This is a genomic window from Veillonella sp. AF13-2, from assembly GCF_003603295.1.
Taxonomy (GTDB): domain Bacteria; phylum Bacillota; class Negativicutes; order Veillonellales; family Veillonellaceae; genus Veillonella; species Veillonella parvula_E.
The window spans coordinates 288,358-346,028 of sequence record NZ_QTMT01000002.1; the positions used below are offsets into that span (position 1 = coordinate 288,358).

General features: G+C 38.2%; 52 protein-coding genes, 1 pseudogene and 1 CRISPR repeat array (1 of these 54 running past the window's edge). Of the genes and pseudogenes, 11 read left to right on the forward strand and 42 right to left on the reverse strand.

Annotation, left to right across the window (positions count from 1 at the left end):
* Positions 1-549, forward strand: the 3' portion of a protein-coding gene (gene rarD, locus DWV85_RS05210) for an EamA family transporter RarD (protein ID WP_123138204.1). Its footprint begins 348 nt before the window's first position; only the last 549 of its 897 coding nucleotides appear in the window; its start codon lies off the left edge, out of view; its stop codon occupies positions 547-549.
* 90 nt (positions 550-639) lie between these two features.
* On the opposite strand, the gene DWV85_RS05215 is transcribed toward rarD, so the two are convergent.
* The gene (locus DWV85_RS05215; RefSeq protein ID WP_021148750.1) at positions 640-1,539 is read right to left on the reverse strand and encodes a DUF3829 domain-containing protein; all 900 of its coding nucleotides are present in this window, start codon (positions 1,537-1,539) and stop codon (positions 640-642) included.
* Positions 1,540-1,819: 280 nt separating this feature from the next.
* Here DWV85_RS05215 and DWV85_RS05220 point away from each other — a divergent pair, with 280 nt between their 5' ends.
* A complete protein-coding gene (locus tag DWV85_RS05220) occupies positions 1,820-2,197 on the forward strand; it encodes a type II toxin-antitoxin system HicB family antitoxin (protein ID WP_008714666.1) in 378 nt (125 codons plus the stop codon).
* Between the two features lie 424 nt (positions 2,198-2,621).
* On the opposite strand, the gene DWV85_RS05230 is transcribed toward DWV85_RS05220, so the two are convergent.
* The gene (locus DWV85_RS05230; protein ID WP_123138206.1) at positions 2,622-3,263 is read right to left on the reverse strand and encodes a tetratricopeptide repeat protein; all 642 of its coding nucleotides are present in this window, start codon (positions 3,261-3,263) and stop codon (positions 2,622-2,624) included.
* Between the two features lie 118 nt (positions 3,264-3,381).
* Here DWV85_RS05230 and DWV85_RS05235 point away from each other — a divergent pair, with 118 nt between their 5' ends.
* Positions 3,382-3,456 (forward strand): type I toxin-antitoxin system Fst family toxin, encoded by a 75-nt coding sequence (locus tag DWV85_RS05235; RefSeq protein ID WP_229039624.1) that lies wholly within the window; start codon positions 3,382-3,384, stop codon positions 3,454-3,456.
* Positions 3,457-3,740: 284 nt separating this feature from the next.
* Here the strand turns inward: DWV85_RS05235 and DWV85_RS05240 are convergent, their stop codons facing one another.
* The 11 genes from DWV85_RS05240 to DWV85_RS05290 form a co-directional block, all read right to left on the reverse strand.
* Entirely contained in the window at positions 3,741-6,563 is a 2,823-nt protein-coding gene (locus DWV85_RS05240) for an FAD-binding and (Fe-S)-binding domain-containing protein (RefSeq protein WP_123138207.1), read from the reverse strand.
* Positions 6,564-7,061: 498 nt separating this feature from the next.
* Positions 7,062-7,856 carry a sulfite exporter TauE/SafE family protein gene (locus tag DWV85_RS05245; RefSeq protein WP_008602031.1) on the reverse strand — a complete coding sequence of 265 codons (795 nt, stop codon included), beginning with the start codon at positions 7,854-7,856 and terminating at the stop codon, positions 7,062-7,064.
* 25 nt (positions 7,857-7,881) lie between these two features.
* Positions 7,882-8,331, reverse strand: a complete 450-nt coding sequence (locus DWV85_RS05250) for a GNAT family N-acetyltransferase (RefSeq protein ID WP_008602029.1) — start codon at positions 8,329-8,331, stop codon at positions 7,882-7,884.
* Positions 8,332-8,383: 52 nt separating this feature from the next.
* Complete coding sequence (locus DWV85_RS05255; protein ID WP_123138208.1) at positions 8,384-9,928, reverse strand: ClC family H(+)/Cl(-) exchange transporter; 1,545 nt, start codon at positions 9,926-9,928, stop codon at positions 8,384-8,386.
* A gap of 298 nt (positions 9,929-10,226) precedes the next feature.
* Positions 10,227-11,378, reverse strand: a complete 1,152-nt coding sequence (gene fucO, locus DWV85_RS05260; protein WP_004694531.1) for a lactaldehyde reductase — start codon at positions 11,376-11,378, stop codon at positions 10,227-10,229.
* A gap of 143 nt (positions 11,379-11,521) precedes the next feature.
* A complete protein-coding gene (locus DWV85_RS05265; protein WP_123138209.1) occupies positions 11,522-12,667 on the reverse strand; it encodes a glycoside hydrolase family 3 N-terminal domain-containing protein in 1,146 nt (381 codons plus the stop codon).
* Between the two features lie 284 nt (positions 12,668-12,951).
* Entirely contained in the window at positions 12,952-13,185 is a 234-nt protein-coding gene (locus tag DWV85_RS05270) for a (2Fe-2S)-binding protein (RefSeq protein ID WP_004694527.1), read from the reverse strand.
* A 343-nt stretch (positions 13,186-13,528) separates the two neighbouring features.
* Complete coding sequence (locus DWV85_RS05275) at positions 13,529-14,155, reverse strand: site-2 protease family protein (RefSeq protein ID WP_004698228.1); 627 nt, start codon at positions 14,153-14,155, stop codon at positions 13,529-13,531.
* Positions 14,156-14,164: 9 nt separating this feature from the next.
* Complete coding sequence (locus DWV85_RS05280) at positions 14,165-14,935, reverse strand: carboxymuconolactone decarboxylase family protein (RefSeq protein ID WP_123138210.1); 771 nt, start codon at positions 14,933-14,935, stop codon at positions 14,165-14,167.
* Positions 14,936-15,024: 89 nt separating this feature from the next.
* The gene (locus DWV85_RS05285) at positions 15,025-15,423 is read right to left on the reverse strand and encodes a hypothetical protein (protein ID WP_012864976.1); all 399 of its coding nucleotides are present in this window, start codon (positions 15,421-15,423) and stop codon (positions 15,025-15,027) included.
* A gap of 154 nt (positions 15,424-15,577) precedes the next feature.
* Entirely contained in the window at positions 15,578-16,096 is a 519-nt protein-coding gene (locus DWV85_RS05290) for a MarR family transcriptional regulator (RefSeq protein WP_012864977.1), read from the reverse strand.
* Between the two features lie 380 nt (positions 16,097-16,476).
* Between DWV85_RS05290 and DWV85_RS05295 the strand changes: the two genes are divergently transcribed.
* Complete coding sequence (locus tag DWV85_RS05295) at positions 16,477-17,067, forward strand: nitroreductase (protein ID WP_123138211.1); 591 nt, start codon at positions 16,477-16,479, stop codon at positions 17,065-17,067.
* 186 nt (positions 17,068-17,253) lie between these two features.
* On the opposite strand, the gene DWV85_RS05300 is transcribed toward DWV85_RS05295, so the two are convergent.
* Positions 17,254-19,191, reverse strand: coding sequence for a cation-translocating P-type ATPase (locus DWV85_RS05300; protein ID WP_123138212.1), 1,938 nt, complete (start codon positions 19,189-19,191; stop codon positions 17,254-17,256).
* 512 nt (positions 19,192-19,703) lie between these two features.
* Between DWV85_RS05300 and pgtP the strand changes: the two genes are divergently transcribed.
* Complete coding sequence (gene pgtP, locus DWV85_RS05305) at positions 19,704-21,026, forward strand: phosphoglycerate transporter protein PgtP (RefSeq protein ID WP_123138213.1); 1,323 nt, start codon at positions 19,704-19,706, stop codon at positions 21,024-21,026.
* A 120-nt stretch (positions 21,027-21,146) separates the two neighbouring features.
* On the opposite strand, the gene DWV85_RS05310 is transcribed toward pgtP, so the two are convergent.
* The 18 genes from DWV85_RS05310 to DWV85_RS05395 all read right to left on the reverse strand — a co-directional run bounded on the left by DWV85_RS05310 (position 21,147) and on the right by DWV85_RS05395 (position 41,383).
* Positions 21,147-21,920 (reverse strand): hypothetical protein, encoded by a 774-nt coding sequence (locus DWV85_RS05310; RefSeq protein WP_123138214.1) that lies wholly within the window; start codon positions 21,918-21,920, stop codon positions 21,147-21,149.
* 515 nt (positions 21,921-22,435) lie between these two features.
* Entirely contained in the window at positions 22,436-22,789 is a 354-nt protein-coding gene (locus tag DWV85_RS05315; RefSeq protein ID WP_077707823.1) for a Spx/MgsR family RNA polymerase-binding regulatory protein, read from the reverse strand.
* Between the two features lie 86 nt (positions 22,790-22,875).
* Positions 22,876-23,196 carry a HigA family addiction module antitoxin gene (locus tag DWV85_RS05320; protein ID WP_123138215.1) on the reverse strand — a complete coding sequence of 107 codons (321 nt, stop codon included), beginning with the start codon at positions 23,194-23,196 and terminating at the stop codon, positions 22,876-22,878.
* A gap of 85 nt (positions 23,197-23,281) precedes the next feature.
* Positions 23,282-23,497, reverse strand: a complete 216-nt coding sequence (locus DWV85_RS05325; RefSeq protein WP_243632526.1) for a type II toxin-antitoxin system RelE/ParE family toxin — start codon at positions 23,495-23,497, stop codon at positions 23,282-23,284.
* Between the two features lie 356 nt (positions 23,498-23,853).
* Positions 23,854-24,570 carry a DUF554 domain-containing protein gene (locus tag DWV85_RS05330; RefSeq protein WP_123138216.1) on the reverse strand — a complete coding sequence of 239 codons (717 nt, stop codon included), beginning with the start codon at positions 24,568-24,570 and terminating at the stop codon, positions 23,854-23,856.
* 451 nt (positions 24,571-25,021) lie between these two features.
* Positions 25,022-25,621, reverse strand: coding sequence for a DNA-3-methyladenine glycosylase I (locus DWV85_RS05335; protein ID WP_123138217.1), 600 nt, complete (start codon positions 25,619-25,621; stop codon positions 25,022-25,024).
* Complete coding sequence (locus DWV85_RS05340) at positions 25,621-26,064, reverse strand: hypothetical protein (RefSeq protein WP_165851643.1); 444 nt, start codon at positions 26,062-26,064, stop codon at positions 25,621-25,623. Before DWV85_RS05340 ends, DWV85_RS05335 begins: the two co-directional genes overlap by 1 nt.
* A gap of 694 nt (positions 26,065-26,758) precedes the next feature.
* On the reverse strand, positions 26,759-27,295 hold the full coding sequence (locus tag DWV85_RS05345; RefSeq protein WP_123138218.1) for a flavin reductase: 537 nt from the start codon (positions 27,293-27,295) through the stop codon (positions 26,759-26,761).
* A 460-nt stretch (positions 27,296-27,755) separates the two neighbouring features.
* The gene (locus tag DWV85_RS05350) at positions 27,756-29,015 is read right to left on the reverse strand and encodes a hypothetical protein (RefSeq protein WP_123138219.1); all 1,260 of its coding nucleotides are present in this window, start codon (positions 29,013-29,015) and stop codon (positions 27,756-27,758) included.
* A gap of 576 nt (positions 29,016-29,591) precedes the next feature.
* Positions 29,592-30,739: a CRISPR direct-repeat array (repeat unit 26 nt; unit sequence TTTACAGAATTACACTACTCTCAAAC).
* Between the two features lie 64 nt (positions 30,740-30,803).
* Positions 30,804-31,478 (reverse strand): type II-A CRISPR-associated protein Csn2, encoded by a 675-nt coding sequence (gene csn2 / locus DWV85_RS05355; protein ID WP_123138220.1) that lies wholly within the window; start codon positions 31,476-31,478, stop codon positions 30,804-30,806.
* Positions 31,475-31,795: a CRISPR-associated endonuclease Cas2 gene (gene cas2 / locus DWV85_RS05360; protein ID WP_207798796.1), complete on the reverse strand. Its 321-nt coding sequence runs from the start codon at positions 31,793-31,795 to the stop codon at positions 31,475-31,477. The genes csn2 and cas2 overlap by 4 nt, the downstream gene beginning before the upstream one ends.
* A complete protein-coding gene (gene cas1 / locus DWV85_RS05365) occupies positions 31,785-32,660 on the reverse strand; it encodes a type II CRISPR-associated endonuclease Cas1 (protein WP_123138222.1) in 876 nt (291 codons plus the stop codon). Before cas1 ends, cas2 begins: the two co-directional genes overlap by 11 nt.
* A 28-nt stretch (positions 32,661-32,688) precedes the next feature.
* Positions 32,689-36,885, reverse strand: coding sequence for a type II CRISPR RNA-guided endonuclease Cas9 (cas9, locus tag DWV85_RS05370; RefSeq protein ID WP_123138223.1), 4,197 nt, complete (start codon positions 36,883-36,885; stop codon positions 32,689-32,691).
* A 419-nt stretch (positions 36,886-37,304) separates the two neighbouring features.
* Positions 37,305-37,880 (reverse strand): hypothetical protein, encoded by a 576-nt coding sequence (locus tag DWV85_RS05375; RefSeq protein WP_004694483.1) that lies wholly within the window; start codon positions 37,878-37,880, stop codon positions 37,305-37,307.
* Positions 37,881-37,915: 35 nt separating this feature from the next.
* Positions 37,916-39,136 carry a hypothetical protein gene (locus DWV85_RS05380; RefSeq protein ID WP_038125637.1) on the reverse strand — a complete coding sequence of 407 codons (1,221 nt, stop codon included), beginning with the start codon at positions 39,134-39,136 and terminating at the stop codon, positions 37,916-37,918.
* A gap of 662 nt (positions 39,137-39,798) precedes the next feature.
* A complete protein-coding gene (locus tag DWV85_RS05385; protein WP_243632528.1) occupies positions 39,799-40,200 on the reverse strand; it encodes a hypothetical protein in 402 nt (133 codons plus the stop codon).
* Between the two features lie 32 nt (positions 40,201-40,232).
* The gene (locus tag DWV85_RS05390; protein ID WP_165851646.1) at positions 40,233-40,802 is read right to left on the reverse strand and encodes a hypothetical protein; all 570 of its coding nucleotides are present in this window, start codon (positions 40,800-40,802) and stop codon (positions 40,233-40,235) included.
* An 8-nt stretch (positions 40,803-40,810) separates the two neighbouring features.
* A complete protein-coding gene (locus DWV85_RS05395) occupies positions 40,811-41,383 on the reverse strand; it encodes a hypothetical protein (RefSeq protein WP_004694476.1) in 573 nt (190 codons plus the stop codon).
* Between the two features lie 273 nt (positions 41,384-41,656).
* On the opposite strand from DWV85_RS05395, the gene DWV85_RS05400 reads away from it, so the two are divergent.
* Positions 41,657-43,075 (forward strand): sodium:solute symporter family protein, encoded by a 1,419-nt coding sequence (locus tag DWV85_RS05400; RefSeq protein WP_123138225.1) that lies wholly within the window; start codon positions 41,657-41,659, stop codon positions 43,073-43,075.
* Positions 43,076-43,721: 646 nt separating this feature from the next.
* Here DWV85_RS05400 and dcuC read toward each other — a convergent pair.
* The 5 genes and pseudogenes from dcuC to DWV85_RS05420 all read right to left on the reverse strand — a co-directional run bounded on the left by dcuC (position 43,722) and on the right by DWV85_RS05420 (position 48,616).
* On the reverse strand, positions 43,722-45,083 hold the full coding sequence (gene dcuC, locus DWV85_RS05405; RefSeq protein WP_120055135.1) for a C4-dicarboxylate transporter DcuC: 1,362 nt from the start codon (positions 45,081-45,083) through the stop codon (positions 43,722-43,724).
* A 29-nt stretch (positions 45,084-45,112) separates the two neighbouring features.
* Positions 45,113-46,273 (reverse strand): M20 family metallopeptidase, encoded by a 1,161-nt coding sequence (locus DWV85_RS05410; protein ID WP_243632531.1) that lies wholly within the window; start codon positions 46,271-46,273, stop codon positions 45,113-45,115.
* Between the two features lie 175 nt (positions 46,274-46,448).
* Entirely contained in the window at positions 46,449-46,961 is a 513-nt protein-coding gene (locus DWV85_RS05415; protein ID WP_243632536.1) for an IclR family transcriptional regulator C-terminal domain-containing protein, read from the reverse strand.
* A gap of 33 nt (positions 46,962-46,994) precedes the next feature.
* A pseudogene (locus DWV85_RS09375) lies at positions 46,995-47,141 on the reverse strand (helix-turn-helix domain-containing protein); the annotation flags it as partial.
* 368 nt (positions 47,142-47,509) lie between these two features.
* Positions 47,510-48,616 (reverse strand): amidohydrolase, encoded by a 1,107-nt coding sequence (locus DWV85_RS05420; protein WP_058948318.1) that lies wholly within the window; start codon positions 48,614-48,616, stop codon positions 47,510-47,512.
* Between the two features lie 197 nt (positions 48,617-48,813).
* On the opposite strand from DWV85_RS05420, the gene DWV85_RS05425 reads away from it, so the two are divergent.
* From DWV85_RS05425 to DWV85_RS09325, 4 genes are all read left to right on the forward strand, one after another.
* A complete protein-coding gene (locus DWV85_RS05425; RefSeq protein ID WP_058948319.1) occupies positions 48,814-49,494 on the forward strand; it encodes a nucleoside recognition domain-containing protein in 681 nt (226 codons plus the stop codon).
* The gene (locus DWV85_RS05430; RefSeq protein WP_058948320.1) at positions 49,481-49,945 is read left to right on the forward strand and encodes a YjiG family protein; all 465 of its coding nucleotides are present in this window, start codon (positions 49,481-49,483) and stop codon (positions 49,943-49,945) included. Before DWV85_RS05425 ends, DWV85_RS05430 begins: the two co-directional genes overlap by 14 nt.
* A 369-nt stretch (positions 49,946-50,314) precedes the next feature.
* Positions 50,315-51,619 carry a cytosine permease gene (locus DWV85_RS05435; RefSeq protein ID WP_058948321.1) on the forward strand — a complete coding sequence of 435 codons (1,305 nt, stop codon included), beginning with the start codon at positions 50,315-50,317 and terminating at the stop codon, positions 51,617-51,619.
* Between the two features lie 5 nt (positions 51,620-51,624).
* Entirely contained in the window at positions 51,625-51,789 is a 165-nt protein-coding gene (locus DWV85_RS09325; protein ID WP_165850987.1) for a hypothetical protein, read from the forward strand.
* Between the two features lie 61 nt (positions 51,790-51,850).
* On the opposite strand, the gene DWV85_RS09330 is transcribed toward DWV85_RS09325, so the two are convergent.
* Positions 51,851-52,318 carry a hypothetical protein gene (locus tag DWV85_RS09330; RefSeq protein ID WP_123138226.1) on the reverse strand — a complete coding sequence of 156 codons (468 nt, stop codon included), beginning with the start codon at positions 52,316-52,318 and terminating at the stop codon, positions 51,851-51,853.
* Entirely contained in the window at positions 52,299-53,216 is a 918-nt protein-coding gene (locus tag DWV85_RS05445; protein WP_123138227.1) for a DUF6731 family protein, read from the reverse strand. The genes DWV85_RS09330 and DWV85_RS05445 overlap by 20 nt, the downstream gene beginning before the upstream one ends.
* Positions 53,217-53,360: 144 nt before the next feature.
* Here DWV85_RS05445 and DWV85_RS05450 point away from each other — a divergent pair, with 144 nt between their 5' ends.
* Entirely contained in the window at positions 53,361-54,254 is an 894-nt protein-coding gene (locus tag DWV85_RS05450) for a hypothetical protein (protein ID WP_123138228.1), read from the forward strand.
* A 44-nt stretch (positions 54,255-54,298) separates the two neighbouring features.
* On the opposite strand, the gene DWV85_RS05455 is transcribed toward DWV85_RS05450, so the two are convergent.
* From DWV85_RS05455 to DWV85_RS05465, 3 genes are all read right to left on the reverse strand, one after another.
* Positions 54,299-55,300, reverse strand: a complete 1,002-nt coding sequence (locus DWV85_RS05455; protein WP_123138229.1) for a DNA cytosine methyltransferase — start codon at positions 55,298-55,300, stop codon at positions 54,299-54,301.
* A 313-nt stretch (positions 55,301-55,613) separates the two neighbouring features.
* The gene (locus DWV85_RS05460) at positions 55,614-56,222 is read right to left on the reverse strand and encodes a hypothetical protein (RefSeq protein ID WP_004694448.1); all 609 of its coding nucleotides are present in this window, start codon (positions 56,220-56,222) and stop codon (positions 55,614-55,616) included.
* Positions 56,223-56,541: 319 nt separating this feature from the next.
* Positions 56,542-57,408, reverse strand: a complete 867-nt coding sequence (locus tag DWV85_RS05465; RefSeq protein ID WP_123138230.1) for a sigma-70 family RNA polymerase sigma factor — start codon at positions 57,406-57,408, stop codon at positions 56,542-56,544.
* Between the last annotated feature and the right edge of the window lie 263 nt (positions 57,409-57,671).

Sequence of the window (57,671 nt, forward strand, 5' to 3'; positions counted from 1 at the left end):
GTATTAGGTGTCATCCTATTTAAAGAGGTTCTATCTATACCGAAAAAGCTAAGTGTCCTCATCGCTACCATCGGTATCGCCTTGCTCACCTATCAAGTGGGATCCTTACCGTTAGTATCGATGATCCTCGCCGTTTCCTTCGGTCTCTATGGAGCCGTAAAAAAGAAACTGCTCATCTCGCCCTTTACGAGCATCGCCTTTGAGGCTTGGCTATTAACACCGCTAGCCTTACTATATACGACCATAATCGATAATACCGTGTGGTCCTATTTCAGCACAGACTGGTATACGACCATGTTGCTCATAGCTTGCGGTCTAACTACATCTGTCCCATTGGTGCTATTCTCCTATGGTGCACAGCTATTACCGCTCAATCTACTAGGCTTCTTGCAATATGTATCCCCTACCATTGCCTTGTTGCTAGCCATCTTTTACTTTGGTGAAAGCTTTGGCACACCGCAGATGATTGCCTTCAGTTGTATCTGGATAGCCTTAGTATTATTCTCGTTATCAAGCCAAATTACAACGCGCATTAGCCTTAAAAAGTAATACATCTACTAATCAACTAAAAAGCTGTATCAAATGATATCCTCATTTGATACAGCTTTCTTTTATATAGACGTATTAATCTAACTTATTTTAATCTAACTCATTCATATTGGTCGTATTCAGATTAGAAATGTAATGGTTATAGGCCTCAATCATACGATTATAGTCATTATCTTGTTTCGAACCCATATAGGTACGGATTGCACCAATCGTAGAGTTTACAGAGGTCTTAACAGAATCATACTTAGGACTAGTAATACCATTTGATACATCACCAATAGATTGCAACTCTTGATTGATAGCATTTACATCTAGTTGTTTTTCACTATCGATCTTTTCTAAGACCGCAGTAAGTCGCAAATGGACCTCTTGTGCTGCAGCAGCATTTTTCTTGCCTGCATCGCGCAATTGTTGTAACCGTTGTTGCAAGCGGTCTGTATTGATTTTATGCATAACATTATCAAAATCAGCATAAATAGGAACAAATTGTTCATACAATTGAACATATTTAGGGCCTAACTGTTGCTCCTTAGCATAGTTGTCTGTCGTATACCCTTTAGATTTATAGTATGCATCAAGCTCTTCCGCTACCGGTGTAATTTCGTTCAATTTTGAAAGCAGCTTATCTAAAGGCTCCTTCATTTCATCATACGGAATACCTGCTTGCTTAGCCTCTTCTAATTCTTTTTGTAGCTGCTTAAAGTTCGGTGCACTAAATACAGTTAAATGCTGCCCCGCTTTTAACTCATTAAGAGTTGGCGTATTCGCATAATCAAACATGACAGCCATGCGATTGTATCGGCTTACAGCTTTCACATATTGATTAAATAACTGCACCTGATCCTGCTCAGACCGCTGCGCAATTTCCTTACGGCTCTGTTCAGTCCCCTGCCATAATTCTGACATACTACAACCGCTCAAAAAAAATGGAGATGTCAATGTCGCCGCACACAACACAGCCATTGCTACCCTTTTACCAAATGGTTTCATGATGAATCCTCTCCTTCCATCAATATACAACCTAATTTATACATATTAATTATATACTAATATGATTTTTATGAATAGGATTAATATATAAAGGTCATTTATCAATTTTGTCAAGTGACTAATAGAATCAGGGGTGACCAATGATCACCCCTATTTTCCTTTATATACTGCTAGACTATAAATAAGAATGTATAACTCCTAATAATTGTTTTGTACGTATACACGTGTTATCATGAAAGGAGAGAATATGAAGGATAAGGATTTACTATTAGGAGGACCTATGAAGTTTATATACCCTGCTATAATCCATGATGATGCCGATGGTTTCTGGGCCGAATTTCCAGATCTCGAATACACTAGTAGCACCGGCTCAACACTAACAGAATTAATAACCAATGCACAAGAGGCTATGGAACTCTATATATTAGGCGCTTTAGAAGATGGACAAACTCTACCTACCCCCACATCTATTCGCAGCTTACCATGTACCGATACAACATATCCTACATTAGTGCAAACAGATATTGATTTAGCTAAAAATAGTAAGTCCGTAAAGAAAACCCTAACGATTCCTGCCTGGTTAAACGATAGAGCATTAGCTAAAGGAATTAACTTTTCTCAACTTTTACAAGAAGCCTTAGTAGAGAAAACAATGTAATTTACATCATCAATTGCTCAGCAAAAAAGAGCTACTGTCCATAAAATAACTGGTAAAGTAAGGTACATGATGCAGAGCATCCACAGAATCGTTACGAAATAGAGTAATAATTTTAGTACATATAGCACATCAAACCATATACTATGACAATCCTCTAATTTTGCCATATATACGGAGAGATGCCTCACAAAAAATGGAGCTTTCACATTAGGATTTAGCTTCTTCCAGTACAGCATAATATACGGCGTTACAAAACAACCTATAAACACCAAATATGTAAGGAATAGGGGTATTTCTATATTATGTTGGGACATAAACCCTGACCAGTCTACGACCATTAGACCGCCAAGGTATAGAAAAATAAGCCAATATATAAATCCTATCACCTTTATAATAAGGCGAATCATCTGTTTCACATCCATGTCTATAATTCTACCAACGTTTTAAATCGTCCGTTATTGTGAAAGCGTTCAAAATGGTCTTGTTCGGCTGCAACAGCTTTTACAGAGGGATCAATTTTTATAGCCTTTTCTAACCAATCAAGGGCCTTAGTATCATCCCCTTGGTCTGCATAAATGGTAGCAATACCATACACAGACCAGGTGTTACTAGGGTCCTTTTCTAATACCTTTTCGAACCATTGTTTAGAGTCATCTAACTGTCCTTGTAACTTATATACCATGGCCATGTTATAGTAATTAGCCACATTGTTAGGGTCTAAATCATAAGCCTTTTTAGTATCTGTCAACCCTTTAGCCGCATCACCGTTTAATGCTGTTGCAAAGCCACGTACAGAATAGGCTTCTGCATTATTAGCATTATTCTTAATGGACGCTGTAGCTTCCTCTATGGCTTTCGCATACTCACCAGCGGATAAGGCTTGCTTTGCTGTAATTAGATGTCCATCTTGCTTGGTAGTCGCTTGGCTGTTTCCCGCAGCAGATGTAGAGGAACCAGCAGCAGAACTAGTTGCATTTGATTCTGTTTTATTACTATTCGTATTTTGATTCAATCCACATCCCGTAAGGGCTGTTATTAAAAGAAAGAAAAGCACAACCTTCTTCATTAGAAATTCTCCAATCATTAATTATATACAAGACTCCATAGCATGATGATATAATATAAAATACCTCCCGAAAGGAGGTGGTATATTGCAGGAGCTGTTTTATGCACTCTGGGGCACCTTGCTTGCCCCTATTATTGTTGCCTTAGTTGTAACTACCTACAGCTACTGGCTTAACAATAAAAACAAAAAATAAGCAAGAAAAAGGACGAGCTGCCACTCGTCCTTTTTTTTGGTTATATTGCAGGTAATTTCATACACTCTACTACCTACGTTTAGTATACCACATTTCTTAGAAAAATAAAGAATTAGCAATAAATCTCATAAAACTCCTAAAAACTATTAGTAGTTTTAACATAATTTACGAGCAATATTAAAGCAACATTAACATAAACTACCAGTTACTTTAACCCAACCTACTAGTAACCTTAGTGTAAACTACTAGCAACATTAACGTAAATAGCAATAGATATACAAGACTTATTTCTTAGCCTTAGAGCAACGGTCCAATAGGAATGCAACACCAATGAATGGGATGCCGCCGTTTTCGCCAAGGCCGATTTCACAGGTAGAGCTGGAGCTTACGCCTAGTGTTGCACCGTATTCAGCGATTTCAGCTGCAAGGTCTTTGGTAGCACATTTGTTGAGTTCTGGTGTGAAGAACCCTTTTTGACCAGCAAAGCCATCACATGCAAAGGATTTAATGTTGAATACATGGTCTGTGCATAGACGAGCTAAATCCTCGATATACTGAGACTTATTCAAGGATTTAATCTTACATTGTTTATGTACCATGACCCGTTCATCGCATTTTTCAATGTCGAGATGAGGCACAACGTATTTGCACAAGAATTCAGAAATATCGTTGATTTCTAAATCTGGCATATGTTTGAAAGCATGATTAAAGCATGCACTATGGTCAATCACGATTGGGTATTTACCATTTTGAGATGCTTTCATCAACGCATCGTGTAAGTCTTTTACAGCACGCTCATGAACGTCATCGTAGTTTTCAAAGCTCAAGCCACAGCAGAGGTTTTCAATATGTTCAGGGTAGATAATATCGATATGGGCCTTGTTGCAAAGGCTTTCCACTACTTGTTGCAAGCTACGTTCATCGTCATAACCTTGATTAGGTTTGAAGGCGCGGTTCGCACAGGTACTAAAGTATACAACCTTTTCAAAATTAGTCGGTTTAATGCGGCTTCTCAATCTGTAACGGTTGGCCTTAGGCGTAGTCTTAGGAATGTACGGAGTAATACCAGTTACACCATGTAAGCCTTCTGTAATCTTGGAAATCGCTTTTTGTGTAACAATAGAGCCTGCAATACCTTCGAGACTTACGCCGGCACGAGCCATTTGAAGTGTTGTGGAGAAGTTATCGTAAATTTTCTTAGCCAATTCTGGTGCTGGAGGATCGATGCGGCGCATGGATAATGCAATTTGAGCCGTATCGATGCTAAGTGGGCAAAGACCTTTACACATGGAGCACGCAGCACAGGTATCTACACCAAAGTATTCATAGCCTTTTTTAAGTTCTGCAGCCAATGTAAAATTGCCTTCGTTTTCAAGGCGTTTTGTTTCGCGCAACAATGCGATACGTTGACGAGGAGTCAATGTTAAATTGCGGCTTGGACAATGTTTTTCACAGAAACCACATTCCATACAGATTGTGAAAGCATCATCGATAACGCATTGAGCTTTAAGGTTTTTCTTATACACATCTGGGTCATCAGTAATAATAACATCAGGATTCAAGATGCGTTCAGGGTCAAAGATGGCTTTGATGCGACGGTTAATTTCGTACGCTTTACGGCCCCATTCCATTTCAATGAACGGTGCCACCATGCGGCCTGTACCATGTTCAGCTTTCAAAGAACCACCGAAGCCAGAAACGCGTTCGGACATTTCTTTTACCAAATCGCCAAAGTTCTTAGTATCTTTAGGATCACTAAAATCAGGGGTAATGTTAAAATGAACATTACCAGATAACGCATGGCCAAAGATCACGCCACCGTCTACGAAATCGTATTTGTGGAATAATTCGGTAAGCATTTCGATGCCCTTAGTGAAGTCTTCGATTTGGAAGCATACGTCTTCTGTAATAACAGTGGTGCCTTTTCTACGTTGACCACCAACGATTGGCAAGATACCTTTACGGATTGCCCACCAGGAATCGTATTCTTTAGCCTCTTGAGAGTAAAGACTTGGGATAGCCGTTGGAATATCTTTCAATTTGTCTTTAATGAAAGCTAAGTTTTCATCGACAGTTTCTTTAGAGTAGCTTTCAGTTTGGAACAAGATAGCACTTGTACCTTCTGGAACTTCGCGAACAAATTCAGGTACATTATCTAGAGATTGAACGGCCTTAAGGGATTGATAGTCCATCATTTCCGCAGCTACAACCTTGTCACGGCCCATATTAGCCAAGGCTACGACCGCAAGAGATGCATCGTTCAACGTTTTAAAGAACATGAGACCGCAGCCTTTATATGGTACGTCCTCAACAGTGTTATATACGATTTCAGATACGAAGCCCAATGTACCTTCAGAACCGATGAACAAATGGTTAATAATATCGATAATATCTTCAAAATCAACAAGGGAGTTCAAGCCGTAACCTGTAGTATTTTTGATTTTGTACTTGTGATGAATCAAGTGTGTCAATTCTTCATCGGCCAAGATATCCTTGCGCAATTGTAAGATATCCTCTACCATTTGAGGTTTTTCTTTAAGGAATTGATCAATACTCTTTTGGTCAGATGTATCGAGGATGGAGCCATCTAGCAACACAACGCGAATGGACCGAATTGTTTTATAAGAGTTTTGCGCCGTACCACAGCACATACCAGAAGAGTTATTATTCAAAATACCGCCTACTAATGCAGTGGCAAGCGTTGCAGGATCTGGACCGATTTTACGATTGTATGGTTTCAATAAATCATTCGCATCGGAACCGATAACACCACATTCACATTTCAAGGCTTTCCCATCATCGATAACTTCCATTTTCTTAAAGCCATCATTACATACGATGAGTACATCTTCACTGGAACATTGACCAGACAAAGAGGAGCCGGCCGCGCGGAATGTAAATGGTGTACCACATTGTTGACACAAACGAATAAGGCGTCTTACTTCTCGTTCATCCTCCGCTTTAACGACTACCTTTGGTAAATAGCTATAACAAGACGCATCAACGCCATATGCATAACGACGTAAATGATCGGTGTATACGCGACCTTTACAAATCTCATTTGCCTCCTTGGCAAAACGTTCATAATCTCTAATAAGTGTACTCACTTCTATTTCCTCCTATCCTTTCTTAAGGAATCTATTACTTTTAGTATACGCCGTTCTCATTCTCCTCACTATAATTATGCATAATTTATATCTCTTCTAATAAAAATCGATATGCATTACCCTTTTATTCCCTCAGTTGAAAGTACATCTCATTAGCATTATCATGTACCCATTTTTCCTCATATACAATCAAGAATCCTTATTTATTAAGCATGTATAGATATAGTCAGTAATTATATGCTAAAACCTCTCTAAATAACGATTCGTACTACCTATAATTCTATAGTAAATACATTACTAACATTATGCATAAAAATAGTATGATTTATATATTTTAAATTTTTCATTCTCATTTATAGTTCTCTATGACTTTTAGTTATACCCTTTTATAAAATGCTGAAAATACAGAAAGCCCTCTAATGATAAACGCTTACGAATCACCATTAGAGAGCTTTACTAAATTATGCTTATTAAAGATAGATTAATTATAAAACCATATTATCCCAAAATACCAGATTTAAGAATGAGGCGTACCGCCAATGCAAAGACAGCTATGCTCATGAGGGCGAGGATAGCTTTTGCTTTGAGACGTTTTGCAATACGAGCACCTACTTGAGCACCAAAGATAGCGCCAATACTAGTAGGGATAGCAATACTAAATATGATGTGGCTTTCAATTAAATGTGTAATAACCCCCACCGTTGTTGATACGGCGAGAATAGATTGACTTGTAGCCGTTGCCATATGGGTAGGAAAGCCCATGAGATAAATCAAAGCCGGCACATGGATGAGGCCACCACCGATACCAAAGATACTCGAAATAAAGCCAACAAAAAAGCTAATACTAATACCGATAGGTTTGCTATAGCTCAACTGCTCAAGAGTCAGAGACTCTTCCTTTCGTTCCCCTTTTCTAAAATTTTTAAAACCAATCAATACAGATGCACACAGCATAAAGCATCCAAAGGCAAACATAAATCCCTTACCGGAGAACCATCCAGACATTTGGGCCCCTAAAATAGCGCCTGGGAAGGTAGCTAAACTAAAGACAATAGCAGCGTTAATGTATACCTTTTTTTGTTTCAGATATGCTATAGATCCAGAAATAGCATTACACATAACAGAAAAGAGTGACGTCCCTACAATCATGGACGGAGACCACTCAGGGAACCAATACATAAAAAGAGGCACAAAAACAAGTCCTCCACCGGCACCGATGATGGTACCAATCATAGCTGCTAAAAAGCCAACTATGGTAAAGAATATATAGAATACCACTATATTATCAATCACATTAAGACCTCCCATGCCGTTTGAATTATTGTTTCTCCATATATACAAAAGATAATCCCGTTTCATCCTGTATTTCTCTAACGGCTTTATACCCCATTTTTGTATATAACTTTATATTGATCCAGCTTTTCGTACATGTATATAATACACGACGGTCTTGACTGCATTGTTCATCTACGAAAACTAATAACTTCCGAGCCAACCCTTGTTGCCGATAGTTTGGATGCACCATCAAGCGACCGACCTCTACCACGCCATCGTCATATTGATAGCGAATACCTCCGATGATTCTTCCCCCATCATCTACTAGTTTATAGGTATGCCATTGGGTGAAAGTAGCGTTAAACTCCTCTTCCGACTCCATCAATGCAGGAACCATTCGACTTCCAATCATCTCCGCTTCGCTTTCAAATGTAAGCAATTGCAAACGGTACAGATCCAATACATCTGACTCAGTAGCTTTCACAATTTTCATAAACTACTCCTAATATATACCACGAATCAACGATTAGCTTTAGATATAATGACTAATTTGATTGGAAAAACTCCTTAGCCGCTTTCAATCGGCCACGCTCACAAGAGACTTGTAATTCATCCCCTGGTTCGAGTTTTACATCGCCTAATGGCACAATGTAGGTACCATTACGGCGAATACTTACGATCAATGTACCATCTGGCAATGCCAAGTCTTGTAGCTGTACATCCGTATAGTTTGCCACCACAGGCACCTTCGTTTGAAAGAAGGTTTGTACAGATTCTAGATTGCTTTGACCACTCATGGCTTGCAACAAGGAATCGTAAATCGGCGGTTCTTTTAAAAGCTCCGCCACAAGATAGGCCACGAGCGTAACGATACCGATAGCATAAATATTAGAGAAACTATCCGTCATTTCAAGAACGAGCAAAATCGCCAAAATTGGGGTCCGCATAGCGGCCGCTAACATACCTCCCATGGCACAGATAACGAACTGTGGTACAAAATCAGGAGAAATAAGTCCTAAGGTTGAAAGTAAGCTTTCACAAAAAGCACCTGTTGCAGCACCAATTACGAGCATGGGCAAAAATATGCCCCCTTGAGCACCACTGCCATAGCAGAAGGTGGTAAGTAAAATCTTGCCTAATACGATGCCACCTAAGAGCAATACGTCATGAGATTGAAAGGCAAGCTGACCCACAAGGTCATTGCCCCCACCCAAGAGGAGCTGCGAATCAAAGCCAATGGCTGCCACTGCCACAAAGGTAAGGGCTAATTTCAAGAATCGAGAACATTTGAGCCAGTCAAAGAACCTCTTGAAAGCAAAAATCATACGGCAAAATAACACACCACATAGCCCCATGATAACACCAACCATGAGTAGTATCGGGAAATATTCAAGAGGAACCCCTGAGGTCACCGTAAAGCCCAGCGCTGGTGTAAGTCCAAAGATACTAACTGTAATATAGTTAGAAATCAAAGTTGCCACGAAGGTTGGTACAACGAGATACGGATAAAAGCTTTTATGTACCTCTTCAAAGACGAACATCGCCCCCGATACGGGCGCACTAAAGGCAGCTGTTAAGCCTGCCCCAGCACCTGCGGATGTCAAAATACGCTGTTCTCGTAGTCCCGAATTCATCCAGTAGGACACAATCTTCCCAGCAGAGCCGCCAATCTGTACGGCTGGCCCTTCACGACCTACGGAAAATCCTGCAAAGCCGGTCAGTACGCCACCAATCATTTTAGATACTAGCGTCCGATAGGGCTTCATATCAAAGAGACCTAACATCTCCCCTTCAATTTGCGGGATACCAGAACCACCAGACAATGGGGCCCATGCGAGCAATCGATCTACAATAAACGCAAAAATGACCATTACCACAAGCCAACCTATGGCCCATTCCATAGTAATACCATCCATCAAATGCCACCTGATATGCTCTGATTCAAGTATCAAATAGCGATATGATGCCCCAAAAAAACCTGCAATCACCCCAACAAGAGCACCCTTTGCAATGAGTTCCGTTAAGAGCACTCGATTCATGGACATATCTGCTAAGGTAGAACTACGCTTATTAAATTTCCATAATTTCATAACATCCTCCTTAGCAGTGACCAAAACCAACCGTTCCTCTGCCGACATAGGTCTACACGAACTATGCATTCATATCCTTAGTATACTTATGTAAACCACCATTTTCAAGAAAGGATTACGTATAAAAATAGCTTTCTCACGGAACACGAGATCAAAGGTCTGAATCACAAAACAATAGATAGCGCTTTAAACACAAAGCTAGCCACCTCTAAAAAGAGATGGCTAGTTTTGTTAAGCAAGTGTGTAAATGTATTTTCTTTACACATTCGGAGGCATTTGAAATATGTAAAGACGCTAATTAGAATATGGATTCATAGATGCCGATTATTTCTTCTAAAGAGGCATCCCGTGGGTTACCAGGAGTACATGCATCGTTGAAAGCAGATTCAGCGAGGAATGGAATGTCTTCCCGTTTTACGCCTGCTTCGCTAAGAGATTTAGGAATACCTACGTCATCAGCTAATTTCTGAATTACGTCGATAGCCGCTTGACGATAGGTTGCTTCATCCATAGCATCTACATTAGGAACGCCCATAACGCGAGCGATTTCACGATATTTTTCACCTGTAGCAGGGGCATTGAATTTCAATACTGCTGTTAACAGCATCGCACAAGCCTTACCATGAGGGATATCGTACACAGCACTCAATGGATGAGCCATGGAGTGAACGATGCCGAGGCCAACGTTGGAGAAGCCCATACCCGCGATGTATTGACCTAAAGACATGGCTTCACGGCCTGCATAATCGCCAGCCACAGCGCTACGCAAGGAACGACCAATAATTTCTATAGCTTTCAAATGGAGCATATCAGTTAGCTCCCACGCACCTTTTGTGATATAACCTTCTACGGCGTGTACGAGGGCATCCATACCTGTGGCAGCGCAAAGGCCTGTTGGCATAGACGCGGACATATCAGGATCCACGATGGCAACGATTGGGATGTCATGAGGATCAACGCAAACGAATTTGCGGTTCTTTTCAACGTCTGTAATAACGTAGTTGATAGTAACCTCTGCAGCCGTACCAGATGTAGTAGTAACAGCGATGATTGGCAAGCACGGATTCTTAGTAGGCGCTAAACCTTCAAGGCTGCGTACATCGGCGAACTCAGGGTTCGTAATAATAGTAGCAATCGCCTTGCTTGTATCGATCGGGCTACCGCCACCAACAGCAACGATAACATCGGCGCCAGCCGCTTTACAAGCCTCAACACCAGCCGTTACGTTTTCGATGGTAGGATTTGGTTTGATACCGTCGTAGACTTCATAAGCAATACCTGCCGCATCAAGCAAATCCGTAACCTTTGTAGCCACTTTAAATTCAAATAAATCTGGCGTAGATGTAACGAGGGCTTTTTTGAAATGGCGATTCTTAATTTCGTTCACAATCTCCTGAATCGCGCCTTGTCCAAAATAGGACGTACCGTTCAACATTATTCTGCGAGCCATATACTTCACTCCTAACAAAACAAACTATACAATAAAAAAATAAACCGACAGAGAATCACTTTACTTATTAATTCTCTATCGGTTTAATAAAATCCTTGAAAGCTCGTTATGTATACACTATATATTTTTCTATTGTAATGATTCTAAATTTTGCTCATTTTCATAAGCAAGATTCGTTTCACCGATTCATCGAGTCGTTCTTTCGAGATACGACCGTCTTTCACGGCTTTCATAAGGCCATTATAAGCCTCTTGCATGTGTTCGTATTCGTGACATACGAGCAAGATATCGCTACCTGCTAGGATAGATTGCACCGCCATATCGCCAAAGGTATAGTGATTTGCAAGGGCACCCATGTCCATATCGTCCGTTACCACAACGCCATTATAGCCTATGTCCTTGCGCAACCAATCGGTAATGATTGCTTTCGATAAACTAGCAGGATGGTCTGGATCGATTTGTGGGTACATCGCATGAGACACCATGATTGTATAGGTATTTGGTTTAGACTGTTTGATGAGGTCTATAAATACCTTTGTGTCCTCTGAAAGCAATGTTTCTTTAGATACAGGAACGATGCTTGTATCCGCGTGCAAGTCTACATCGATCTTACCAATGCCCGGAAAGTGCTTATAGGAATACCACAAGCCCGCTTCATCGTAAGCCTTGCCAACGGCGCCTGCATAGCGAACGACCTCATCAGGGCTCGTACTATAAGAGCGACCATAGGTTAATCCTAAGTCCGCCACAGGAGCAAAGTTAATGTTAAAGCCCAAGTCTTTTAGTTCTGCACCAGACTGTTTTGCCAAGGATACAGCTTGCTCAACGGGCATTTTGCCTACCTCCTCAGCGGGAGGAACCTTGATGAGCTTATCATCCATGCGCGCTACTGCACCGCCCTCTTGGTCGATGCCGAGGAACAATGGCGTTAAACCGGCGCTTTTACCAGCCTTATTAATATCTGCAATGAGCGTTTTAACTTGATCCTTGGACTCCATATTTCGATCAAACAAAATGATGCCCCCCACGCGGTACTCGTTGAGCATGAATTTAGCATCATCATTCAACGTCTTGCCGTGAATGCCAATCATCAACAATTGGCCCACCTTGTCTGCATCGGACATATTAGCCACTAACTTGTCCACCTTTTGCTCTGGTGAAAGCTCGCTTTGTGCCACGGACTCATAGGTCACAGGCTCTGCCTTTGAAGTAAATGGATTATGTAAACCGCAACCCGTTGTGACTGCTAATGCACCAATCATAATGGCTGCTACGAAACGTCGAAACATGCATACCTCCCTTAAATCTCTAAAAAGTAATATGTATAGTATATCAAAAAATATAAACGAGCCCAACATAATCAATACACGACAAGCAGCAGTATAGTACATGCATCTTACAAAACAAAAAGATTGTTACTCGAAAACCCAACGGGTATATCCATTGAGAGAATCAAATAACAATCTTTATATGTTTCATTTTTGTTGTGTAAACATTATAGTTTACATTTTAGAGTATAAACTATGTATCTTACATTTTGGATGTGTAAAATGTGTATGTTACATTTTGCAAATTAAATTTTGCCTTGCTCTTTCATTTCCGCTAAGAGCTTTACGATACGAGGTCCACAGCCTTTGCCACCGCAAGCGCCCGTGCCAGCACGAGTTGCTTCTTTTACTTGTGGAAATGTATGAGCACCATCTAAAATGGCTTCTTTAATCGTTTTGCGCGTAATACTACGACATGTGCACACCTTTGTAAGCTTGTCCAGAATCGCCTCTGGCACTTGATTTTCTTCAAAATTCATATGTAATTCCTCATTTATTCACTTGAATATCTATATACAGTATCAATTTAGTGTATCGATTTAGTGTATCGATTTACTATATCAACAATATCTAGTGATGCACTATAATATTGCTATATCGAAAATTTACGATTTCTGTATTTATTATAACACAATTGAGGAACTATATCGATAGTTTTTAATATAAAATCCAAAGAACAGTCAAAAGTAAAATTGTTACTATAAAAAACGAAAAAAATTTACAAATACATTATATGTAAAGATAAGCTAAATCTATCTATAAACTATAAAAAAACTACCATAAAGATATTATCTTTATGGTAGAAACTTTCACAAAATATAATTATAGTATGAGCCCAATAATGGCAAAGTAGATTTTAAATATCGTTTGTTGTAATGGACGAATAACCATGGAAATAATGGGTGTGTTAATAAGGATGATAAAGAATAATAAATTAAGCATCCCTAATTGGTAATATCTCATCTGCCACTCTGTAGGCAACCACGGCAAGATAATATTAAAACCAGGCAATGGTGGGAACGGAATCAAACAGAAGATTGATAAGCCAATACTATATAAAATAATATATTGCATAACCATGGCAAGACCTTGGGACTCCATGAGGCCTAATTTTCCAAGGAGCATATATATAAAGGTGAATATAAAGCCTGCTATAAGACCTGCCACAGGCCCTGCAAAAGCAAGCAAGCTTATATCACGTCGTGGATCTTTAAAGTAAGACGGATTAATTGACATAGGTTTTGCCCAACCAAAGCCAACAAGAATAATACAGATGGTACCAATTAGATCAAGGTGTGCCATTGGTGACAATGTGAGGCGTCCCGCCAGACGTGGCGTTGGATCACCAAACCAAGTTGCTACCTTTGCCTCTGCATACCCAAAGATAGAAAAAACGATCATAATAGCAGGAATACTTGCTAATATCTGAACCGGATTTAAATCAAACATAGAACTCCTTTATTGTTTAGCTTCCCATGCGGTGTAGCCTTCTTGAATGCAACGAAGAGCATTTAAGGTACGAGGATAGCCGATATACGGCACGCATTGGGATGCGATGTTAATCAAATATTGTTTGCTGTTCCCTACATTCAAATTACCTTCTACATGAGCCTTGAGTTGAGCTTCACAGCCGCCTTGAGCCGCAAGGAAGCAGAAAGTAATCATTTCACGATGAGCCACGCTAAGGCCTTTACGCGTATAGTAATCGCCGAACATATTGGCAAGCCATTTGTTGATGTGACGAATATCTTCTGGCCCTTCTTGGTAAAAATTACGCATAGACTCGCCAAAGATTTCTACTTGTTTTTCTACGCCTTTTTCAAGACGGGACTCTCCAGTGATTGTGCTGCGAGAGGGATCAACAATAGCCTCTCCTCGATAGTCAAAAATCTTATTGGTCACCTTAAAGAATGGGCGCACACGTCCGATGCCAAGATAGGGCACCGCTTGATAAATGAGCTCTACCACTTCATCAGGAATAAGACCAAAGTTTAATGCTGCCGGTAGCATTAATGCATATTCATCAACAGCGGAGGCGCCTACTAATGTAGCAAGAATGGCTAAGAAGCGATCCTTTGCCGGTACATTACGGCCTTCTTCGGTGATGACTTCATCAAAGGCAAAATTATCAAACAAAACTTCAAACTCTGGATCAATATAACCTGCTGGGGCTGCAATATCAGGAAACATACGCTCCGTATAGGCTTGAGCAAATTCAGATTTAGACATAAAAAACCTCCATAAACAACACTGGTGAAAGCCCAAAAGGAGCTTTCACCAGCAATAGTTATGTAATTATTACGGCACAGGCCATCAGATTATAACGCTGGGAATTCGAAAGTTGTGCCGTATACTTCTTTCCAAGCAGCCATGAACATATTGAACTCATTTGTTCCAGGTTGAATTTGGTAAACTTGACCATCTGGAGCGTAACGATATACAGTATGTAAGCTTGGATGAACAAGATATTTGAACAATGTAGCTTCCCCGTATTGGTTATTATGCATGTTAATCACATTAATACCAAATACATGGTTACGGCTGCTATCGATACCTTTAAACTCAGATGCTTTATCAAAGAAATACGTTTCTGTACCATTTGCACTATTTGGAACCTCTGGGTAGTTAGCTAACCCATTCCAGTTTGCTGCATTTGCAACACCACCTACTAATAATGTACCTGCTAATACAAATGCACCTAATAAATTTTTATTCATAATGCTCTCCTTTGTGCCACGAAGGCAAATCACGAATCAGTCATACTCTCACATGACTTGAATACAATACGCTATATATATAGTATATCACATTTTTAATAAAATTTTTAGATTTCCAAGGTTACAGAATATATGCATATGAGGTTGTATCAAATTAGCCCTTCATGTTCTCTGCTGTTTTTGCATTTGCGTTATCGATTGCTTCTAGCAATTTATTAAGCAACATACGCAATTGACGTGTTTCTTCTACGTCAAATATAGGACCTGATGCTTCAGCCAAGCGGCGTGGTATATGAACCGCTACATCACGTAATGCTTTGCCCGTATCAGTAAGAGTTACCATAACTACGCGTTCATCTTGACGACTGCGTTTGCGTTTCAAGAATGCTTTGGCTTCTAATTTCTTTAAAAGCGGTGTTAATGTACCGGAATCAAGGCGCAATACTTGTCCCAATTCCTTAACGGATAAATCACCATATTGCCACAATGCCATCATTACGATGTATTGAGTATATGTCAAATTTAAAGGATCTAAGTGACTACGATATGCATTAACAATTTCCTTCGCCACTACATAAAGTGGGAAGCTCAATTGGTTTTCCAATCTTAAATATTCTGAATCAGGAACATCTTCTTTATGTTTGTACCCTTCAAGTACACCAATTTCTGCCATATTCTACCTCCATATGCACACAATTATCTACTAATTAATTGTACACAATTTTACGGTAAACAGTCAACGCAAAAAGCCCACTTTGAACAGATATTTTTAAATTTGTCAATTAATTAATATTTATTTTCTTATTCGTTAAGAATTAGGTGCTTCTATAGAATTTATGGGTAAAAATCATACCATAAAGTTGTTACTTTATTTATAAATTAATTTGATATTAAATTAGAAAGTTATAACTTCTGTTTTCAATGAAATCTTCTTTCGTTGCAGGCCCGTCTCCTAATAAATGACTTAGTAAAAATACGCCCCCTACTAGGTCCTTCCTTGTAGTATAATAAAAGAAATTCTATATCAAAGCTAACTTATAATAGGAGGCCTATATGAACACCTTAGAGTGCATCAAAACTCGTCATAGTACACGTAAATTTAAAGCAGATCAAGTATCTCGAGAACTTATCAATCAAGTCCTCGATTCTGGGCGCCGCGCTCCATCTGGCGGTAATACACAATTAACACATTTCATGGTCATTACAAACCAAGATGTGCTTCAAGAACTAGTAACACTCATTCAAGAAGAATACGGCAAAATGCCGATTACAGAAAATACTTTACCATACATGGTGAATATCATTAAAATGTCCGCCGAAGGCAAATTTGTATTCAACTATAATGCGCCTGTACTCATCGTATTGGCTAGTAAACCAAGTTATGCCAACAACTTTGCTGACGTGTCATGTGCTATGCAAAACATGATGCTTGCTTGCAATGAACTTAACCTTGGTAGTTGCTGGGTTAACCAAATCCGTCATCTTCAAGATAATGAACGCATCCAAGCCAAAATGCGTGAACTAGGTCTTAGCGAAGACGAAAAAGTCTACGCTAGCCTCGCTATCGGCTACCCAGATCTACCAAATGGTCTTAACCGCCGTGAAATCGAAGCCAAAGGTTATCCTGTAACATATATTGATTAATCAACACTAGAAACCATCGATTTCATACTATAAGTGAAACAAAAGCGCTATCTATCCCACAACTCTAATTGAGTTTCCTTAGGGATAGATAGCGCTTTTTATTGACTATATTATTTTTTAACGCTCATCGATTTAGTAATCAAATCGATACATACACTCCATACTTATATTTATAATGAACTACTATTAAGCCTCAAACACGCGTTTACGAGCTGCGTTCATGAGAACGGAATGATCATCATCTACTATGTAATTAGATTTGTAAGCCCAACGCAACAATAGTGCAGAGTTTGCCACTACGAGAAGGCTACCGCCGTTGTGAACAAGGGCGCCCCACACGGGGGATAAAGTACCAACCATTGCCAAGATGATAGCCACAAAGTTCAAGATCAAGAAGAAGGAAAGGTTTACCTTAATTGTGGTCATCATGCGTTTAGATAAGGCCACGAGATGAGGAATTTCTGTAATATTGTCGTTTACGAGAACGATATCTGCTGCCTCTACCGCGATATCGCTACCAACACCGCCCATAGCGATGCCAACGTCGGATTTTTTGAGGGCTGGTGCATCGTTTACACCATCGCCAACCATGGCTACAATGTTGCCGTCTTGTTGTAATTGAGCCACTGTATCCATTTTGTCTTCTGGCAAGCAATCTGCAATCACATTTGATACGTTCAATCGTTTACCAATCGTTTTCGCTGTTGCCACATGGTCACCGGTTAAAAGAACAGGCATTACATCGAGATCGTTTAATGACTCTACTACGGCGCGACTTTCACGGCGAACACGGTCAGCCAAAGCCACATAACCAGCCAATACGCCATCAACGGCAACATATACAATGGATGCACCTCGGTTCAAATGCTCATGAACAGCCTCTTTCACAGAGTCAGCAATAGAAATATTAGACAAGGTCATCATCGCTTCGTTACCAGCCAAAACGGCTTTATCTTGTACAGTCGCCTCTAAGCCTTTACCAGGAACCATACGAAAGGAATCCACAGAATCAAAGCTTTCACCATGATGAGACATAAATCCATTCACAATCGCCTTGCCCAATGGATGCTCAGATTTAGTCTCTACAGAAGCCACTAAGCGATATAATTCAGTAGCAGACATAGTACCCACTGTTTCAACGGCAGTCACCTCAGGCGTACCATAGGTCAATGTACCCGTTTTATCGAAGGTCATCGTATCAACCTTCGCCAAGCGTTCCATAATATTGCCACGACGCACGAGGAAACCGTGTTGGCTCGCATTAGAAATAGCTGCCATAATCGCTGCCGGCGTTGCCAATACGAGAGCACAAGGGCAGAACACAACGAGGATGGTCACGGCACGAATGATTTCACCGGTTACCACATAGGTGCCAACCGCTGCCAATAACGCAATCACTACAATCCACGTAGCCCAACGGTCAGCCAAACTAACGATTTTCGCATTGCCTGGGTCCGTAGACTTAACGAGCTTAATCATGCGTTGAATAGAGCTATCTTCGCCCTCTTTTGTAGCAGTCATATCGAAGGCGCCAAATTGATTCACCGTACCAGAGAATACTTCGTCACCCATCGTTTTATCTACCGGCATGGATTCGCCAGTCATAACGGATTGATCAATCGCTGTATCACCAGACAAAATCGTACCATCCACAGGGATAACCTCACCTGGCAACACGCGGATTACGTCGCCTACCATTACGATATCTGCAGGCAATACCTCTTCCTTGCCGTTGCGAACGATGCGTGCCGTTGTAGGCGTCAATTTAACGAGACGTTCGATGCCCGCTTGCGCTTTAGATACGGTAAACTCTTCGAGCTTGGCCCCCAGTTGCATGATGAAAGCAATTTCTGCGGCCGCAAATACTTCACCGATAGCAACGGCTGCAATAAGCGCCAAGGACACGAGCAAATCTGCTTTTACGTCGAACTCTTCGTACATGGCAACCGCTGCGCCCCACACGATAGGAAGACCACACAATACTATTGTGAACCAAGCCCAGTCGAAGGGCAAACCTAAACGAACACCTAATAAACTAAATACTACGCCGATACCGCCGGCTACTAATGTAATCTTTTCACAATTCAAATCGAACCATTCTGCTATTTTGCTCCACCGTTCCATAATTACCTCCTGTGAAAGCTTATATATAATGATATGTACACATTGATTGTGGTCTATATACATGCGTCCATGTATATAACACCTTAAGGGCAAACATGTTATGTATCGTTCTGTTTACCATTTTTATTGTTTATATACCCATGGGGGTATACCTTATGATTATGTTATACCCCTATGGGTATATTTGTGTCAACAACAAAATATGTACAATCATTCATATATAATAAAAAATACAGGTAAATACTGGATCTATTGAGATTATATTATTCATGCATAGCCTCATTACACAAATGTATGAACAGTTACTCATATATATTCGCAAATTTAATGATTTTTACATAAAAGATATTCTGATGATTCTCAATCTATTCAATACTATTTCACCCTAATCGATACTATCCATAATGCAGTTTCCTAATAACTATTTATTATAATAGAAAATTAAGTATAGTCGACTACATACCCAACATGGTATTATTACAAATGACATGTTGTAGAAAGGATGTGTAACAATGTCGATTTTCTCTCCTGCTCCTCATATTGAACGATTACCAGAGGCGCAAATCGATTCCACCTACAAACGTCTTCGACGCGAAGTCTTTGCAGGTACATTTATTGGTTATGCTACATTCTATTTGATCCGCCAAAACTTTAGTTTGGCTGTTCCGTACATGATTGCTGAGTACGGCTACACCAAAGCGGATCTCGGTATAGTTATGACCATCTTATCCGTAGCTTACGGCGTAAGTAAATTTGTTATGGGTAATGCGTCTGACCGCTCTAACCCAAAATACTTCTCCACAGTAGGTCTATTGCTGAGTGCTTTAGTTATGTTATTATTCGGCACCTTACCAGGTGTTATGAGCAGTATTCCTATCATGTGCGTGCTTGCCTTATTAAACGGTTGGTTCCAAGGTATGGGCTACCCTCCATATGCAAAAAACATGGTAACTTGGTTCTCCCGTTCCGAACGCGGTGCTTGGTGGTCTTGGTGGAACGTTTCCCACAACCTAGGTGGCGGCATTATCGCTCCTCTTGCTACGCTTGGCATCTACCTATTCGGTACATGGCATAGTATCTTCTTCTTCCCTGCCCTTATCTCTATCGTGTTAGCGATTATTACCTTTGTATTGTTGAAAGATACGCCTCAATCCTGTGGCTTACCGCCTATCGAAGAATACAAACACGAAGTCGTTCATACACATACAGCAAATGAAGAAAAAAGTACTTTCAAAGAAATCTTCTACAAATATATTTTGCATAATAAATACTTATGGTATCTTGCGATTGCAAATATCTTTGTATACTTCATCCGTTACGGCGTAGTTAGCTGGGCACCGACCTACTTAACCGCTGTGAAAGGCTTCACAAAAGAAGGTTCCCGTTGGGCTTACTTCTTATACGAATGGGCTGGTATTCCAGGCATGCTTGTAAGTGGTTACTTAAGTGACCGCGTATTCCGCGGCCGCCGTGCTCCAGCTACGATTTGCTTCATGTTATTCGTTATCTTGGCGATCCTCGTATACTGGTTTAACCCTGCCGGCAATGTCCTCATCGATAACTTAGCACTCATTGCTATCGGTTTCCTCATCTACGGTCCTGTTATGATGATTGGCCTTCAAGCAGCGGACATGGTACCACGCGTAGCAACAGGTGGTGCTACTGGACTTACAGGCCTTCTTGGTTACCTCATCGGTTCTGCTGGTGCTGGTGCTTTCATGGGTCTCATGGTTGACCTCTACGGTTGGGATGGTGGTTTCATTGCCCTCGTTGGTGCATGTATCCTATCCATCGTCTTCCTACTCCTCACCCTTGGAGACAAAGGACAACAATAGAATATGTACTGTATAATACGTACTATATAATACGTAATGTAAAATACATACTGTACAACTCACTGTTGTATATACAAAACTCCCCTAGTAATCTAAGGATTACTAGGGGAGTTTAATTATTTATGCGACGCACAAAGAGCCGTTTAATACTTTCAAATTATACACGAGAGCGAGTCGCGCCAAGCCGTGCAATGCTGCGGCTGTTACAGGATTGATAGATCCTAACACACCAGCACCAATGATGGCAACGTGGAACATTATGGACACGATGAGTAGGCCCAAATGGCATTGTTTCGCCTCTTTTGAAAGCCCCGCCGTCGGAGAATTTTCATCTACAAGTGATCCCATCATGAGTGCCACAAGAACGAGCTCCAACGAGCATGGACAAAGGATAACTAGCAACGTAATGGTATGCATAAAGTTCTGTGTCAATGCATAGGAACCCATGGAAAGTAACATGACAGCCACAACGATAACAGATGAATAATTGTTGATGCCCTGACGTAATGCAACAAGCTGTGTAGGCATGGTCGGCAACATGTCATCATCCAATGTATAGTGCACGTCGCCCGTAATAAGCTGCTCTAAGAAGAAGCCACCATGTACGATGAGGCCCACATAAGCCGCCGTATGGTAATCTCCAATGGCAATGAGCGCCACCATGGCTATCACGATGAGAAAATTAGCATGAATCTCTAAATGATCCCAAATACTTTGCACGCTGTTGATGAGCAATGGCAAGCCACAAATGATGACTGTCACCCACGCCAAATCAATAGCTGGGTTCATAGGCTCCGTAAGCGCATCTAATATGATAAATAATAAGCCGAGTGCCAAAATAGCCCCCTGCGTGCGCAGAGACACCTGCGCTGATAAAGACTGTAAAAACTTCATATAGACCTCTCTATAAATGAAATACCGGCCTTACTTAATCCGGAAATACCTTTTACTTCTATAAATAATACTACTAACACTTATATTGCTAATACTTATATTGCTAATACTTAAAATACCCATAGGGGTATTGCTATGTGTAATTATTATACAAAACATAAAAGAAATATACAAATCAAATTTTTTAATAAATGAAAGGACCTATCTCTAAAAATAACTTAGCCGTAAAGAGGTCTTAGTTGTGAGCTCTAATTTCTTTATTAAAACGTAGAAAGAACAGGTCCCTAAAAACGACTTAGCTCGCTATGGAGCTCATTTTAATAGGCACTAGTTGAAAATACTAATTTCATATAAAAGGAAAAGACCCTATCTCTAAAAATGACTTAGCCGTAAAGAGGTCCTAGTTGTGAGCTCTAATTTCTTTATTAAAACGTAGAAAGAACAGGTCCCTAAAAACGACTTAGCTCGCTATGGAGGCTTTTAGGGACCTGTTCTTTCGGTTAACTAATATGAAATTAGAGCTTCAACGCCTCAACCCATTCTGCTTCTTTAAATCCAACGAGTACTTTGTCTTCAAGAACCAAGATAGGACGTTTTACAAGCATGCCATTAGATGCTAATAAAGCTAGTTTTTCTTCTTCGCTAAGGTTTGGCAATTTATCCTTTAATTGTTGTTCACGGTAAATCATACCAGACGTATTAAAGAATGCTTTCAAATCCTTACCAGATTGTGGATACCAAGCAGCAATTTCCTCAGCTGTAGGGTTTTCGGACTTGATGTCACGATCTGTGTACTTGATGTTATGATCATCTAAGAATTTCTTTGCTTTTTTGCATGTTGTGCATTTAGGATATTCAACGAATAACATAGGTTCTCCTTATATCAATATTCAATGTTATAACAACTTACTAATTTAAGATAATTGTACCAAATACATCGAAAATTATCAATATCTTATTGACAGTCTACGGGGTCTAATAAAGCACAATGTGCAATAGAGGCTAATACTTCATCCATACCCTCACTAAGTTTTGCAGTACGCAAATCAACATCCATCTGTAAACGCAAGAAATACCCTTCCGAAACATCAAAGTATTTCGCTAAACGCAACGATGTATCTGCTGAAATAGATCGTGTACCATTCAATATTTCTTGAATCCGTGAAACAGGCACATGTATATCCTTAGCCAATCGATATGCAGATAGTCCTAATGGATCCATAAACTCTTCTTTTAATATTTCACTAATGGTAGGTGTAGGAATAAACTTTTCCATATTAATTTCCTCTCTATTAATGATAATCTACAATTTCTACATCATAAAAACTACTACTATCTTTCACTTTAAAACACAGTCTATATTAACCATTAATCCGCAAACTATACTGACCAAATCGATCTCCTTGCAACAACTCCAAGCGATTACCTGGTGGCCAACGTAAATCTTGTAATGATTCAGCATTATCTAACAATAGTAATTTACGAAGAGCTAACCTTTGTATAAACGGAGAAAAGCGTTTAGAAAAGCTTTGATAGTAAACTTTTTCTGTTTCCTTATCCTTAAATCCGATAATCATAGAATCTCTCTTTCAATTATACCTGTTAAACAGGTATAATTCAATAACATATACTTGATGAAAAACTATACATAGAATTAAAATTATTCTACAAATAATTTTAATAAAGAGATTCTATAAAACATCATCTAATTCCTACACTTGAGATGACTCTATTGGCCACCTATTTCGGAATGTAATCAATTTACCCTATCGTCATAATTGAATTAAAACTATCATTAATTCCCACTTCAACTAAATTAATTTTAAAAAGTAAAAAGACCTACATCCTCGACCGTATCATGTATAAAATACATATTAAAGGTTGAGAGAATATAGGTCTCTTATAAAAATCTATGTATTATTTATAATACTAGTTATAGCAAAAATGTAAGTCCCATTGCCACGAAGATGGCTGGCAAAAGGTTTGCAATACGTACTTTGCCAGGCCAGATGAGGTCGATACCAACGCAGAAAATCAGAATAGATCCGACGTAAGATAGGTTATCGATGGCACTAGGTGTCATCAACGGCGCTGCAATATGTGCCATTGCCGTGATGAGCCATTGCGTAATACCTACAGGAATAAATGAAAACAGTGCCCCTTTACCCATAGAGGATACCATAACCATAACGATGATACCGTCGAGGATGCCTTTTAAAAGTAATGTCTGATAATTTCCAGTAAGGCCATCTTGAATAGAACCAAGTACACCCATAGCACCTACGGTAAACGTCAGAGATGCAGTGATAAAGGCGTGCGTAAACTTTGGATCACCAGCGTTGCCAGTGCGAGCTTTCACCCAGTCACCAAACACAGTAATCCAATGATTAAGGTCGATAATTTCGCCAATAACGGCGCCTACGACCATGCTAATAATCATCAACAGCGGGCCCGTTGTTTGTAGAGATCCATTGACAATGACAAGCATATACTGCATGGCCCCGCTCATACCGAGGAGGAGCACGATAAGACCGCTCACAATCATGAGCGTTTGCTTTAAATTTTCTTTCATAAAGCGACCAAACGCGAGGCCACATAGGCTGCCAGCTATGATGAGGCCAATATTAATGGCCGTTCCCAAACCAATCATATATTTCCCTTCTTTAATTGTGAAAGTAACACTATCAATTTACTTCAGTATAGCAATCATATCGAAATAAATCAATTTATATGGCGTAAAATATATAGTTGAAATTGGATTAATTTAAGTTTTTTTAGGACCATACATATAGCCTAATTAATGCTGCTATAGCTTTCCTTAATACAGTATGGCTCCTTTCATAACATTATATACAGCAAAAAGCCTCTACCCAATAAGGGTAGAGGCTCTGTATAGTTTATAGCGTTGAGAGAGAACTAATGATAGACCCGCTTAGGAGAGAGAGAGTATATGTGTTTATATATAAAGCGGGCCGACATGAGATGAGTCGCTATCGCCTCATCGACTTTAGTGTACACCCAATTCCACATAACAACAAATTCAATTATGTAAACACAAGTATGCATAAAAACTATTGTTAACTAATTTATACTTATCGCCCTTACGCTTCATCGTCTACAGGTAACCGTACGATATCTGCTGTTTTATTAATCTCCTCAAAGCAAGGACAGTCTTTACCGTGATCATTGATGAGGCCACTGGCTTGTAGATGCGAATAAATTGTGACAGGGCCTACAAACTTAAAGCCCCTCTTCTTTAGATCTTTGCTAATCCGAGTAGATAAACCATTCTTTGCAGGAAAATGACCTTCTGGATGGTTTTCATAAATAATCGTTTTATGATTGGTAAATCCCCAAATATAGTTACAAAACGAACCAAATTCAGATTGAATACCTTTAAAAGCAGCAGCATTATTGATAATAGCTTCAATTTTAGGACGATGCTTAAGCATCCCTTCTGTCTGCATGATGCGTTCAATGTCGCTTTCACCATAAGCAGCCACCGCATCAATATCAAAATGATCAAAGCATGCTCGAATAACATTTCGTTTATTCAAAATCGTAAGCCAACTGAGACCACATTGGAGACTTTCAAGACAAAGATGTTCAAATTGATGTTGGTCATCATGAATTGGTCGGCCCCACTCGTAATCGTGGTAATCCTGATATAAAGGCGTCGTCGGCCATTCACAAGTCGTCATCACACACCTCCATGCGCCCATACGAGGACGTCATACATGAGCGCTACCACGAGGCCCATTACGAGATGACCACCCACGTAAAATGGCACTAAATAATAAATGAATAAAAGTAAGGAATGCAAGGCTTTGCGGAGCCATACAATCGGCGTAGATGTGTCGCCACCTACCTTACTATCAAGCCAATTATGAACGGCGTAAATAGGCGTTCCTAAACGGCGAATCCAGTCTGGAACACGTACCCCAGGATTCAAACCAGGGCAGTAGAAGATCACCAAGGGCAACGCCACCACATCAATGACGAGCAATAGGGTTAACATAAAAGCAAACCAATCTAATTCGCCTTCCCACGTGAAGGGTTGTGCCATGAAACGGGCACCCCACAAATAGGCTTTGTATACGATATACGGTTCTAATAGCCATAATAAGGGCTTCACTACACTCATGGGACTACCTACACCAAACAAAAAATAATAAAAACTACGCATTTGCGTAGTCATTTCATATATACAACATTCCGATTATATCGACTGAATACCAAGGATATAGAGATTTTCTAGGCTAGAAAATCACTTCATACACACCATTTTTCCAGTCCTTACATACGTCGATTTTCATACTAATATTATATCAGATTTTACAATTCTTGTGGGATTATATTTTATAAAAATTTTATCAATTTACACTATTTATAGTACTGATCAACAAAAGGAGTCACTATATAAGCCATTTTCTGTAGTCAGCTCTTGTATATTCATTTTTCATCAAAGACATGACCTCTCTTAATCATGGGTTCTAAAAAATATAGGATTCAAATCAGATAGATTTATTCCAATAATATGTGGCATTTTATACTCATTAACTATGTTATTATAAATGCAGGTAGTAAATACCTTCTCACTTTCTCCTTTTGATAAAAATAGCAAAAAAGGCAGTCCCTAACGTAAACTGTATCTCTCAAAAATTGTGTCCAATTTTTGGGGATACAGTTCAAGGCTGCCTTTTTTGTTTGTCGTTTATTTATCTGTATTTATTTTATCTATCGTCTACACAATCGTATGTTATATAGGACTTATCTATTATGGATTCTGCCCTATCTTGCTAAGTAGCTATTAACTAAACAACTATTATTCTATGTTTCTATTGTTCTATAGCATCAACCACTTCGCCAATGTACATATAATGTGGTTCCCAACAATCATGCCCAGCTTGTGTATATACAGCAGGATTAGATGCGTAATAGTCTTTTATTTTTTCCGCCAAATGGGCTTCATCGAATTGGTGTTCATATAGCTTTTTACATACAAAGGTTAACTCTGCTTCTTTGAAAGTTACCCCATCGCCTGCCGCAACTGGCGTTAGGCCAGAATTTGCCACCTTATTTTCGTCGCGGCCAGAATGAGAACCTAAATAACCAAGAGCCTTGCGATAACTTTCAGGGAAAAAGCTAACTGTAAAGGTATCATATTTCGCCATAAACTCTTGAGTGTAACGCGCCGGATGGATGTACACCGTCACAGTGGATATATCGCCACCATTAGGGCCCCATATGTTGCCCATACTGCCCCAACTAACCGTACACGTATTAAAATTATCAAGCGTTCCAGCCGTAACAAGAGCCCAACGATTCTCAAACATAGTAAAAGCTTTATAATCCTTTGTTTCAAATGGTTTCATAAGAACCTCCAGTTTATCTCAATTTGACGATATAAATCTTTACCCCTATAATATAGGTAGATAGTCAGACGAGTCGTACCGTCAGGCTCATCTCTGAAAACAAAAAAGCTTGAGAAATGGCCTTTCAGTTATCGAATCATCTAAGATAACGAAGGGCTATTTGTCTTTTGTGAGACAAATAAGCGCTATTAAAGCTCCAAAAGCAATAACCACAGTTATCACCTGTAATAAGAGCATGATTATTTCATAATCACTCATAGGCTTATCCCTCCCTTCGATGACGAAGAGAGGCCCAACCTCGTCTAACTATCCTATGCTTATTATATAGCGAACTAATATGCGATACAATAAGCATTATATTATACAAATATATGAATACAGTAATAAAAGCCAAGCTAATTCTATGAATTAAAAGCTGGCGGTAATCGCTTACACCATAAAAACTTTAAAACTACATTTCTTATTGAGTTAATATTTTAATCCATTCCATATACCACGGTATAAATACTGGACTATTTTCGAGTTTCTCCTTATATGAACCTTCTTCTCGCCATTGTGGCTCTTTTCGTAATCTTGCCGCATCATCAAAGCCAACATATTCAATCATATCTCTCAACTGTTTATGTGTATAAGATGTTTTACTTTCATCATAATTAATGCGATAACTGTAAACGTATACAGAATCTTTCACAACATGACGAAGATAGGATTCACTATTAGGCTTATAGGAATCAACCAAAGAGCCTGCAATCCCATTGTTCCATACTACTGCATACTGTGTAGGTGTGTCTAAATCATTATATTTATGTAAAAAATATAATGTTGGGATCTTAATAATCGTTACATCTGGCTTTTCTTTCTTGATTAAACTACGTATTACCCGCATTTTAAATCCTGTATCCTCATAGGTTCTTACATCATATGTCTCGTCTTCCACAGTTTCACTGATGAGCTTAGCCGTTTTAGGAATACGATAGTTAAAATTACCCCAATGCTCAACATTAGTATAAGCATCTAATCCAGATAATGATTCGATAGATGGAATAATATAATTACTCATCACCACTTCAGGCGCTTTATCTTGATATGGATCCTCTGTATTTACCCAACCGCCATAGGTAATGCCATAAGATGTATTTGTATCATTTGGTGTAAATTCCGTATACATTACATGGGCATTATTTGACATGAGCTTCCAAGATGTGTTCCGTAATCCTGAATACATATATTTTCCTTTACTTTCAGAATATTTATTAAGCTCTTTAGCATGCGGTGGACCGACAACTAAAAACGCACTAAGGCTTCGAACAGCAAACAAGGGCCCTTGTTTTCCGGATGGAGACTCTACAACATCACCGCGTAAGCTAACATTTGGTACGGATAATCTGATATTCTTATCCCCTTCATGAAGCAACACAACTGTAGACTGCGAATAATCTGCAAGCTCCGAAGCCTTAACAAAACCAGACCGTTCTCGATATAACTTATCCAGTTTCGATGCCGGATTTACAGACTTCGATTCTACAAATTGAATATATGACTCTACCTCTTGCTTCGCTACCTTATTAATATGACGATAATTTTCATACGCATTAGCAGGAATACTCGCATCTGCGCCTGGAACAGGTGGCTGTCCTGCTGGCACTTCAATCTGTACAGCACTTATATTTATGGTGAAAGCAGTTGCTAGTGCCATCATAATCAATCTTTTACGTAACATAGTACCCTCTCTCAATTTTTATAAAATAAATAAGCACAACCTTGTTAACATAAGTATACTATGCAGATAAGGCTGTGCCTATGATTAATAATTTTATAATTTAGTATATAGGATTTACCTATATTGATATTTATAAGGTTCATCTCAATTTGACGATATAAAATAACCTTACTATAATATAGATAGATAGTCAGACGAGTAGTGCCGTCAGGCTCATCTCTAAATCATTAAAACATTAGGAAATGGCCTTTCAGTTATCTAGTTACACTAGGCAACGGAGGGCTATTTGCTTCTTGTAAGGCAAATAAGTGCTATTAAAGCCCCAAAAGCAATAACAATAGCCATTACTTGTAACAGGAGCATGATTACTTCATAATCACTCATAGACTTATCCCTCCCTTCAAAAACGAAGAGAGTCCCAACCTCGTCTAACTATCCTAAATCTATTATAGAGCGAACTAATATACGATACAATAAGCATCATATTATATAAATATATAAATTAACAAATAAAGCCGAACTACTAAAATAAGGTAGCTCGGCTTTTTATGTCGTTTCACAAATTTATAATCTACTAAATTCTAATTACATTACTCTCAAACCAAATCTTTAAAGAAGGATCTAATTTGCTCGTTTTAAAGGTTTACAGAATTACACTACTCTCAAACAAAATACTGAGTTTACAGAAATAGGCTTCGGTTTTAGAGATTTACAGAATTACACTACTCTCAAACTACACGGCCACAGCTATATTTTGTAGCGATGTTTTAGAGATTTACAGAATTACACTACTCTCAAACACCGTCATTAAATGGTTTCTCTGGTTTCTTGTTTTAGAGATTTACAGAATTACACTACTCTCAAACAGGTAAAACTAATGCTGAAATATGACGATAGTTTTAGAGATTTACAGAATTACACTACTCTCAAACGAGCCACCATTAGCACTATTCACGCCGACAGTTTTAGAGGTTTACAGAATTACACTACTCTCAAACATCTTCAGACGGCCAAATGAAATTGACTGAGTTTTAGAGGTTTACAGAATTACACTACTCTCAAACTACAAAGGCAGCTTAAACGGTGCTGGTCCAGTTTTAGAGGTTTACAGAATTACACTACTCTCAAACGGAGGTATTGTCAAATTCGGTGCAGAAGCTGTTTTAGAGGTTTACAGAATTACACTACTCTCAAACTGCGTATATGGGATTGCAAAAGAATCTGTTGTTTTAGAGGTTTACAGAATTACACTACTCTCAAACCGGCGCACTTAATGAGGAATATTGTGTATTGTTTTAGAGGTTTACAGAATTACACTACTCTCAAACATTCCACCTGCGCTTAAATGCATCTTCTTTGTTTTAGAGGTTTACAGAATTACACTACTCTCAAACTAAGATTGAGGATATCCGTATCAACTCTAAGTTTTAGAGGTTTACAGAATTACACTACTCTCAAACCTGCGCGCTGGTCCGATCGTGATTAAATAGGTTTTAGAGGTTTACAGAATTACACTACTCTCAAACACATAACTCATGCTCTAAACTATTACTAATGTTTTAGAGATTTACAGAATTACACTACTCTCAAACAAGAAAGGAGGTGGAATGATGGGAACAACCGTTTTAGAGGTTTACAGAATTACACTACTCTCAAACATATAGTATATCTAACTGGTTTAGGTGTTAGTTTTAGAGGTTTACAGAATTACACTACTCTCAAACCCCAAATTAAATTTGAGGCTCAAGAGTAACTCGGGCTACCACCAGGTGTAATTCTGTATACTCCTTAAATAACACAAAAATCATTATCTAAAATATACCCATTAATAAGACTTTTATCAAGATTTTCTTTAACAAAAGATCCTGTCGTTAAACAAACTAATCGTAATTGTCTACTCAACATGTTGTGATAAAATGTATTAATCTCATCATCATTTAAAACTAAATCTAGATTTACCATAATATATACCATGGGAGATAATAATGTATCAACCACTTCTATGTAGGACATGAAATCCATAATATCCCCTGTACGATTAAACTCAAAGTTAAAGCTACCTAACTTAATAAGTTCAGCAGTACCAATTTCAAGTTTATGTTGGATTGATAAAGGATATCCAAATTCTAAAGAATAATAAAAAGCATGAAGACGATTTACAATATCTGCCACCTCTTCTGTCATCAACAAGGCTTCTTTAGATAATTGATTTTGTAATTTGGTTAATAAGGCTTTACTATTTATATCTACATATAATGGATTAAGTATTATATGTCCATATTTATCTAAATTGAACGCCTTATTATTATCATTTAAAATCCAGGGGCCTTCCCCTCCATCGCATTGTATATCAAGCTCTGTGACCATACGTCGAAATACTTTACAATTCTCAAATGATATAACCGTTACCTTATCACTAGATACTTCAAAGTCTAACGTAGAATCTTGATACATCAATTTCATATCATAAGCACCCTCTCCGTTGAGTCTATAACCTCACTTTGCTTATCTCCTACTACAATCTCCATTCTTGAAAACTGTTTTTCTGTAACAGTTAACATAAACAAGCTACCACTAGGTGGCTTATTTTTACGTACATGGTCCATTATAATGTTGGCACTAGTTGTATTAAGAACTAATTTTGAGTACACAGATTCTTGTAACATGAGAAATCCTGATACAATTAAATACTTTCTAAAATTCCTATATTCTTTTCTATCTTCCGAAGTCGACGTCGGTAGATCAAACATCACTAGTATTCTCATAAATCTATAGCTCATATTCTATAAACCTAATCTCTGAAGCATCTTGATTCCGCAATGCATCAAATACACTTTTACAGTAAATGCGAATAGCAACACTAAATGTCTGAATAGTATCATTAATTTTTACATCTTCAGATAGTAATTCTATAAGTGACAATTTAACATCTCGATTAAATTCTGTAGGTATCGACTTGATAACAACCGCATCAACAAAGCCTCTCAACGGTTCCATCAAATCAGAACCTAAATTATACGGATTAAATTGATTACAATGATTAAGACCTAGCTGAGTAATATAACCTAACGATAAAATCTCTCGATTTACCGCAGAAAGCAATATCGCATATCCATAATTCAGTGCTGCATTAATAGCATTATCCTGTTCACGAGAAAATGATTTTCCAAACAAAGCATTAAAATATACTTTTGCAGCATGCCCCTCACGTTGAGTTTCATCATTTAGAGTCAACTCATCAAGATATTGGTATAGTAAATCTGCTTCAACTAACTCCTGATGCTGTAATAGCTCTGCTTGATTCATAATCTTACGTCGTACAATTTCTGTCCATATAGAAGCTTTCAACTCTTTAGACCATTCAGCCTGTTCAAAACATCGTTTACTACTATTGTGACTACCATGTAACGGAAGAAGCTCACTGGCTGGATTCCGTTTCTCATCACAAAACACAATAGCCACTTTTTTCTTAATCAACTCGTTTAGTAGTACGGCGGTGAGACTCACCGCCGTAGATTCAACAATCAGCATATATATTTCATCAATATATACCTTAGTCGTCTCAAAGTCTTTGCGAATAATCATGTAATTCATTTTAAAATCTAACTTAGAACGACTACTTATGACTACCGTACGCCAACTCATAATAACCCCTAATACTAACACATTCGTTTTAAACTATAGTTACTTCATTAGAATATAATCCTGTAATGGATTCATTGATAACTTTAAATTCATCTTGATTACTTATTTTACTCCCCACAGTTGATCTAGATGCTGTTATTCCTAAAGGCTTAACTTCAAAAGTAGTTTTTTGATTTGTTAATAAGTTTAAAAGCTCTATCAAATGAATACTCTGTTCTTCTAAAGACATTTTTTTAAATAAACCATATCCCTTTTCTGATAATTCATCTGCTTTATTCCCTTTCATCTTTTGATATATAGGCATTTTAAGTTTACTTACCAAGTAATCAAAGAACTCTATATTTTTCTCTTCTACGATTCTAACCTCTATCGTATGCTTATTATCAAGAGCTCTTGTTGATACAACATTTGCCTTCAAATCCTTATTATCTTTTCTCATATTATTAAACTTCTCAAGCACTTTGAGGTATGGAATCCATTCATTTGAAACAATGACTTGAATCGCATTATCAATACAGAATTTACTATTAGTCTTCCCGCCCAAATAGTAATAGAACCCATTAACCTTAACAAGTTGATTAATACATAGCTTTCTATAAATAATAGAGATATCTTTCGCTTGTGGAGTGATAGAGGCTACATAATCAATCAAATCTTGATCTGTTATATTTCGATTTGTTAAATAAATCGGTAGTGGCACAATCTCTTTAACAACTTCTCCCTTTTTACCAATATATTGAACAATAATAGAATAGGCATTCTTAATTTTTGTCATGCCACCATATTTAGTTACATCTGCAAATACGCTGGATTTTGTTTTCATTCCAATATAAGCGCCATCTTTAGCCTTCGCTGCGACAGTGGCTTTATATACAGTTGCATCAGCTAAGGCACCAGATTGTTCTAGCAATCGTTTCGTAACACGAACATCATTACTAGTCATCATTTTGTTAACTGTATCCATGCTTGTTTTTACATCCCAAGCTTTTCCATCTTTAGCATTTGTGCAATTTACATCATAATTGAACATCTTCGCTAAATTATATGTACGATTAGCTCCATTCTTTTTAAAGAATGCACGGAAGTTACGAGTAAATCTTTCATGATATACATTACCAACAACAATATTTAAATAAGCATCTTTAGCATGATGGTGATGATTCAATGAGCGAACTTTGATAAAGTTATTATCATGACGGAAGTCTGTTACATTTTCAGCCTTTACAAAGACTACATCAACACCTGGGTAAAGACGACGCAGTAATGTTGTGGCAGCCTTAACAGATTGATTAGTTTCTACTAGTTGACGAGCAATAAAACCACTTAAATCATCAGCTGTAAGCGGTGTAATGCGAGTAAGGCGCTCATATTTCCGTTCACTAATAAGACCTTGTTGCTTTAAGAATATCCAGAATGCCTTTTGTGTTTTTTGAATTTCTTTACTAATTGGATATGTATCTGATTTCTGAGCATTTGCAGTTCGTTTACATAACACTAAGTTATCAAAACTATCATCCTTGGTAAGGCTACGAGGATAAATATGATCGATATCATAATTATCTGTATTTAACAGACTTAGCTCTATAATCTCACCGGTATAAGCACAACGCCCCATTTGAGTATAATATAGATACAACTTTTTACTTCTTAAAGCCGCATCATCATATTTAGCCAAACTTGCCTTCAGTTCCCCAAAGATTTCATTACTAAAGCCATTTAATAACACATCATCCTTTTTTATCGCTGCATATAAATCAGATAATCGTTTTTGACGAGAGTCTTTTTTCTTTTTCTCGTTTTTATTTGACCGTGTTACTTCTACAAAGATACGAGCCGGTGACGCTTTTTTAATATGTGCAACCTCATCAACGATGCGCAATGCTTGCCATACCGCACGTTTAACAGCAGGTGAAAGCGCTAAATCATCGATAATATCATGAGGGTCCACGATTTGATCTTCTGTTAATTTATCATTTATCTCTTGAATACGTTCCATAAATGAAAATCTATCGCCTAATAGTTCCATCAAGTTATAGCTAAAATCACGCATTGCTTCAATAATGGTTACAGAAGTACCGTCTCCAGCCTTATCACAGCCATCGATACCATTTAGTAATTTCTTAGAAAGACGTCCCCAATCTCGATATCTTAATTTTGACAACTTTTTGATAGCTTCATCATCAAGGCGCGAAGAAAATTTATTACGCAATGTTTCACGTAACATTTTCTTACTTTCACCAAAGATAGTAATATCCGCAATAATGTCTTCAGCCATAGATCTATCAAAACCATCGCCAAGAATACGAACCATATCACGATAAGAGGCTAAATCATTTTTAATTTCTCCATCAAGACCTGTAATCTCAGGTTTATGCTTCTCAGGGATATAATTATTATCCTTTAAGAATTGCTCTATACGATTTTTAGTCATCTTCTTATGGTCTTGCTTAAATACGGCCTTAATAAGATGCGCTTTTACCTTTGTCTCTAATGGTTTACCATCAATACGTACATTATTAAGTTCGTTAAGCAACATAAACTTACTATACAAAAGTGATGATTTGGGCAGCACATCCTCGCCCAAAAGGTAAGTGCATTTATTAGTAAGGTTTTTGATAAAAGCTGCTGCTGATTTTTCCCGATCAATTTTATCATCAAAATTCCACGGAGTTACTCGTCCAGACGCTTTACGAACCGCCCAAGCAAAACCACCGTTATCTACATTATGATGAGTATTTAAAGGCCCTACGTAATACGGAATGCGAAACTCTAGCATTTTAATGAGTTTATCTGCTACAGAATAACCATCTGCCACTACATTTAAGAATGGGAATTTAGATTTACATGTATCAAGAATAGTTTTAAGCTCTTCCAAATGTAATTGATATGGAATAACACCATTATCTTTAATCCGCTGTAATGGCAATAACGTTTGTAATTCAATTTCACTAAGAATATATTCTTTATCCTTAGAGTCTGGTAGTCCCTCTACGACCTTTTTAGTGTACTTATAAAACTCTTCGCGATTACAACTTGTTTCCTCTTTACGACCTTGTTTAATATAGTGTACATAATTGTGTAGACCTTTTTCATCAACTTTGAACATGGTATTGTAAATGCTTCTATCCGACTTTAGTAAAGATTTCAATATAGCTAAATCATCTTTATGCTTGTTGAAAGCTTTTACCTTAGATTCAGAAATAGTAAGACCGGGTTCTTTAATGGACAGGAGTATAATAGCATCATATACAGATTTACAATCATCAATAATATAAATCTCATCACTCCAAGCTTTAGCTAGCTCATCTCGTTTATCGTCATATGTGTCTCCTGTTATTTGAAGCTTTTTAAGGTCTTCTTCTAACTCTTCTACAGAGCCGAACAAGTCTATAAGACTAGCATTTAAACCTAATACTAAATTTGCAAATGCTTTAAGTCTTTTTTTATCTTCTTTGACTTGATCTTTTTGAGTTTTACTAGAAGTATCTACTGTATCAGTAGCTATATATGTATCAACCAAATGTTCTATGGCTTTGGCTTTATCAGATTTTGTTTTTCCAGCCTCCATAAGGATTTGCCCTATAGAGCTAATAGCAGAATTACAATCAAAGCAATTAAATGTAATATTTTCTAAAGCTTGTTTAATAACATCATCAAGCGTTGAAGCATTAGAGTCAAATGTAGCCCCTTCATAAAGGAAGTTACCACGATATTTTAAAATATGATGTACAGCTAAAAATAGTTTGCGAATATCATCAGTACCAGATTTCATCAATTCTGAACGCAAATGATAAACAGTAGGATACTCTTTAAAATAATCTTGATCATTATAGTTTTTATCGATAAACAAAATATGTTTTGAACTATGACCGGTCGTTTTATCCTCATAGTGGTACTTACTTTCACGAAGGCGCATAAAGAATGTAGGATCCACCTGTGCCATAGCATCAGCAAACAATTCTTCTAATAGTTTTAAGCGTAATTTACGACGTTCCAAACGACGACGCATGGACCGGAATCCACGACGTGCTACAGCGGATTCTCCCTCATCAAACAAACGACTTCCCCACATTTTATGAGATCGAAATTTCAGCAACTCATAGGCCTTATTGGTTACTGCCCAGCCCACTGAGCTTGTACCAATATCTAACCCCACAAAATAATCTTTAATTGGATATCCTTTCAAATGACTTGAAATAAGTTGGTTCGATGCTTGCGTTTCCATAAGTCCTCTCCTTTGGAAATTAATAATTGACATTCATCAAATGCTTAACTATACTATAATTAATCCAACTAGTTTTGGAGGTTTACAGAATTACATTACGAGTTCAAATACAAATTAATTTACAATGCCTTCGGGCTGCCCGACGTAGGGCACCTACTCTCAATTCTTCGGAATTGAGTTTTTTATTGCCAAAATTTACTATTTAAACGTGATATATAATCTATAAGTCGCCAAACACCGTATAATTAACTTCATTTTAGCATAAAACAATAAATTAATTCATATGTTTTTCATAAATCTTATAATTATACTCATAATCGAGTACATAAAAGTTAATAAATAGTTATGTTTATAAGTAAAGCCGAGCTACTCAAAATTTAACGTAGCTCGGCTTTTTCGTCTCTTTTATTCTAATATAATTATCTATAAATCATAATTTTACTTACTTTATCGCCTTTTTGTTCAAATTGTATGCCATGCATCATATCCGTACGATAGCGATATTTCCCATAAAACCATCGATTATTAGAGTCTACTAAATCAGGTCTACCGTATACATTAAGGACTTTTCGCATGGAGTCGCCTACGGCAATGCCTCTATGTGTTGTGGCATCACGATTCTCGATCATCATATAGGTAACAACTGACTCTACACCATCCATTTTAAAACTCCCAAAGGTAACACCACCATAGGTGAGTCCTCTACTAGTTTCTTTAGTAGGCTGCCCCAAACTTGCTTTCACACTATCAAAGGTATTACCTAATGAAACACCAAGAACCATCATATCCTCATCTGGTAAGTTAGCACCTACAAGTTGTCCTCCCGCATAATGAGTATACTGCTCAGCTTTCGGCCAATCGTAAGACTGTTTCGCTGCATTTGTTTCAAGGCGATCCCACGTTTTGCTCAACCAACTTGCATCTGTCACATAACTATAACCACTTACCAATTGCAGGCCGATAACAAGCCCCGTAATCATGTATTTTCTTTTCATGTTCTCTCTCCTGAACGATCTTATAAACAACTGAATTACATTTTATCTTTACTTTGCATACGGATTACTTTATTCCGCAGTGTCTCAACATTTGCAAAATCAGAATATTCTACCGTATTACGCAGCTGAATATGAGAATATGGCGTAGCCCCATCAATATAAACTAAGCTCATTATATATACATTCTTGTCATCACGTAAGAATCGATGCATTAAAGACGTTTTTCCTGGTTGATAGTTATCTACTAAAAGACTAGGAACGCCATTATTCCAAACAGATGCTGATTGAATAGGTGCATCACCTATGATTTGACTTTCTGGCTTTATTTCCGAAATCTCGTCAATAAATGAATAGATATATTTATCATCTACTTTTACAGGTTTCTTAGCTACAATAAGTCGGATACCTGATCCACGATAGTCTCTCATTTCGGCAGAGTCCTTTAACGATTTCTGTGCTATTAGTTTGAGCCCTTTAGGAATACGATATGTGAAATTATCCCATTGAATACTTTCACTATAATGATCCATGTCATCTAACGATCGAATCGACGGAATTACATAATTACTCATAACGTGCTCGAGCTTGCCGGTAACAGGCTGATTTTTGTAGCTAAGACCTACCATATATTCTTGATTCGGTTGATTAAATAAACCAACTACAGCAACCATAGCAGGCGTATTCTCACCGAAAGACTCAGTTTCAATAGCCCATTTACCATGTGTGATACCCGGATATGTAAACTCCCCTTTTCGCTCTGATTTTAATTTGCCTAATGCATCATCATAATTCTGTTTTGTACCAATCGCAAAAAATATGGAATTCTCTCTTACAATAGATAAACGTTCACCATCACTGCGTTTTGGGTAATACTTACTTGCTAATAGTAGTCCAGGAACAGATGCCCGAATGTTATTACGCTCATCATGCAACAACACAACTGCAGACTCATTAACAAGTAAGTCCATCAACTTCTCCGAATCGCTTGCTATCTGATTGACTTCATCTCGTGTTAGTCCCCAGTCAGTTACATACATGTCCATGCGTTTTTTAGATTCAGAATGTAATTTTATAACATCACTAGCTCCTACATTGCTCAAGCTACCGGCCCGATAGTTTTCATAGGCATTGGCAGGGATATTCGCATCTGCCCCTGGTATAGGTGGCTGTCCTGCTGGCACTTCTATCTGTACAGCGCTTACATTCATGGTGAAAGCAGCTAGTACAGCCATGATAATCAAACTTTTACGTAACATAAAACCCTCTCTTTTTTCTCTCACATTACAACATAAATAAGCACAACCTTATTAGCATAAGTATACTATGTAAACAAGGCTGTGCCTATTATTAATAATTTTATAATTTAGTATATGTATGATATATCTATAATTGGTATATATAAGGTTTATCTCCATTTGACGATATATCCCTTTATCCCTATAATATAAGTAGATAGTCAGACGAGTAGTGACGTCAGGCTCATCTCACAAACAAATAACATGTAGAAATGGCCTTTTCGTTTTATCTAATTTCCGAAGAAACGAAGGGCTATTTTGCTATTTCTAGACAAATAAGCGCCACAAGTGCTCCAAAGGATATCATGACTGATAAAATCCCAAGGATAATCATAATGATTTTATAACCACTCATAAGCAACCCTCCCTTCAAAAACGAAGAGAGGCCCAACCTCGCCTAACTATCCTAAGTCTATTATAGAACGAACTAATATGCGATACAATAAGCATTATATTATATAAATATACGAATAAACTAATAAAAGCCAAGTTATTCCTAACTATGAATAGCTTGGCTTTTACATTATGTAAATAAGTTAAAAATATATCAGAAATCTAATATGCGTATTTAGGAGCTTTCAAAAGCTAATGAAATATCAGTCCAATAATAATCAGAATCGGAGCTAGGTAAGAAACACAAAAATAACAATAGCTAAAACAATAATAGTGCCATACATTAATATCCCTAGCTTTATAACAAAATCTATACTATAAAAGATAAATGTCCCCACTAAAGATTGGTCTTTCAAAGAAAAGTACCAAGCTTTCACTCTATAATAAATTTTTGGTTTATCAAACGCTGGATATAGTTTCTCATGCCACAAAATAAGCCACGGTAAAACCCAAATATTCCCGAAGGTAAATATCAATACTGGCAAATAATCCCTTAATGGATATGCTTCTAATACATATCGATCATAGAGCAATGTATAGAAAGCCCAAATAGAGATTCCCCAAATAAGTAAAAGCACAAGCTTTATTAGGAGTCCAAAAACAAGTTTTATCTTTAATCTATGTTTATTCACTGTTTTAACCACTCTAGTGCCATACATAAATATTACAACTCATCATCATAAGATAGTCCAAAGATCTTTTTATAGATCAAATTAGGCAATTTATATTTTTCATCACCAAATTCAGCAGGTAGAATCATAGCTTTTAGATTTTCTGCATATATACGTTGTTGGCGAATTTGTCCATTATTGTAATAGGTACCGCCATCATTAACGGTCCCTGTAATTCCTGAACTTCCTTGCTTTGCACGCCAAATAGAGATATATGGGGTCTTATCACCTTGTTTTAAACTTTTATCATGATCATTAATCAAATGGCGCAAAGAACGATCCATTTGGTAATCGTATTGTACTGAAAGTCCTTGAATCATATTCGCAGCAGGCATGGAAACATAAATGACGGCTTCAATACGACGATGGCCATTCGGCGCCGTTACAGACTTAACAGATGAAAGATCCAAATATTTTCCATCTCCTCTTCCAGAGTCAGCACTCGAATCGATGTGTTCAAATCGTTCTGCGTTTAATAAGTCAGCTTGTGATACGGCTTGGATTTGCATTGGCAACACGAGGCAGCTTAGTAACCATAGTGAAAGTAAATATATGCGTTTCATCATCCACCTCATTGGGCCACAATATCATCAAAATGCTGCTGATATACAGATACAAACATAGCATCCGCTATATCATATATAATAGTATTATTACGGTTAAGTGGGACCTTACGCGTATCGTTTACATAATGCATTGGCTTTGTCGCCCCATCAAATGTATATCTCGCTACATCTACCCCTGTCATAGCTAAACCAGACTTACTTTCACTAGCCTCAATCAAAGCCAGCATAGACGGGCTCGGATTCATGATACGAGACGAATGAATAAGTGTCGCTAACGAATAGTTAGTATCATAATCCACGGTGAGCTGTCTCTCATTGATGATAGATTGATAAGACGTATCCATCACAATATAGTAAGTCCCGCGCAAGGAATACTGTGGCGGTGCATAGCGTAGGGCCTCAATCGAATAAGTGTTTAAATAGATATACAAGCCACCACTCTCTATGGGCCCATTCATCGACTGAGAATAAACAAGCTTAAACTGTGGCGACGTTTTCAATTCCTGATAAGTAATTGCCTCTGTAGGCATGGTGAAAGCCAGCAACACAAGAGCTAGCATCAAAATACGTTGAATCATAAAAACCTCTCTCAAAAAATAAATCTTGTCTCTCAATAAAATAAGCACAGTCTTATTAGCATAAGTATACTATGTAAATAAGGCTGTGCCTATGATTAATAATTTTATAATTTAGTTCCTAATATATATACATTCTCCAACGTTCCAAGAAACTCCTCTTTGTATTTTCCCCAGTTTTTATGGATAATTAAACTATACTTGATATATGCACCGCAAGTAGTAAGGGTGATTTAGTATGAATCTCTAGATAGTGTAAATTTTTGGAGGTGTCATATGGATTCTCTGACTATTATTTGGGTTATTGTTTGCGCCTATTTATTACTGAATTTATTAGTCGGCGTGTATTGTCATATTCGTGTAAAAGATAGTACTGACTATCTACTCGCAGGTCGTCGTATTGGGGTTCTTATGACGGCAGGCACATTAGCGGCTACAGAAATCGGTGGTGGGAGCACCGTAGGTGTAGCAGCGAAAGCGTATGGTTCGTGGGGCTTATCTGCAGGTTGGTACGTCGTATCTGCAGGGATTGGTGTTATTCTCGTTGCTTTCATCGCACCGCTCTTACGGCGTGCCATGGCAACAACTGTACCGGAGATCATCGGCCGTCGCTTCGGCGCGTCTAGCCATCTCATTACTTCCATTTTGTCCATGCTGGCAACAATTACACTAGCAGGCGTACAGATTACAGCAACTGCAACCATTATTAGCGTTCTCACCGGGCTTTCAACAGAGCTGGCTATCCTCATCTGTGGCGCGGTACTCGTAATTTACACCATGTCTGGCGGCATGTGGAGCGTAACGATGACGGACGTAATCCACTTCTTCGTTCTCGTTGGGGGCTTCTCCCTCGCGGTACCGTTTGTGTTGCACAATGTAGGTGGCTGGGAATCGGTAGTGACAAAATTGCCACCTGAACAGCTAGGCTTTACAAAGGTGGGTTGGAAAACCATCATCGGTCTTGTCATCATGTACTTCATGACCTTCTCCACTGGGCAAGAGTCAGTTCAGCGGTACTTCGCAGCGAAAAATGAAAGAACGGCCGTTCTCGGTTCTATCATTTGCGGGATTATTATGGCTCTATTCGCCTTTGTTCCTGCCGTATTAGGCCTTGTAGCATTAGCTGAGTTTCCGAACATCGAGGCGAACAATGCGGTGGCAACGGTAGCACTTAACCTCATGCCTCCAGTAATGGCAGGCTTCGTTATGGCCGCCGTCGTATCGGCCACACTTTCATCAGGCGCAGGCGACCTCTTAGGCGCCGCAACAGTATTTACTAAGGATATTGTGGAACATCATTTTGGTAAAAGCCTCACCGATGCTCAGCTCACTAGATATAGCCGTCTATGCGTACTATTCCTCGGTATCATCGCTATCATAATCTCCCTCGTAAGCAAAGCCATCATTCCGATGCTCGTATTTGCTTTCACAATGAGATCCGCTGGCCCATTCGCCGCATTCCTATTAGGTCTCACGTGGAAAAATGCAACAGCTGGCGCTGGCATTTGGTCCATCGTGCTCGGCTCCATCGCAGGCGTGTACTGGGAATTCGTTGGCAACCCATATGGCATTATGTCCATCATCTTCGGTTCCATCGTCAGCCTCATCGTCTTTGTCGCTGTGGTATTTATTGAGAGATCCATGGGTAAACCACCGGCTCCTCCGGCTATACCTGATGATGTAAAAGAAATATAATCAATTTATTATAATCTGTAACTTAATAATAGACTTAAAAGTGCTATAAAATTACAATTATAAAACCAAAAACTCCTATCGGTGAAAGCCAATAGGAGTTTTCTCATTTTACAATACCATCATCAAACTGTATGCCATACACGTGTTCATCATAATTTGACGATATATAATAACCTTACTATAATATAAGAAGATAGTCAGACGAGTCGTAACGTCAGGCGCATCTCGAAATTGAAAAAAGATTAGGAAATGGCCTTTCAGTTATCTAGTTACACTAGGCAACGGAGGGCTATTTGTCTTTTGTGAGACAAATAAGCGCTATTAATGCCCCAAAGGCAATAACAACCGTTATTACCTGTAATAAGAGCATGATTATTTCATAATCACTCATAGGCTTATCCCTCCCTTCGATGACGAAGAGAGGCCCAACCTCGTCTAACTATCCTAAGTCTATTATAGAACGAACTAATATACGATACAATAAGGAACGAATAATAGGGATATATAGATAAATATAAGAAAAACTCCTAGAGAATTAAACCAATGAACTGCACCCCAAAATTGGACACAATTTTTGGGGTGCGGTTCAAAATAAGGTAGAGCCTTTATCTATTTTCTTATTTATTTATAAATTACCAACTTCAAATTAGTGAATAATCCAAATAGCAATTGTACTTGTAATGAAGGTAACAATTACAGGTACGCTTGTACGTTTTACAAGATCGAAACTAGAGATATTTGCAATACCAGCTACAGCAATCATAACAGCACTAATTGGGCTGAGTAGGCGGCCTACGCTCGCTGCATTTTGCATACCGAGAAGGATTGTTGTCGCATTACCACCTAGGTCAGCTGCAAAATTTGGAACCAATGGAGCAAATGCAAACATAGATGCAACGCCAGATCCCATTACGATACTTAAACCTGTAATAATTGTAGATACAATAACACCTACTACATCAGCAGAAATAGCAAGGCCTTGAATAGCAGCAACGAATTCTTTTACGATGCCCAAAGAAGTTAATCCGAAAGCAAACGTTTCACCTGCAACGATCAATGTTACAGTGTTAGCAAATTGGTCGCCCATACCTTTGAAGAAGGTTTGGATGCTAGCCGCCATTTTACGGAAGTCGCGATGACGGATAAGTTCACAACCCATAGCGATAAACAAACTAAGGAACATCGCAAGGTTTACATTCATCTTAACACCTTGAATACCATATTCACTGAAGCCAAGGATAAAGATTAATGGCAACAATGGTAAGAATATATATGGTAATGGACCAACTTCGAGGTCATCAGATTTATGAGCCTCCACATATTCCGTAGGAACATGGCCAGACTTTTTATCCAAGTATTTTTGCCATACGAAATGAGCAATAGCAGCCATTAAACCACAGATAATATATACTTTCAACTGATAATCTACAAAGTACTCATGAACAGGCATGTTTACTGTTTTGGATACGAGCAATGTAGTGGCAGAGGCAGGACCGATGTCGAGCAAGTGACCTGTAGCAACAGCCGCTGCAGCACCTACAGGACTAACACCTAAGCGTACAAGAATTGGGAAGATTGTCACCATCATAAGCATTGCAAGGCCAGAAGCACTTGGAATTACAAGGGACATGAACATATTTAGAATAAATGTAAGCGCCATTACTAGGTATGCAGATTTCATTTTACCAAGTGGTTTAATGGCTGTTACAACAAGGCGAGAGCTAGCACCAATGTGGTCCATGTACTTCGCGAAACCAGTACAAGTCATGATCATGAGGCCAAGGTTCGCCGCATCTTTAGCAGTAGTAATATTAATAAATTCAAATGCATCAAAGAAAAGAACCCCTGTAGCCTTTTTTGCTTCTACAAAAGATGTTGTATAGCCAAGCAAGTACGCGGCAAACATCATAATGAGACCGCCCAATAACAATACAGTTTGTGCTTTAAACTTCTTAATAACCAGTGTTCCCGTTATGGCTATAACCAATAAACAAACTAATAAATTCATACATGTTCCCTCCATTCACAACACAATACTTAAAAGTTTTCCTTTGCTTGTTTGAAATCCTCTTGGATTTTTTCTAGCAAGCCCGGTGTTTCAAGGATTTCCTCCACGGATAAAGCTATGCCCTTCGCGCCATACATGATAGCATCCTCTGCGAGTTGGCTTTTACCATTATCTAACCATTCTTGAGAATGACTCGTCACACCCTTACCTACGAATTTCACACGCAAGCATGCACCTGGCACGCGGAACGTAACACTAGAGAAATCGGTGGATCCTGTCACCTTACGAGGCTCGGAAATCTCTGGGGCCCCTACTTTTTCTGCATTTTTTAAAAGTATATCGTTCAAGGTTTGTACATTGACTTTGTTGTCGTACGCCTTAACCTCTTCCCATTCCATCGTAGCGCCCACCTGTAAAGCCGCACCTTGCGCCACGTCTTTCACACGAGCCACAACCTCGTCGAGACGAATGCGACTAGAGGAACGAATATACCATTGGGTACACGCATAATCAGGTACGATGTTCGCGGCTTTGCCACCGTCAGTGATAATGCCGTGCATGCGAACCTCAGTCGGTACGTGCTCGCGCAAGTACTCCATGCCGTTAAAGAACAACAACACCGCATCTAACGCGCTGATACCCTTCTCTGGGGCAATCGCCGCGTGAGCAGACTTGCCGTGGAACTTGATATTAACGAGATTTAGCGCCAAAGACTTGCCGTCTACCGTGGTCGTATCGCTGCCATGCATCATGAAAGCGAGATCTAAATCGTCAAACACGCCTTCACGAGCCATAACAAGCTTGCCGCTCGCCGTTTCCTCTGCAGGCGTACCGTACACAACCAACGTGCAAGGTACTTGCAACGTGCGTTTCAAAGCGATTGCCGCCGTGCAAATAGATGGACCTTGCAAATTATGACCACATGCGTGCCCCAAGCCTTCAAGGGCATCGTACTCGCAAAGCAAGCCGATCTTAGGACCTCCACCGTTTACATAGTATACCGCTCTAAACGCAGTCTTAAGACCACTCACCTCGCGGTCAACGGTGAACCCTTCCTTCTCTAATAAATTCGTCAATAACTCATGAGCTTTAAACTCTTCATTTCCGAGCTCAGGATGATCGAAAATGAAATCATTTAACTCCTTCATGGGCTTTCTTAATGCTTCAATCTCTTGTAAAAGCTGACTCATTTCTACCTCCAACATACACACTTAAAAATCCTAAATTCATACAACTATAAATACAAATCTTATGAGAATTGTATCTAATAACACAAGTCGTACCCGTACTTAATACATTTTAACGCACTTATATTTGTTCCGCATAATGGAACGTTATTCCATATACTGAGCAAAAAAAATAAATTTATAAGGTCGCCCCCATGTGTTTGGAAATAGTTTGACCTAATACGATCATCACCGATAAATACTCATTGACACGCTCTTCTGTGTAGTCCCCTATAGGACCAGAAATAGTCATCACCGCCTCTAACTTATTGCCAAAGGAAAAGATAGGAACTGCGATGGACGCCGCATCAGGCACACGATTGCCTCGAGTCACCACATACCCATCATGACGAATTTGGGAGCTTTCATCAGCACTCATATCCGTATCCTTGAAGTCCGCTAGATAGGCACCAAAGATCTTGCCAGCCGCCCCTTTAAAGATAGGATAAACCGTGCCGATTTTGATATCGTTCCGCAACGGCTTGTCCGCCGCAACGCGCTCGATACAGATGCGATAATCGCCCTGTGCCAAGAATAAATTCACGGACTGCTGCAACTGATCGCGGATAGCCACCATGTATGGCTGTGCAATGGCACGCACATCCAAAGATGTAAGAAAGGACTTTGCCATCGGCAAAATGCCCCAAGACAAATGATACTTCTTGGCCCTATTGAACTCAACCCAATGATGCGCCTCAAAGGTCTTGAGCAACCGATGGACAGTGGCCTTGGGCAACGCCGTCGCATTCGCCAATTCGGTCACACCCAGCGGGCCTGCCTCTAATAACTTGAGTATCTCTATACCACGCTCTATTGATTGAACCATATTCATATCCAAAGAAACATACTAGATTATTACCGTTTAATACGTTTCTATACTCTACTAAAACTAATGATAAATTTAACAATATACATAATCCCTTAGATCACTTTTGATGCCTCTGAAAGACATAAAGTGCATCTAAGTCATTACAAACATAACAATAACACATTCATGAAAAATTTAAAAATGACTATGTTGCATAAGTCGTAGTTTCACTACCACAAAAAGAACCATTAACACAATCCACCGTATTGTGTTAATGGTTCTTTTAATATAACTAAAATTTTATAGAAAGATTGCATTATAGCCAAGCTTTAAGTATTATCCCTACAACAGAATTAAAACTCATGTGTTTCTCCAAGCTTAGCAACAAACACTTATTCTCCTAATAGCCGTTCTACTAAATCGATCCAAATAGAAACACCATTTTCTAAGGCACTTGTATCAAAACTCATGTCAGGATGATGCAAACCTGGCCGCAAATTACACCCAAGCCCAAAGAAACCTGCTTTTAAGCTTGGCTTTTCCACAGTGTAAAAGAAGAAATCTTCACCACCTGGTGTGTAAATTGGATCAATACAGTTGCTTTCACCAAGAATAGAAGATATAGAGTCAGCTAATAGAGCCGTTGCCTCATCATTTAACTCAGCCGCAGGAATACGGAAAGAATCCAAAACCTCAACAGTCGCACCGATAGAAGCAGCTGCCCCTTCAATAGCTGGTAAAAACTTAGCACAAAGCTCATCCATCGTTTTATTATATTGTGCACGTAAATCCCATGTAACAACCGCTTTCGCTGGAATCGCATTCGTTACGCCAGAGTCACAAAGAAAACGAGTCGCCTTAACACTATAATTATCAGTTGGTTTTAAATGGATAGCATTAACTGCATTAACCGCTTGAACCGCTGCATCCAAAGCATTAATCCCTAAATGAGGGCGGGCACCATGAGCTGGCTTGCCATGAAAAGCAATGACCATACGGCAAGAGGATGCATAATGAATCGCAGGGCTAGCCTGCCCATTTTCTGCTTCTTCAAATGGACGTACATGCGCACCAAAGATGTATTCTACATCATCAATAGCTCCACCCCTAATCATACTAGTCGCACCAGAACCTAGCTCTTCCGCGGGTTGGAATAAAATCTTTAACTTACCTCGTTTTACTAATTGCTTTTCTTTAATAATTTGAGCCGCAGCCAACAACATTGACATATGTCCATCATGACCACAAGTATGACGAGATACATGTTTACCATCGATAATATGACCAAGCGCATCCATGTCGGCACGAAGCGCTACCACAGGACCAGGTCTACCGCTATCATAGATACCGATGATACCCGTTTCTCCGCCCACATTACGTGTTACATCGTAGCCGTAACTTTTCATTTTTTCTGCTAAAAATGCGGAAGTCTTGAGTTCTTGAAAACCTTCTTCAGGAATTGTATGTAAATAATTATAGAAATTTAATACTTCACTCATCGCCAACACCTCTTTCTATAGAATAGCGTCTAACACATTAATTATACTACACAAATATCTGCTTTTAAATCAGTTTAAATAAAAACTTTTAATAATATATATAACTTTTATAAATGATATTCTTGCACTATTTATTATCTCTACTATATAATTATAAATCATATAACTCTATGTGTTTTATGTAGGAGGTTAAAATCATGAGTGACCCTAACAATGAGAAAAACTATACTCAATTTACTAAGAAGGTAACTGTCGGTTGCTATATTGCATTAGCTGTAGCAATCCTATTCTTCTCCGGATTACTTAACAATGTAGAAGGTTTTAAATGGCTCTCTGCTTTAGACTTTGCAACTATTTCTGGTAAATTTGGTACCATGGTTAACCCTGCAAAAAACACCTTTATTGGGGAAGGTGGCGTCAGCGCTCGCGCAGGCTTCCTCTTTGCCTTGGGCTTAACACCAACAGTTATGTTGGCATTGGGTGTACTTGAGATTTTAGAACATTACGGTGCAATCCGTGCAGCCCATAAATTAATGACTCCATTATTGAAACCTATTTTAGGTATCCCTGGATTAACTGGCCTTGCAATGATTACGGACTTACAAAGTACAGATGCAGGTGCAGCGATTACCAAAGACCTTTACGACAACAATCTAGTTAACCGTAAAGAATTAACAATCATGACGGCATGGCAGTATAGCGGTGCGGGCATGATTAACAACTACGTAGCCATTGGATCTGCTATTTTTGCGTACTTAACAGTACCAATTATCCTTCCACTCATCGTAGTATTTGTTATGAAGTTCTTCGGTGGTGCCGTATGTCGAATCGCACTTAATACAGTATTCAAGGGAGATTTCAAAGATGAGCAACAATAAAGAAACAAATAATCCATTTGATATATTTATTCGTGGTGCACGAAAAGGCTTTACGCTAGCCACTCAAAACTTATTACCAAACGTATTGATGGCATACACACTTGCCGAGCTATTACGTATCTTAGGCATCATGGCATTTTTAGGTAACCTATTTGCTCCTGCAATGGCTTTATTTGGTCTTCCAGGTGAAAGTGTAACAATCTTGTTAACAGCTTGGTTATCCTACTCTGCTGGTATCGGCGTTGCAGTTAACTTACTTTCTAACAATACGATTGATATGATACAAGTGACTATTTTGGCTCCAGCTCTACTCTTAATGGGCTCCCAAATCCAATACATGGGCCGATTACTAGGTGTAGTTGAAGTACCTAAAAAGTATTGGCCAATGCTTATGACGATCAGCGTGGTAAATGCATTGATTTCCATGGTTATCATGAAAATATTTGTATAATATCAAGACAACAGAATACTTTAGCACTAATACAATAATTGAAACAAACCAAAAGGCAGTACTAATATAAAATATAATAGTACTGCCTTTATTCTTTTAACAAGATACCGAATATCTATATCACTATTAAAATATAGAATATGTCTCATTCTCAACATTGCTTAATATGCATAATATACATATTGAATATTCATTCTACGTATGTTTTAATGAAGACAAATACCATTCGTTTATGACAAATTAAATATGTATCCTTTATTAGAAAAATTCACTATATTTACACTACATAATAGGTCTTTACTACCATGCTTATATAAATCTTAAAACGCATCATGGTAGCTTTTTTATTACGTAAAGGAGTATAGATGTATGAGTAAGGAGAAATTAGAGTTTGTTGAGCCAGTTGATACGAACACAGATAATGAGTATTCTAGGAAGCCTGTCCCGTTAGGGGCAAGGAAGTCCTGCTTTTCTCTCACTATCGTTTGGACTGGGTTTGTTTTTCTTGTTACTAGTATGATGGCTGGTGGCGGGTTAGCTGCCGGGCTGACTTTCAACGAATTACTATTAGCCATGATTCTAGGCAACATTTTCTTATGTATCATCGCAGGGCTAGTGAGTGTAATCGCCTATAAAACAGGTCTTACCTTTGCCCTTTTGACTCGATACAGCTTCGGTCAGGAAGGATCTAGAATTGCCTCTCTCTTCGTACCTATCGTCAATCTAGGTTGGTACACGATTCAAGCGGCTTTATATGGACATTTTATTGCTCAAGTTTTTAACCTTTCCTACACAGGCGAAATCATTGCTATGATGCTCAGCGCCGTTATCATGGGTATCTTTGCGGTTCTCGGTATTAAATCCCTCGCCGTATTCGGCTATATTGCGATTCCATCTATCGTATTCCTTTCACTAGGAACAGCGGCTCGCTCCGTTCAAACAATCGGTGGCTGGCAAGAACTATTTAACTATGTGCCATTGCAACCTATCGATTTACTGTCAGGCATTACCATCGTTATCGGTACATGGATTCTATCCACTGCTACATGTATCGCAGATATTATGCGTTATGGTAAAAGCAAGAAAGATGTTATTACAGCGAGCACAATCGGTCTATTGGGCGGCAATACGTTGATGATTAGCTGCGGTGCTATCGCAGGCGTTGCTATGAATGATGGGGACCTAATCAACGTACTATTAAGCTTTGGCCTCGTGTTCCCAAGCTTACTATTGTTGACTACAAACATCTTTACAACAAATGGTGCAAACCTATATTCCACATCATTGAACCTAGCCAACTCTTTCAAACTAAACAGAAATATTATGCTAGCCGTGCTCATTGCTATCTCTGCATTAGCAACAATGACACAACCATATAAAATCGACTCCCTCTTTGTATTCTTAAGTACACTAGGCATCATTGTTCCTCCACTATGCGGTATTATTTTAGCGGACTTTTACCTGGTTCATCACGGAAAATATATCGATTACAACAAAGCGACTTTCAAAAAATGGAATCTAGTTCCATGGATCACATGGGCCATCGCATTAGTCTGTGTTAAATTCATACCATTCGGATTGGCTTCGCTGAACGGGATTGTAATCGGTGCTTTACTGTACGCAGTCATTACGTATATTGTTAAACCTAATGTTGTTAGTGAAAGCAAAGGGTGATTATCATGGCAATTCATAAACTATCTGCTATACTAGGCACAATTATTATGGGCATCGGATCCTTTATTACCTGCCTAGCCACAAGTGAAAGCGCCATTACCCTTGGTAACGGCATGCTCGTGGTGAGCATTATTATGATGGGATTTGGATATTCAAAATGGCAGCCGTAATTTAATAAACATATAAAACGTAAAAAAGAGACTGTTTTGTAACAGTCTCCTTTTTATTAAATTATGATTTTTTTACTAAGTCTCTAAAAATTAAAAGCATTATTTTTGTTAAATTTAATGTATAATATATGCTTAAAGAAAGTGAGGTAAATAAACAAACAATAATTATCGAACTTATCGGTATAGTAATATAATCATTAATATATATGTACTTAACCTTATCAAATAAGTACATGTATATAGATATTATAATGGACAAAATACCTGTATAAATTATACTTTTAAAGCGAAATACTAACTCATCAATCTTACCTCTATTATTCAGCCGCTGCATAACATTCGTTCCGGCTATACCTATAAATAGACTTACTGTAGCAGTAATGAATCCTACGATAATAGAAGCAACTGTGAGAATAGATGATAAGAAATCATCACTTCTCACTTTATCTACATCAAAACCAAACGTCAAAACAATGCTCACGCAAAGAAAAAAAATAAGTATTTTATATTTACCTATTATCATTTTCATTATCTTCGCCTTCACCTATAGCAATAACGGCTAATTGTTCCTTAAATTTTGGTAAAAAAGCCATATAAACTCGATCATAAGTAATTGGATCTGTTTTCGAGTATGTTAAAGAAATACGGTCCTCAACTTTAGATTCGAGAAAATCAATCGTCTCAATTGGACTATTATCATCTCTACGATATGAGGCCTTTATCTTCTTATATCTTGGGTCATTCATACACACTCCTAAAAAGTTACGAATTCCTCCAAGCAAGCCTTTATCTTTAGGTGCAGTACCCATACCATATACTAAGCTAATTCTTCTTGCACCATAAGACTTATCATTTGAAATAACATCCTCTATTGATGCGCCATTTAAATCATAACAAGAAACCTCAACATTTCTTATAATAGCTGTTTCTGGAATCTCCTTAGAGTCAAGAATAGCCTCAAATATAAAACTAATGCCGTCTTCCATAAAAGTTGTTTCTTTATCGCAAAAATAATCTTGAACCTTTGAGGCACTTACACTAAAGAAATTACGTTGTAGCCCCACCAAAGAATGTTCGGGAGAATAAATAATGGTCATATCTTCCCCTATATATTCATCTGGCTCCAAAATAATTTCACTGAATACACCATCTGCACTTAATCTTCCTGGTAAAGTACCGTTTCTAACTTTCACGAAGTTTAACTTCCAAAACCCGTTAGTCTCCTTAGACAAAGACTGTAGAATAATCATATTATCATCATCTTGATTATGTTTCAGAACTCTCTCTTCATGACCACATTCAGATAATTTTATTAATAATCGTTCTAACTTTTTATTAGTATCAATTTCAAAAGATGCTAAATGACCTTCTCTTGAGGATTTAACAAAATAGTAATGGAATTTAAGAGTAAAGCTTTTGTTAGACATATTCAATCCCCCCTTATATAATATAAATTATATAGGAAAGGCTATTACACCACAACTAATAAGTTGATCATTCACTATATATGATAACTTTATACTAATAAACTATTATTTAGTGAATATAAATTTTATAAGAGGAGATGTATTATGAAGTTTACTGAAGCCGAACGGGCTATTCTAGAGTTATTCCAAAATGATACACAATTTAATTTCGAAGGTAATACTTACAAGGTTAACTTTGCAGGAAAACCATCAAGCCCTCATGGTGAGCCTAAAACGGATATTTATATTGAAGCACAAGATATTAATACAAATAAAATAAGAGAAATTAAGATTTCTTATAAAAAAGAAAATGCTGATTTTGTAGAGAATAAAATTAGTAAAGAACGAGCTAAACAACTATTTGGTGATAATTGGGAAACTAAAATAAATGAGGCAACTTACAAATTAAGATCACAATTTCAAGCAAAAAAACTAATTTATAAAACAAAATTCTCAAGAACACAAGCAGGATCAATTACTTTAGGTTGGAAATTTGAGTTAACCAATAAAACTGGTGGAAAACTAAGTACACAACTGGATCTCACAGAGTCCGAAGTAATGGATGTCTATTCAGGTACTAATTTAGCAGCTAACAAAAAAAATGCTTCTGTTAATGGTAAAATTATAGAAAATTCTGGCATAGCTAATTATATACTAATAACAAATAACATTTCATCAATTGAAAATATAATTGATCAATTAGAACCTATTCCCAGTTATGTCAAAAGAAATCCTAATTTATTTTGTGTCTATAAAGCTTTAAACTATAGATCATTTGATGATAGATATGATGGAAATCGCCCTCTTGCAGTTTCTGTGGACTGGACTATAGAGGATTCTAAATTATCTCACAATTTAAACTTTGGCTCCCCTTTAACTATAGGTGGAGATATAGCGTGTGATAAATTAAAATATGCTCTGAATGCTTTACGGAGTATCAATACTAAGGATTTAAATGAAAATAACGTTGTGAACTACGATGAAATTACCCATGAATAAAAAATATGGTTGATATAAATATATCAACCATATTTTTTTTATTTTTACTCTAAAGTAGCTTTAATAGCAGAAGCAATCTCATATGCTAAATTAACTGGAACTGCATTACCAATCATTTTATAGCCTACATCAACTTTACTATAAATAAATTTAAAGTCATCAGGAAAGCCTTGAACACGAGCAACCTCTCTGACCGTCATTCTTCTATATAAATTTTCATGAGATTTAACAAAAATATATTTATTCTTATCAACTTTTTCCATTTTTGGAGCTTGTGGATGAAGTTGACATTGACGACCAGAGGCCTGCACTGTATAAGCTTGTTCATCCCAACTTTTAACACGGTTTCTACTCATAAATATAGTAGAATATGCACCAACAAAATATTCATTATTATTAATAGCATTAGGATTTCTATTATTTTTTTCAAGAGCAGGCACTGCCGAATCTTTCAAATCCCAAATTATATCTCTTAAAGATATTTTATCTTCATCATTATGTGTTGAGCCCGTTGGAAATTTGAAATCGACTTTAAGATCTTTTCTAAATCCTATAAAAAAAACTCTTTTTCGTTCTTGCGCAACACCATAATCCTTAGCATTTACTAAATTAACACTCACATCATATCCAGCATTATTAAATAAGTGTATAATATTTTCTACCGCCTGAGAATGTCTACTAGCAAGCATTCCACTAACATTTTCAGCTAAGAAAAATTTAGGTTTAAAATCCTTTAATATACGAATATAATCATAGAATAATTGTCCTCTTTCATCTTCTATACCTCTTAAAGCTCCTGCTTCAGACCACGATTGACAAGGAGGTCCACCAATAATGCCATCAATATCGTCTGTAATAAATTCTTCTATATCTCTCTTATTTACTTTTCTTATATCACCTTCAATAAGATGAGTATTAGGATGATTAGCTTTAAAAGTATCCCAGATTGTCTTATCATATTCATTAGCAATCGGAATTTGAAATCCAGCACGCTCAAAGCCTAAATCCAAGCCACCACAACCACTAAAAAGACTTATAAGCTTCATAGAATACACCCCTAAATATATATAAATTTACTATTATTATTTTATATAATTATAGCACAAATGTTCGATTTTTTCAACTAAATACTAAAAATATTTAAAAAATTATTTTATAAATACAGAAATAATACCATATCTAGATTAATAAATAAAGACCATAAACTTAACTCTTTAAAATAAAAAAACATTCTTTGCTTACACAAAGAATGTTTTTTATCTGTTTTAAATACCACTATTTATATATTTTCTTATACGCCTATCCTCCTTTTCCAAATTTCTCTCCACCCTCCTATTTCTACTTTCACCGTCCAACGAATTATCTCGTTAGGTCTCTCCAGGCGATAAATAGTTCGGCCACGACTTGAGGGTTTTGGCTGAGTTTGATGCGGGCTAGCATTTTTCGCACGTAGTTGCAGTGTTCTAGCATCGCTTCGTTCAGTTTGTGTTTGACATGACGCGGGGATTGGTACACCAAGATGGGTGCAAAGTCCGCCACATGAATATAGCTCGTATCGGGTTCCGGACCTTCTGTAACGATATATTCATAAGGTATAGCCACGTTAAAAAGGCCATACACCACGTCCTTGCCGATAGGGCGGCGACATTTAATATGAGCAAAGGTTAGATGCGGACCATAGGTCTTAGGTGCGGTATAGCTGCTACGCCGACCATCGCTAGTCATAATATAGTTGGGTCTCAGCCCTTCCTGCATCGCTAGCTCTCGCGTAATCGTGCGCATCGGCAGATGAACCATTTCTTCGCGACCATCCACAAAATAACACTTCGTACTGTCCCCACCACTAGGTTGATAGGTAGGAATAAAACAAACAATGTGATTCTTTGGATTCGTATAGATCAAATCCAAATCTTCTCCCTTAGATAGCCGAGCGGCCATCAAATCTGTTAGTTTATCATCTATTGCCATGGAATCCTCTCCAATCTAATCAGGAACATTCCTTTCAACAATACAATGAACACGTGTTCTGTGAAAGCAGATTAGCATGCTTTAATCTGCTGCTGACTTAATTGTATATCAGCCTGTATAATTTGTAAATATATATACAAAACTATAGAAATTTACGTATATTTAAAGACTTTATGATCTTGTAAAAGTTATATATACCTTGATGTGTCATTATTTTCTCATTTAAATTGAGAATTGCATATTTTATGTATATTTGTTAATCGAGATTAAAAGAAATATGCAATATATAGGATATAAATAAGAAATTAAATTATAATAACTAATGCACACACAAGTGTTCAAAGTCCGTACTCAAATACCTGCGCAGCTTCCGAATGGCTCGTTCGTGGCGCCGTTGGATGGCTTGGCGGCTACAGTTCAATTCTTCACTAACCGATACCAAGCTTTGGCACTCACCGTAGACACGGCGCAGTAGGTCTCGTTGATCAGGAGACAATCTACCTAAGGCCCACACGAGACGCGCACGAAGCCTATGCTCTTCATCGGCACTCATCACCATATCCGCTACATTCTCGCCAGATGCGAAGATATCCATGCCAAAGGCGACTTCTCCATCATCAGTGGTGCGATCTGGGATGTGTATTTCACGGCGATAACGCAATCGCTCACGTTTCCAGTACCGCATGTAACCGTACATAATGCCAGCTTTCACAAAGCCTGGGAACGGTACGGTCCCATTCAAATCAAAGCTATAAATCGATTCTATGAGGATGGCCCAAAGATAGCTCTCTACGTCCTCGCGGAACTCGCGGTTTCCCATGCGATTCGTATAGTGCAAGATGAGCGGTCGATACCTGCGACAGAGCTCGATTTGTGCCGCATCATGACGAAGCTCGTCAGCGGACCAAGGCTGATACCCTACCGTCTGAATCCTCATGTTTGGCTTTTGACAGATGGACACGAGGCTCTTGTCCGACAAGGACGATAAAACTTGATGACCACAGACAAGGGTCTGTAATTTCAATTCCTCTGGAATACTTTCCGTAGACTCATTAGCTTTCGATAGTAAAGAATGAGATGGTAATGCTTGTGTTTCTAACGTTTCTGACTGATAGTTGTCATGTTGTAAGTTTGCAGTTTTAATACATATTTTTTGTACTAAAGGTTCTTCGTTTGTGTATAACATAAATCCCCTTTCCTGCCATGGCATAGCGCTTATGTACACAATACCGCGGAAAGAGTGTTTTGACAAATTGGCAATTCCTTGGAATTTCCCTATATTCTGTTATATTTGAGCCTTAGTTTCCATCCATAGTACACCATAAGCATGCGATTCAAAGGGTAATTGCTGAAAATAGATAATTACTAAAAATGACACCACATACGCAATGTGGTGTCATTATAAGAGGAAATATATACTATCATTGGGTAATAGTATTCAATCTTTAG

Coding starts and splice junctions, on each gene's coding strand:
- DWV85_RS05320 (WP_123138215.1), bottom strand. CDS start 23,196: ATGGAAAAGTTTATTCCTACACCTACCATTAGTGAAATATTAAAAGAA.
- DWV85_RS09330 (WP_123138226.1), bottom strand. CDS start 52,318: ATGAAAATGATAATAGGTAAATATAAAATACTTATTTTTTTTCTTTGC.
- DWV85_RS05375 (WP_004694483.1), bottom strand. CDS start 37,880: ATGAAAAGAAAATACATGATTACGGGGCTTGTTATCGGCCTGCAATTG.
- DWV85_RS05410 (WP_243632531.1), bottom strand. CDS start 46,273: ATGAGTCAGCTTTTACAAGAGATTGAAGCATTAAGAAAGCCCATGAAG.
- DWV85_RS05265 (WP_123138209.1), bottom strand. CDS start 12,667: ATGTTTCGACGTTTCGTAGCAGCCATTATGATTGGTGCATTAGCAGTC.
- DWV85_RS05340 (WP_165851643.1), bottom strand. CDS start 26,064: ATGAGTGTAGTGAAGCCCTTATTATGGCTATTAGAACCGTATATCGTA.
- DWV85_RS05275 (WP_004698228.1), bottom strand. CDS start 14,155: ATGTTTGATTTAAATCCGGTTCAGATATTAGCAAGTATTCCTGCTATT.
- csn2 (WP_123138220.1), bottom strand. CDS start 31,478: ATGAAATTGATGTATCAAGATTCTACGTTAGACTTTGAAGTATCTAGT.
- DWV85_RS05350 (WP_123138219.1), bottom strand. CDS start 29,015: ATGTTACGTAAAAGATTGATTATGATGGCACTAGCAACTGCTTTCACC.
- DWV85_RS05395 (WP_004694476.1), bottom strand. CDS start 41,383: ATGATTCAACGTATTTTGATGCTAGCTCTTGTGTTGCTGGCTTTCACC.
- DWV85_RS05390 (WP_165851646.1), bottom strand. CDS start 40,802: ATGAAACGCATATATTTACTTTCACTATGGTTACTAAGCTGCCTCGTG.
- DWV85_RS05380 (WP_038125637.1), bottom strand. CDS start 39,136: ATGTTACGTAAAAGTTTGATTATCATGGCTGTACTAGCTGCTTTCACC.
- dcuC (WP_120055135.1), bottom strand. CDS start 45,083: ATGAATTTATTAGTTTGTTTATTGGTTATAGCCATAACGGGAACACTG.
- DWV85_RS05250 (WP_008602029.1), bottom strand. CDS start 8,331: ATGAAAATTGTGAAAGCTACTGAGTCAGATGTATTGGATCTGTACCGT.
- DWV85_RS05430 (WP_058948320.1), top strand. CDS start 49,481: ATGAGCAACAATAAAGAAACAAATAATCCATTTGATATATTTATTCGT.
- DWV85_RS05460 (WP_004694448.1), bottom strand. CDS start 56,222: ATGGCAATAGATGATAAACTAACAGATTTGATGGCCGCTCGGCTATCT.
- DWV85_RS05425 (WP_058948319.1), top strand. CDS start 48,814: ATGAGTGACCCTAACAATGAGAAAAACTATACTCAATTTACTAAGAAG.
- DWV85_RS05400 (WP_123138225.1), top strand. CDS start 41,657: ATGGATTCTCTGACTATTATTTGGGTTATTGTTTGCGCCTATTTATTA.
- DWV85_RS05455 (WP_123138229.1), bottom strand. CDS start 55,300: ATGAAGCTTATAAGTCTTTTTAGTGGTTGTGGTGGCTTGGATTTAGGC.
- DWV85_RS05465 (WP_123138230.1), bottom strand. CDS start 57,408: ATGTTATACACAAACGAAGAACCTTTAGTACAAAAAATATGTATTAAA.
- DWV85_RS05270 (WP_004694527.1), bottom strand. CDS start 13,185: ATGAATTTTGAAGAAAATCAAGTGCCAGAGGCGATTCTGGACAAGCTT.
- DWV85_RS05295 (WP_123138211.1), top strand. CDS start 16,477: ATGAACACCTTAGAGTGCATCAAAACTCGTCATAGTACACGTAAATTT.
- DWV85_RS05220 (WP_008714666.1), top strand. CDS start 1,820: ATGAAGTTTATATACCCTGCTATAATCCATGATGATGCCGATGGTTTC.
- DWV85_RS05290 (WP_012864977.1), bottom strand. CDS start 16,096: ATGGCAGAAATTGGTGTACTTGAAGGGTACAAACATAAAGAAGATGTT.
- DWV85_RS09325 (WP_165850987.1), top strand. CDS start 51,625: ATGGCAATTCATAAACTATCTGCTATACTAGGCACAATTATTATGGGC.
- DWV85_RS05310 (WP_123138214.1), bottom strand. CDS start 21,920: ATGAAGTTTTTACAGTCTTTATCAGCGCAGGTGTCTCTGCGCACGCAG.
- DWV85_RS05300 (WP_123138212.1), bottom strand. CDS start 19,191: ATGGAACGGTGGAGCAAAATAGCAGAATGGTTCGATTTGAATTGTGAA.
- DWV85_RS05315 (WP_077707823.1), bottom strand. CDS start 22,789: ATGTTATTCGTTGAATATCCTAAATGCACAACATGCAAAAAAGCAAAG.
- DWV85_RS05255 (WP_123138208.1), bottom strand. CDS start 9,928: ATGAAATTATGGAAATTTAATAAGCGTAGTTCTACCTTAGCAGATATG.
- DWV85_RS05330 (WP_123138216.1), bottom strand. CDS start 24,570: ATGATTGGTTTGGGAACGGCCATTAATATTGGCCTCATCATAGCTGGC.
- DWV85_RS05335 (WP_123138217.1), bottom strand. CDS start 25,621: ATGACGACTTGTGAATGGCCGACGACGCCTTTATATCAGGATTACCAC.
- DWV85_RS05445 (WP_123138227.1), bottom strand. CDS start 53,216: ATGTCTAACAAAAGCTTTACTCTTAAATTCCATTACTATTTTGTTAAA.
- DWV85_RS05325 (WP_243632526.1), bottom strand. CDS start 23,497: ATGATTATCGGATTTAAGGATAAGGAAACAGAAAAAGTTTACTATCAA.
- cas9 (WP_123138223.1), bottom strand. CDS start 36,885: ATGGAAACGCAAGCATCGAACCAACTTATTTCAAGTCATTTGAAAGGA.
- DWV85_RS05280 (WP_123138210.1), bottom strand. CDS start 14,935: ATGTCTAAATCTGAATTTGCTCAAGCCTATACGGAGCGTATGTTTCCT.
- DWV85_RS05285 (WP_012864976.1), bottom strand. CDS start 15,423: ATGAATAAAAATTTATTAGGTGCATTTGTATTAGCAGGTACATTATTA.
- fucO (WP_004694531.1), bottom strand. CDS start 11,378: ATGGCTCGCAGAATAATGTTGAACGGTACGTCCTATTTTGGACAAGGC.
- DWV85_RS05230 (WP_123138206.1), bottom strand. CDS start 3,263: ATGAAGAAGGTTGTGCTTTTCTTTCTTTTAATAACAGCCCTTACGGGA.
- pgtP (WP_123138213.1), top strand. CDS start 19,704: ATGTCGATTTTCTCTCCTGCTCCTCATATTGAACGATTACCAGAGGCG.
- cas2 (WP_207798796.1), bottom strand. CDS start 31,795: ATGAGCTATAGATTTATGAGAATACTAGTGATGTTTGATCTACCGACG.
- DWV85_RS05420 (WP_058948318.1), bottom strand. CDS start 48,616: ATGAGTGAAGTATTAAATTTCTATAATTATTTACATACAATTCCTGAA.
- cas1 (WP_123138222.1), bottom strand. CDS start 32,660: ATGAGTTGGCGTACGGTAGTCATAAGTAGTCGTTCTAAGTTAGATTTT.
- DWV85_RS05345 (WP_123138218.1), bottom strand. CDS start 27,295: ATGAAACCATTTGAAACAAAGGATTATAAAGCTTTTACTATGTTTGAG.
- DWV85_RS05215 (WP_021148750.1), bottom strand. CDS start 1,539: ATGAAACCATTTGGTAAAAGGGTAGCAATGGCTGTGTTGTGTGCGGCG.
- DWV85_RS05450 (WP_123138228.1), top strand. CDS start 53,361: ATGAAGTTTACTGAAGCCGAACGGGCTATTCTAGAGTTATTCCAAAAT.
- DWV85_RS05435 (WP_058948321.1), top strand. CDS start 50,315: ATGAGTAAGGAGAAATTAGAGTTTGTTGAGCCAGTTGATACGAACACA.